Source organism: Paenibacillus sp. FSL R5-0914, from assembly GCF_038004525.1.
Taxonomy (GTDB): Bacteria; Bacillota; Bacilli; order Paenibacillales; family Paenibacillaceae; genus Paenibacillus_AQ.
The window spans coordinates 1,383,959-1,441,629 of sequence record NZ_JBBORH010000002.1 but is presented as its reverse complement, the minus strand read 5'-3'; the positions used below and the strand labels follow the sequence as shown (position 1 = coordinate 1,441,629).

Genomic DNA, 57,671 nt, shown 5'->3' with positions numbered 1-57,671 from the left:
TACGGGCAATGGACAATTTAAAAACAACGATGGGAATGCAACCATAAGCTTTGACCACCAGAAGAATGGAACAACCTATTTAAAACTTAACGCTTATACGGATACTCCAGGATTAGGTCAAACAGTTGCGGTAACCTACGAATATCAAAAATTAGATTCCAATCCTCTAAGTCAGTCAACTAAAACGATATGGGAACATAGAAATGAAAAAAACTACTACTCTTTGGATGAAAAGATAACTTCAATGTTGTATTTGAGCAAATCGCTTTTGGCAAAAAATATATCCGTTGATATCAACCATGGATACGCATCCGGCACTAAAATTGTTGACGAGAATAAAGCAGTAAATGTAATTGAGATTCCTACTTTGAACGGAAGAGATGCTTTCGATTTGAATTTCTATAATGAGAACCATAAAGAGTATTTAAAGATCGACGGACAATCCTATATAAGTGAAGATGCTATTCAACCCATTTATGAAGGGAACGACTCGTTTTGCATCATACCATCGGGTGGTCAGGCTGTATGGTATAAAATTGATGATCAATCAGCCAATCGAGTCATGAACGTTGAAACTCCAGTGAGTGGAGGGTTTGCCGTTTATGACGCAGATGGAATCGTTGTGAACTTTTCAAAGGCAACGAGCACTCATTCGGTAGTTCTACCTGAAGGTGGGATGATCGTTTTTGGTGGTAATGAGGGCAATATATTTAAAATTAATTTGATGAATAAATAGACGACTCAACTTTGTAAAACAACAATTAGGAAGATGATTACAAACTTACAATATTAATTGAGAAGAGGAATGCCTTATGAAAATACGTAGTCAAATTACATTTGCAAGTCTGGCCCTTTTAATAACTGGAAGTTCCCTGCTATACACATCGCCAAGCTCAATTGTAAAAGCAGAACCCACTCAAAATGTATCTAGTTCGTTACAAACAACCACTCAACGAGATCATAATTCCGTCAAGCAAGCAATGCGGGATACATTGCTACTTGGATTCCCAGGGATACTTGCTAAAACTTCTGAGGGTGGAAAAACGTGGGGTTATGCCGCTGGGGTAGCGAATCTGAGCACCAAGAAACCAATGGAAACAGATTTTCGATTTCGCATTGGCAGCGTGACGAAGACGTTCACCGCAACGGTTGTACTTCAATTAGCTGGAGAGAACCGCTTGAATCTAGATGACTCCATCGAAAAATGGTTGCCTGGTTTCATTCAAGGAAACGGATATAATGGTAAACAAATTACCATCCGGCAGATATTGAACCATACAAGTGGTATCGCTGAATACTCAAGATTCAAAGGCGCAGATTTTATGGATACGAAAAAATCGTATACGGCTGAAGAAATAGTGAAGATGGGGATTTCTCTGCCCCCAGACTTTGTCCCAGGAAAGGGATGGTCTTATTCAAACACAGGATACGTATTACTGGGTATTCTTATTGAAAAAGTAACCGGAAACAGCTACGCGGAAGAGATTGAGAATCGGATTATTGAACCGCTTGAATTATCGGATACATTCCTACCTGGCAATTCAAGCGTTATTCCAGGCACCAAGCATGCTCGGGGATATTCCCAACCAGACGAAGCAAGTGAGATAAAAGACGTTACTTATTATAATCCAAGTGCAGGTAGCTCGGCTGGAGATATGATTTCTACTGCTGATAACTTAAATAAATTCTTCTCTTCCTTGCTTGGTGGCAAATTACTCAAGAAACAGCAACTAAAACAAATGCTTACTACAGTTCATACAGGAAGAGCAGGAATCGATGGATATGGTCTTGGAATCTTTGAAACTAAGCTTCCAAACGGTGTCTCGATATGGGGACACACAGGTGGCATTCTAGGGTTTTCTACGATTGCTGGAGGTACACTTGGAGGCAATCATACGTTGGTCGTCAGTTTGAACAGTTTGGGTAGAGATAACAGTCCTAATCCGTTTAAAAGTATTTTACTTGCTGAATTTAGCAAGTAGGAAAAAATGGAAAATGAAAAATACGGATAAATCAGGAAATCTGCGCAATACAAGGGGTTGGTCCCTTATTTGAAGATTATGATAATTTATTAACAGCTATATCAGTAATCAAAGGAGAGTTAAATTATGGATAAAATTATGAATGATTATCTAATGAAAATTGACAATCATTTGAAATCGATGACCGATTCCGAGCGTATTGACATTTTAAAAGAAATCAAAAGTGTAATACTTGAATTGCAAAATAATGGTGTATCTACTGAGCAAATCATCGAACGGTTAGGAAACCCAAAAGAATTAGCGAAAGTATACTTAGGTAAAGCCATTTCAATGAACAGTAAATTTAGTTGGCGTAAATTTGGTGCAATATTTGCTCTTTGTAACAGTTTTGTAGGTGTCAGTGGTATCTTACTCTTGCCGTTCATCAGTACTCTTTCCATTGCTTTAATGATTGGTGGAGTTATTACGCCGATAGGCGGAATTCTTAAATTTGTCGGACAACATATGGGATTTGATATTGGGGGAATAACAATCGAAATGGGAGCATTTACACCAAGCCCAATGTATTCCTTGCCAATTTCTATTGTGATTGGAGTGTTAATGTTTTGGTTTGGGAAAGTCTTATGGAAGCTTACTATTAAATATATTCAGGCAATTAGTCAGAAAAAGAAATTAATATAATGAACCGGGCGCGACGGTCATTCATAGACCAACCGTACCCCGATTTCTGGCTGGCCTATTTTTTTGTAGGCATATATCGTCAATCGCAATCGAAACAATCGAAAGGCACACCGTAGCCATCGGAGTTAGCTGCAGAGGTCTGACCTTTTTTTGCTTGACCTTAGGCTAGGTGATGAACTATTCGGAAGACTGTGCGGGGAAATAATTCATCATATTACACTGAGAGGGTACTTCCAGCCTATACTAATTTCATTGACGGAGGATTTTCTAATGCGTAAAAAAAGAGTTTCAAAAGTGCTTGCTGTAACGCTAAGCACGTCTCTAGCTGTGACTTACTTAATTGCTTTGGTCGGAGGGTATAGTGTCAGTGCGGAACAGCTCCCTCTTAAGGGACAAACAATCACAGCGATTCAGACTGCAGCTGTTCCTGCTGCTCCAAGCGGTCCGGTTGACCCCAAAGAAGTGGAGGCCTTCGCGGACAATTACTTTGGGAAAAGCCTGAAGAAGTTCAATGTTCCGGGTGCCATGTTCGTCGTCGTTCAGGACGGACAAGTGGTTTTATCCAAAGGATACGGGTATGCAAACAAAGAAAGCAAAACCCCAGTAGATTCCAATACCGTTTTTCGCATCGGTTCCATTTCTAAGACGCTTACAGCTGCGGCTGTGCTGCAGCTTGCAGACAAAGGGAAGATCAAACTGGATCAGGACATCCAATCATATCTCGGAGGTATCACAATACCAAATTCGACAGGTAAACAGCTAACTTTGGAAAATATGCTGACCCACATGACTGGGTTCGATTTCCCATATGAAAAAGACGATGACGCCTCGCCCGATCTTCTCAATCAAGAGAATTCTCTTCGAGATTTCTTAATGGATCGAATGCCAACCATCGTCCGGACGCCGGGGGAAGCCTACCAGTATGACGATTATGCTTTTGCTTTGGCGGGATATGCCGTGGAACAAGTTACTGGGCTCCCTTTTCATGAATACATGGATAAAAACATCTTTCAACCACTCGGCATGAATTCTTCCCATGATCTTGTAACCCCAGAGCTTAAAGCCCGAATGGCTGCAGCTTACGATCCGGAAGGCACGCCATATCCGGAGTATGGCCTTTATCCTACGGACATGCCTCAGGGCGGAATGTTGTCCACCGGAAGCGATATGGCTAAATTCATGATCATGCTTCTACAAAAAGGAAAGGCCGGAGATCGGCAAATGTTAAGTGAACAAAGTGTTCAACGAATGAGCAAGTTTTCCGTTTTCGCTCATCCGGCCATACCTATAACAAGCTATGGATTTGAAAGCATTTTTAATGAACTGTCGAATGGTCAGTATGTCGTCAGCAAAGGTGGGAACATCCCCGGACATGCCTCTTTTACATGGCTACTGCCTGAGCGCAAAACGGGGATGTTCGTCATTTATAATAATGATTCCGAATTGCGCTCGGATTTGTATGCTGCTTTTATGGACCATTATTATCCGAAGAGCACTGAGATGCCTGAATCGGTATCACCTCTTACAGAACAGCAAGCCGCGCGTTATATCGGATTATACAAAGACCTGCATACCCCGTCATTTGTGACTAGAATTACGTACAATAACGGACAACTTGTAGCGGAAGACAGATACAAATTGGGGAATGGCAAGACTACTTTGAAAAAGATAGATCCCTTGTTGTTTATGGATGACCACGGGAAGAAAATAGCATTTCTTGAACAAAAGGATGGAGGTATTGCTTATATGTATAGACCCTCCAAGTCCCCGATAGCCTATTCGCCCAAAATACAGGAAAAAGCGTTGTTTTCCGATGTCTCGAAAGAAAGCCCCTACCAACCGTCTATAGAAAAGCTCCATTCGCTTGATATCATTAATGGAAGAGATGGGCGCAGCTTTGACCCGAAGGCGTCCGTGACCCGTGCGGAATTCATCACAATGCTGCTGCATGCTTTCGGCTATCCGCCCTCCAAATCGAAATCCGGTTATACGGATATCGAATACCATTTTGCCTTCAAAGAGATACAGGCAGCGGTCGAGCAGCATTGGTTGGAGGAGGAGACCGGAGACCGATTTGAACCGGATCGCACGATAACTCGGGAAGAAATGGCCGTCATCTTAACGCGCATTCCTCTTCCATGGCCGCTTGGCGATGAGGTCCGATTGGCAGGTAAAACCGATGATTCGGCTATCAAGGCCGTAAGCAAGCTTGTTGCTGCCGGAGTTACGGATCCGGTCACAATAATCAATTCTGACGGTTCAGTCGATTTCCACTCCAAAGAACCTTTGCTTCGCCAAGAAGCCTCCTATTTCATTGACAAGATTCTATTTGTTCCTTAATCGCTTATCGGCCGTTACAGCCGCATTCGCGCCGTTACGGAATCTCCAACCATGACTAACTTGTTGTTTCTTTCCAGTTTTATTTTTCACTACCTTAGCGCTTAGCACATTCTATTCGTGAGGGATGGGACACTATTGTTCAATAAAATATCGACAGGCTATAATCTATGGTTTCCGTATTTTATTATTTGGTCGATCTAAACCTTTACTTTCCCTTTCCTTAAATAGCAACAATTTTTTTTAGAAAAAGCTTAAAAATGAATGTAAATATGGGGCAATAGAAGGGGATTGAAAGAATCTGCCTACGCTATTGCCCCTTTACAATGATTAGGATATAATCACCTCATTACGAAACACATTCATTTTCTCCGCTGTCTTATGTTCAGCTGGAGAAGGAGCTGTTGTCTTAATTGACAACTTATAGAATATGCCTTGAGGTTGAAAAAGTGTGGCCATTTTTTGGTTATGCCTTTTTTTCATTTCAAGGCTTTTTTTATGTCCAAAAACATGAAAAGGGGGAGATAAAGATGGACTATATGAAGAAATACTGGCCTATAGAGCTGGAATGCATAAGAAAAGGCGTAAATCATCTTGATGATTACGTCACTATGATTTGTCCACATTAATCAAGTGCTCGCTTACTCGAAACAGTATCGGGAGCAGATAACAATCACTCAATTTGAACCAGTTCAAGATATTAAGAACAGGGGAGTGTTGTGATCGCAATAGACAGGCAACTACGGCGGATCAAACTGCAAATAGAATATGACTATGATTGGATTAAGATCGATGATGTGGTTAAGGTAACTACATAAAAAACGCCCCGGAAACTTTCCCCGGGGCATAACTACTATTCCTCGAATAACTCATCCATTAAACTATCGATTTCCTCTTTTTGGGAAACCGTAGCCTCAATATCGAATTTAGTTTAGAGTATGAATTTGAATTGTTTTTTGACAGAAAAAAGCGAGAGAAGACCCAATGCATTTAGCACGAGTCTGTCTCTCACATATAGGGGACTTTTAATAGTGTTGTGAAGTAGAGTTATCTTCCGCCTCTAGGCATCATGGAGTTATCCACAAATACATCTTTAACAGAATAGGTGTAGCAATGGCGAGGTACGGGTACACAGTGGTGACGTCTTACGATTTCAATTGGATGAATCACATTTACTACTTGTGGGTGGAAGTGATCTTGATAAACCACCTTAGGTGGGTCAGTAACCGTTTGGGCTGGGCATTTTGGACATTCAGACATTTCCTTCAGCTCCTTTTGTGTGTGGACTTACCGTATTATACGCACAGAACAAAAGCCTGCTTGGTTGTTTGTCTATTGTATTTAAAAATGGGTATTTGCTTAACGCTTGTAAATTTCACGCATAACATGGCGAAGTTCCGGGATAATTAACCGTTCCATAGCCAGTTTTACGGCTCCAGTAGAGCCAGGCATAGAAAAGATAGCGGTCTTTCCCATGGTGCCTGCAATGGCTCGACTAAGAATAGCTGCCGAACCGATGTCCTCTGTGAAGCTTAGCATCCGAAAAATTTCACCGAAGCCAGGTAATGTTTTATCTAGCAAAGAGGCAACAGCTTCATACGTCGTATCCCGTGGAGAAATCCCTGTTCCACCTGTCAGGAGTACAGCTTCTATTCCAGCGTGGTCAACACATTTATACAATAGCTCACGAATATCCTGATAATTATCTTTCGTAATGGTGCTGCCTATCACTTCATACCCGGCTTCTTCGAGCATAGATTTAATCAAAGCTCCTCCGGTATCTGTTTCAATAGTTCTGGTGTCCGAGACAGTAATGATATAGCAGGAAACGGTTTGAGGCGCTTCTTTCCGATGTTCTTCAACAGATGACAAATGGCTCAACTCCTAGATTAGAGATGTTATCATGATAGGGTATGGCAGAAGTAAAGACAAGCTTACTTGTACTCACAAAATTCAGCAGGAATTTGGGGTGCCGCTTGCGTGCTTCGCGCGCATGTAGTACACTCGCTACACATAACTGTAATTTGCTGGGGAGCGATGAAACATGGAACAGGTCGTACCTGTGTATATATTGTCAGGATTTCTGGGGAGCGGCAAAACAACACTGCTACAGCGCCTACTAGATCATTGGAAAAATCAGGGTTTACGTCCTGCAGTAGTGATGAATGAGCTGGGTGAAGTGAATTTAGATGGATTGCTAGTTGAGCAAACTGTCCCTATGGCAGAACTACTTGGTGGATGCATATGCTGTTCTATCCGAAGTGATCTTAGCACAGAACTCGCAACACTGATCAAGAAAGAGACTCCGGATGTCGTAGTGATCGAGGCAACAGGCGCTGCCAATCCGCTGGAAATTGTGGATGGCGTAACCGAGATTTCGTTGTATCAAAAAGTAGAACTGAAAAGCTTGATCACCGTCGTTGACGCCGCGCATCTTCTTGAACTGTATCGCGCACAGCAGGGGGCAACTTATCGTTTGATGCAGGAGCAGATTCGCTGCGCTTCTGTCTTGCTATTGAATAAAATTGACCGTGTAACCGCTGAAGAGGCGGAAGAGGTCAACGCTGTACTGCGGAAATGGAACGCTTATGCACCCATTCTGCCAACTGTGCGTTGTGAGGTGGAACCGGAGGAACTGCTGCGTGATGCAGGTGGAGTTCTTACGGATAAACAGCTGGAAGAGGTTGAGGACGCAAGCGAAAGCTTCATGCATGATGAAGATGAACACACTACTGGTGGCACACATACTAGCCACGATCATGTGATGGCGTACACACATTATTTTAAACGTTCAGTAAACAGTGAAGAATTCGAACAGTTCGTTAAGGAATTGCCGCGAGATGTTTATAGAGCTAAAGGTATTGTGACCTTTAATGACACCTCCAGCCGGTTTCTTTTCCAATATGCCTATCGTGAAGCTGATTTTATGAAAATCACACCACAAGGCGAAGTGCCTGACGTTGCCGTATTTATCGGCGAACATTTCTCATCAAATGAACTGCGCACTAGGTTACTGGAGATGGAGGGACGTACCTTCGTTCGTCCTAGTACAGTTAAGAGAAGTCTATAATCAGATCTCCTTGTCAGAAGTTGTAATGGTTCATTCCTAATCTTGTAGGTTAATAGTATCGCATACCCTATAAAAATACAGGAGGTTTAAGGCTATGACCCGAATTCAATATCAGGAGTGCATTGACGCTTGTTTAGAAAGTATGAATGCCTGTAATTATAGCTATGTCTCAAGCCTAAAAGAATATGATCTTGCTTCTCTGCGTGAAAGCATGCGGCTAGATCGTGAATGTGCGGATATTTGTTCATATGCCGTACAAGCGATGACTCGCCAAAGTCCGTTTGTAGCCGGAATTCTCCGTCTGTGTGCCGAAATTTGTGAAGCCTGTGCAGATGAAAGCAGCAAGCATATACATACACATTGTCAGGAATGTATTGATGCCTGCCGTAGATGTGCTGAGGCATGCCGTTTGATTAGCGATGCGGTTGAAGTATACGCGTAAGGTTGTATACCCAACCTAACTATATAATAAGCAAATGACCAGACCATTGCTGTGGATGTACAGCATGGTCTGTTTTTCTTTTTAGCACAAGGCTAGATTAAATTTCGTTTCTAGAAGAGGAAATATGTAGGGAACTGGAGAATTAACAGTAGATATGAAGCGAACATAAACTTCTCCGAATCACCTGGATGATATCAGTTTATTATAGCTCTGGCAGGCCGAACAGAAGTGGAGGGGAAAGATGAAGCATACACAAGTACCAGAGAGTGAACAATCCAAGGAGTTATTTGCGTATTTTGGACTAGCAGTTTATTATGGTCAAGCTCTAGAACAGCAGTTGACCAATTTGTTATTGCTCACCAAATTATCACAAGGGAAGACGCCCACTGAAGCAGATCTGACTGATTTGTATCAGCGAAAACTCAGCAATTCACTCGGTCAACTCATCAAAGAAATCCAGCATCACTTTCCTTTCTCAGAGCAAGAAACCGCTCAGCTAGAAGAAGTGTGGAAGCAGCGTAACCATATCGTTCATGATTATTTCAAGGAACGGATACAAGAAACGTTCACCCCCGCTGGAAGGGCGAAAATGATTGAGGAGTTAAAACGATTCAAAAATAAAGCAAGAAGGCTAGAGATCAAATTACAAGGCTATTGTACAGAAATGTTCACGAAACTGGGGTTAGAAGAGGAGACTTTACACTAATAACCCTTCTAATCCACACTCCTCAACAACCTCGGGTCTAAAATGAATCTTAGAAGCTCTAACGCAGCATGACAGTGCAGATAGAGCTTCGCCTAATGCCGGAAGCATCTCTGGCGTTAGGTGTTCACCCGGTTCCCACCACCAATTCATAATGTTCAATGTTTGGCTCTTCTTATCCATCACCGGTTCAAATCTCGCAATAAAACGATCATTATATAATAAAGGCAGTACATAATAACCATACTCCCGTTCCAAGGCTGGCTTATAGACTTCCCAGCGGTAATGAAATCCAAATAATTGTCGGATCAGCTCTCGATCCCATATCAAGTTATCGAGTGGAGCCAAGACAGCCGCAAACGAATAACTTGAATGACTTGAATGACTCTCAGCATCTTCAGACTCCTGCTGTATTATAGCTTCTAAAGTTAGAGCGTCCATGCTACGGATGTAGAGTGGAAGCTTAATACCCTCCACTAGAACTTCTCTGAGACTGTCTGCCATTAACAGTCTTTGAATCGCTTCAGTACGTTCCTTGCTCTTTAGATCAGAAATTCCAAGCCATCCGTCGCCAGATTTATTCCATAACAGTCCGATGCTACCTATTCTACGCAGCACATACCAATCATGAAATTGTTCATCAGTGGGGTTAGGGTCTTCAGTGTTTAAAAGATTATGAGGAAGCAGGCGTTCAGTGAAATCGTAATACCGACGGGTATGAACACGATGATGAACGACTACTTCCCCCCAAAAGTACATACTTTCCAAAGCGGCCCGGGTTAATCTGGCCGGTGCCCAAGCCCAATCCACCTTATCCTTACCATCTAGATCCAGAGAGGAGAGGGGGCCGCGCTTTAATAGCTCTCCACGAACCTGTTCTACTGTAGCCATTACTGGCTCATTGGCCCGATGGCGTGTGGCTGATGCCTCTCTTCTGCGTTTAAAATAAGGCCAGTCCTCTGTACAATAAATGGACATGTTCTTGTCCCAGCCATCTATTAGAAGTCGGTCTTGATACAGTAGCTCTTGGGCTTGCTCAGGTGTGAAACCGGGAACTCGTGCTTGGAGGACAAGCTCATGGTTATGGCCTGCGATGTTAAGTGGATCATATTGGATACAGCCTACGTGACGAACGTAATCATAAACACTAAGTTTACCGGCAGGAAGAGCGCCCCTAGTTAACTTTTGGTGAGCCAGGAGAAAAAGTCGAGCTTGCTTCTTAGTTATAGTGTATGTACGCATTAAAAGCCTCCTTCATCTATATGTATTATTTTTCATTTTACAGAACAAACGTTCTAATATCAAGTATAGAAAAACCCTGAATCACAGGATGTGACTCAGGGGATCGATTACATCTTCTCTAACGATGGTTGCAAGCTGCCTAACGAAGGTCGGGAGGGTGCACCATTGTTATTGTCTATGCTGTTAGAACCAGCACCTACTTGTAGCTGGTACATCCGGAAGTATCTACCGCCGAGTGCCATCAGCTCATCGTGGCTACCGCGCTCTACAATCTCACCATGATGCAGAACAAGAATCTGATCTGCACTGCGTATCGTGGAAAGACGGTGTGCGATGATGAATGTGGTGCGTCCTTTTTTGAGGACTTCTAATGCATCTTGAATGACGCTTTCTGTCTCCGTGTCGATATTGGAGGTAGCTTCATCAAGAATCAGAATAGCTGGGTCGAAGGAGAGCGCTCTGGCAAACGAAATCAATTGCCGCTGACCTGCAGAAAGGGTGCTCCCTTTTTCAATAACCGGTTCATCAAAACCTTGAGGAAGGTGGGCCAGCAATTTATCTGCTCCGACTTCCCGTAAAGCCCGTTCAACCCGTTCGCGTGAGATTCGTTCATCCCCCAGGCTGACATTGGAAGCAATAGTACCAGTGAAGAGGTAAGGGTCTTGAAGAACAATCCCCATGTGATTGCGTAGCCATTGCTTCGGAATATCTGTAACCTTCTGGCCATCAATCGTGATTTCACCTTTCTGTGGATCATAGAACCGGAATAATAAGTTGATGATCGAGCTTTTTCCGGAACCGGTGTGACCTACTAGAGCAACAGTTTCGCCTGGACGTGCTTCAAAGGAAATATCGCGAAGGACGAAGTCTTTTTTATAAGCAAAAGATACGTTCTTAAACTCCACTTTTCCTTTATAGCGCGGCATGGAACCATCGGTAACATTCTCCCCAGGCTCATCCATAAGAGTAAACACACGACCCGCAGACACCATAGAAGTATCGAGGTTTGCAAGCTGATTCACCATACCTGTAATCGGTTGGAACAAACGTCCAAGCACATCGACGAAGGCGTATAGAACACCTAAAGATACAAATGTAGAACCCGTAATACTGCCATGTCCGAAATACCAAAGCACCATCACAAAAGAGAGACTGCGTAGAGAGTTCACCAGGTTGTGGGAGGTGAAGGCATTCAGATTCAGCATTTTATTCTGATATTTCAAGTAGTCATCGTTCAGATGCTCAAATTCTTCACCAAGCTGCTTCTGACGGCGGAATATACGAACAATGGACATTCCTTGAATAGATTCATTAATGATAGCGTTGATCTCACTCAGACGTGAGCGGATGATCGTATTGTATTTTGTAGCGATTTTGCGGTAGAGCACGATCCAAAGAATAAGAATCGGGATGATGAACAAGCTGATCAGACCTAGCCGAACATCGAGCAAGAACAAGGCGATGTATACACCAGTAATATTAATAATACCAGTACTGAAATTAGAGAGAACAGCAATAAATAGATCCTTTATCGCCTCAGTATCATTAGTTACACGTGACACTACCTTACCTGCTGGCAAGTTGTCAAAAAAGTAAACCGGAAGTCGCTGGATATGCGCATACACATCTGTTCGTAGTTTTCGGATTACCTGATTCGCCGAAGATTGCAGCCAATAGGTTTTACCGAATTCGGCAAAGATCGAGATGACCAGGAAGATAGTGTACAAACCGACCAGCTGATAAATACCAGGGAGCTCAGGTTTGTAAAAATCAAACAGTTCATCCGCTGAAAGTTTAACCGCAGGATAGATGACTTCATCCTGGCCGCGCGTGATATGCATTTCACCATTACTGAACTTTCTCTCACCATCGGACTGTGTTACGGCTTCATTGATAAAGTAGAAACTTCGTCCCGATTGAAGAATGCGAATTTCTTGACCCTTAGCTTCCCCGGGTTCAAAACGGTCTCCGCGTTTGTAATAAGCGTTGTTATACTGAACTGCCTCATCAGGTGATGCAGTACTAAAATAAGGCTTTTCGATGGCCAACATATGATTGTCAATCATGCTTTTGGCAATAAATGGACCTGCCAGTTCAGCCGCTACCCCGATGGAGAGGAGTAGAAGGGCTGCGATAAAGGTTTTTTTTGCGGTCAATGCGTATTCAAGCAGGCGTTTGCCTGTACTCTTTGTCAACGGTGACACCTCCTAAAAGTTTTGCATAGTCATAGCTAGTATGTCTTTTAATCATTCGATAAATTATTCTCTACTTGTTGCCGGTCATACTGCTCGCGGTACCAGCCATTCAGATCCAGCAGCTCTTGATGCGTACCACGTTCCACGATATGTCCGTTATCAAGTACGACGATCATGTCGGCATGTTGAACAGCAGAGAGGCGGTGCGTAGAGATCAATGTAGTCTTTCCCGCACGCTCTTGGCGAATATTCTCAATGATCTGAGCTTCAGTACGAGCGTCAACAGCGGATAAGGCATCGTCCAGAATCAGTACATCTGGATTTGCGATAAAGGCTCTGGATAAGGATACACGTTGTTTTTGTCCACCGGATAAGGATACTCCACGTTCACCAACCAACGTATCTAAACCATCGGATAATGTTCCTAAGTCATTTTGGAAGGCGGCAGCTGTGATAGCTTTCATGATCGTATCGTCATCCGCGTTGTCTAGACCAAATTGAATATTCTGACGTACTGATTTGGAGAAAAGGATCTGCTCTTGAGGAACATAACCCATCCAACTGTGTAGCTGATCCAATGAAATCTGTTGAATCGGAACTCCAGAGATGAGAATTTCACCATTACCTGTCGGATATTCACGAAGCAGCTGTTTGAGGAGCGTTGATTTACCGCTTCCCGTACGACCGACTACACCTAGTGTTTGCCCTTGGTTTAAGGTCAGACTGACATTGCTTAGATTGTCAATCGTCGATGAGGGATAACGGAAGGTTACATCGTTAAGTTCAATTCGGGTAGGATTAGCAACTTGAACCGGATTGGCCGCACTTTGAACATCCGCTTTGGAGTTTAGCGTCTCATCAATACGTTCGAGAGAAGCACCACCACGTTGCATGATGTTAATAAGCTCTCCAATAGCGAACATCGGCCAAACGATCATTCCGAGGTACATATTAAAGGAGACAAGATCCCCTAAGGTGATCTGATTACGGAACACAAGATATATCCCATAGGTAAGACCGATAATGTAGCTGAGCCCTACGCAGAACCGAATCGTCGGTTCGAAGAAGGCATCGACACGGGCGACGGCCATGTTCTTGTTGTATACATCTTCTGTAATATCCGAGAATCGTTTCTCATCAAGTCTTTCTTGTACATAAGCACGGATAACTCGCACACCTGAGACAGACTCGAGAACCTGATCATTCATATCTCCGAACGCATCTTGTGCTAAGCTGTAACGATCATGAATCGCTTTACCATAAAAAATCATAGCTATTGCAATTAGTGGTAATGGTAAGACTGCTGCAAGTGTCAGCTTCCAGCTGACAAGAAAACCCATTGCGAATAGTACGACAGTGAGGTAAATTGTAGAATCCACCAGGGTGAGCATCCCGAATCCAACGGTAGCTGAGACAGCTCTGATATCATTGGTTGCCCGAGCCATCAGGTCGCCGGTTCTATTGCGTTCGAAAAACGACGGGGTCATGGTCATCAAATGATTCATAAATCTCGAGCGCAGCAGGCGCTCTACGAGGTTGGAGCCTCCGAATAATTTGTGCATCCATATGTAGGTAATCCAATAAATGACTAGCAGCAAAATGAGGATCATACCGATGTACTTGGCTAACGATGCTGTAGTAATAGAACCGCGTACTATGTCGTCAATGGCATTGCCTAGCAGACGTGGGGGGAATAATTCAAGAACACCTACACCAATAAGTAAGATAAGGCCAATCAGGTAACGCCTTTTTTCTCGGCGAAAGAACCAGCCGAGATTACGGAGAACGGAGAACAAGTAAATCCCTTCCTTTCGAGTTAAAGTACTAGCTGTGATGTTGGAAAAAAGCGCAAGTGGTTATCTCGACAGCCAAGAAAAAACGACGTTGTCGTCCTTCAAAGATGACAACCGACAAAAAAAGGCATATCATCCGAAAACGGACGATATGCCTGTAATTTACAGCTATCATGCGCACGGTGCTATACAGCACCAGGCATGTGAGAGACCTTCAAGAACTAAAGTTATACGATCAATTACACTCGCAGGGAACTTCAGGATGGTTTCACCACTTGGGCTGCTTCGGTATTCGGTTGATTGGAAATTCCAACAATAGTTATTTGATATGGCTGTAACTTCGTAAACACCGCGCTCACCCCTTTCATTGATTTAATAATAACTTTTGGTAATAACTAGTAGACCGTTAGTTATGTTCAGAGTTTATCACTCGGTTCGCAAAGTTGTCAAACTAATTTTTGAGGAGCTTGGGAAAACATTAATTGTATAAAGGTATTTGAATATCGATTCATTTTCAGTATGATTAGACTATACAAAGGAGCTGAGAGAGATGAACATGGAAATTAGTCAAGCAGCGGCAGCTTGGTTTAAAAGAGAACTGGATCTTAAGAATGGAGACTATATTCGTTTATTTCCCCGCTATAGCTCGGGAGGTGGACTTCACCCTGGTTTCTCACTGGGTATCGGGACGGAGGCACCAGGACGTTCGGCAATACAAGTTGAACAAGACGGTATTGTGTTCTACATGGAAGAGCAGGACTTATGGTATATGGAAGGTTACGGCTTAACTATTGTGTATTCTGAGGCAGACGATGACATTGAATATAAGTATGAAGCCAAATCGGTGCCTGGCGGAGTACAGGTTTAAATGTCTTAATTTTGTTTTTTTTACTAATGTGAAAAGCCCTTGCCAAAAGGCAGGGCTTTTTCTAGTGTTGATATAATCAGTGCGAATTGCGAAACGTTTCTTCCTCCATAGCAAAATCGAAATCGTCAATGTCGTATACTTGAACAGGGACTCCACCTTCAATAATGCGTTGAATCAGCTCGAATTGATCTGTAAGAATAGGCACCTTCTCACGTTGTGAGGACAATAGAAGCTCCGTTTCGATAGGATCGAACGTTTCGCCGTAGACAGCGGTATCCATGCTGTTAATGATGGTAATCTTTGATTGTCCGCCTAGTAGAATACCAGAGCTTTTTGCCCAAGGAACGGCCAGACAGCGGTTGATTTTTTTAGCATTAAGTGGCTCTTCAAAATAGGCAATGAGCTCACCAATCTTGAGTTTGACATGCTTGTCATCATCTGGACGGTTCATTAACGGATCATCACTGTCCCGCAGTTCGTATAATTCCATCACGGTCGTATAAGGCACTATATATTCTACAGGGCTGCTCGATATGAGAAGCTGGCCGTAAATCGCCATCATGACGGCTTCCGTCACAAATTGTCTAGACATCTTTATCCTCCTGAAGTTCGGGTACTGCTATCGTACTTATGGACTTAAAAATATAAAAACACTGTAGAGCGCAAAAGTCAACTGTACTTAGCAACTCAGTAAAGAGAAAGGACAGAATATCCCTGTGAAGCAATGGAAATCATATTTTACTTTTGTACGGCCTTACATGAAATGGATTGTGTTTACGCTCTTTATAGGTATGATCAAGTTCAGCATCCCGTTGACACTGCCTATGATTCTGAAATACGTAGTCGATGATTTGCTGATGAACCCTGCCATGAGTGCCCAGGAGCGGGTATCGCAATTGATGCTCATCCTCGGAGGCGCTTTTGTTTTATTCGTAATTGTAAGGGGACCGGTGGAGTATTACCGGCAGTATTTTGCACAGCTGATCACAAGTAAGATATTGTTCGATATGCGGAATAAGCTATACAGTCACTTACAGCGGTTGTCGCTGCGGTATTATCAGAATACAAAAGTGGGCGAAGCGATTTCAAGATTTATAAATGATGTGGAACAGACCAAAAATTTAGTAGAAGTCGGAATGATGAATGTATGGCTGGATTTATTTACGCTAGTGTTTGCGCTTGGTTTTATGTTTTATTTGAATCCAGTTCTGGCGCTAGTATCTATCGCTGTACTTCCGTTTTACGCCTTTGCGGTAAGTAAACTATATAAACGACTTAAGGTGTTAACGAAAGACCGTTCACAGGCTCTGGCTGGCATTCAAGGCTATCTTCATGAACGGATTCAAGGCATTTCGATCATCCGCAGCTTCACCATGGAAAAAGTGGATCAGAAGCAGTTCGAAGATATCAACGGTAACTTTCTCAAAAAAGCGATGGCTCAAACTCGTTGGAATGCGATTACCTTCGCGATTATTAACACACTAACGGATATTGCACCACTGCTAGTCATCGGATACGGTGGTTATCAAGTGATTCATGGCAATTTGACTGTGGGAACCTTTGTTGCTTTCTTCGGCTATCTGGACCGGATGTATGCGCCTCTGCGTCGATTGATAAATTCCTCGACAGTGCTCACGCAAGCCTCGGCTTCCCTTGAACGGGTGCTAGAGCTGCTAGAAGAGCCTTATGATATCGTGGATAAACCGGGAGCAAGACCTCTGACGAATGCACGTGGTGAAATTGATTTTCATAATGTTTGGTTCAAATACAACGAAGAGAATGATTGGGTACTGAAGGATATTAATTTAAGTATCAAACCTGGTCAGACGGTCGCTTTTGTTGGAATGAGTGGTGGCGGGAAGTCCTCTCTCATAAGCTTGATCCCGCGATTCTATGACATAAGCAAAGGTAGCCTCCAGATGGATGGTCAGGATATACAGGGTTTGACGCAGGAGAGTTTGCGAAGAGCCGTTGGGATGGTGCTTCAAGATAATTTCTTATTTAGTGGGTCTGTACGAGATAATATCTTGTTCGGCAATCCTAATGCTACAGAGGAGCAAGTCCTTTCGGCGGCGAGAGCTGCCAATGCGCATGATTTTATTGAGCAGCTGCCGCTAGGCTATGATACAGAAGTGGGAGAACGTGGAGTGAAGCTGTCCGGTGGGCAAAAGCAACGGGTAGCCATAGCAAGGGTGTTTCTTAAAGACCCAAAGGTTCTTATATTAGACGAAGCTACGTCAGCACTGGATCTGGAATCAGAGCATTTAATTCAACAAGCGCTGCAATCCCTCTCGTCGGAACGAACTACACTAATTGTTGCGCATAGACTGTCTACCATTACACATGCTGATCAGATCGTGGTGCTTGAGAACGGTGAAATCACAGAACGTGGTACACATGAGGAACTAATGGGACTAGACGGAAGTTATGCGAGATTGTTTAACGTACAGCATTTGGATACATGATAAGATCTAACATTATAATAAATTACTTAGGTGGTCTTCTCGGGAGAGAGGGCCATTTTTTTAAATCCATTTGAGTCTTTTTGAATATCACGTGCGTCTAAAAAATATAAGCAACATGAAAGGTAGTGAGAACTTGAATACAACAGAGCTGGAGGAAAAGGCGATAGCGGGTGATGAAGACAGCTTTACTGCATTGATAGACGGGATGCAAGAGCGTCTTTACCGTATGGCGTACTCCTATGTGAGGAATAAGGATGATGCGCTGGAGATTGTACAGGAGACCGTTTATAAAGCGTTCATCTCAATTCATAAACTGCAGCAACCTCAATATTTTAAAACTTGGCTCACAAAAATAGCCGTCAATTGTGCCTTGGACTTTATCCGAAAATCTAAAAAAATCGTGTATATGGAGAAAGATCCCGAAGGCAGCTACGCTTCAGAACCCATAGAGGATGTCATTGATCTTCAGGAGGCGCTAAGAGTTCTTGATAAAAGATCAAGAATGATCATTGTGATGAGGTATTTTGAAGACTTGCCCATAAAGGAAATTGCCGGGGTATTGGACATGCCAGAGAGTACAGTGAAAACCGTCATCTATCGGGGATTAGGGAAATTAAAAATTAATATGAAGGGGAGTGAGTACTTTGGATAATCAACTTGAACGTTTACAGAAAGCATACAACGATATTGAAATCCCCGAAGAACTATCACAAGCTTCTCGAAAAGGTATTGAAAGAGGAAAACGCTATAAACAACAGAAAAGAGGAATAAAAATGAGCGGATTAAAATGGACAGGATCAGTTGCAGCAGCAGTTATCATTTCTTTTACAGTGGGTGTAAATACGGTACCCGCCTTCGCGGATAGTATGAATCAAGTGCCCGTTCTAGGCAAGCTGGTAAGTGTATTGAAATTTACGGATGGAAGTGCAGGCGGCGGCACGATTCAGGATGGAGTAGATGTCAATTTCATTTCGTTGAAACATCAGAAGAACAGTGATCAAATGATTTTAAATTTTGCAAATTCGGACAATACACAAGACCTTGCAAGCTCTTATAACGTAAAATTCACTGACAATCCTTATACAATGACCGTAACCGTGAGTGGGGCAAGGAACTTCTCAGCTGTTAAAGATCTTGAGACATTAAAAGAAAGCAAGTATGTTCAAGATGCTTATCCTTTAATTACATTGGATGACTCGATGATACGTTTCAATGTAACCTTCAAAGAGCCAGTTGCTTATGAGGTAAAGGAATATAAGGAGCCGGCACAGGTGGCGATTACATTGAAGGATAAGAAGGGTGACGTGGAGGAAGGAACTTCTATCTATTCACTTAGAACGGTCTCAGAGCCTTCCGGCGAGAGTCAAGGCATGGCTGAAGAGATGTTATTCGGGTTAGAGAACGTGCGCGTATTAAAGGATCAGAAGGGATTATTCCTAGTGGAATCTGGGTATTTCAATACAGAAGCAGAAGCTTTGGCCCAACTGAAAAAAATTCAAACAGAGCATGGGGTTGGTGATCTATTGTTTGTAGAAAAACGATCGTCTCAGGAAATTCCACAGTCCATTTCTCAGGCTGAATAAAAATAAAATAGAGCAGCGATTCTCTCGATAGTGGAGAATTGCTGCTCTATTTTTGTGTTGAATGGTTGCTCCACCTTTTACATTTTGCCAATCAAGAGCGACAATATACCGGCTGCGATAAGCGGTCCTACAGGGACACCCTTGAACAATGCAACGCCAATCACTGTTCCGATCAGGAGACCCGCAACAACTGTGGGCTGGTTGGTCATAAGGATGGCTCCGCGTCCACCAAGATAAGCGACGAGAATGCCGATCGCAATCGCAAGAAGAGACTTCCAGTGGAGGAAGGACTGACCGACCATCTGTAGCGATATTTTTCCGCTGGCCAAGGGCGTCATGACCCCGATCGTAAGAATGATAATCCCAATGGTTAAACCATATTTCTCAAGCCAAGGGAAGGTCTGCTGCAGGCCAAGAACTCTTAGCAGTAGTAGGACGACCATTGCTATTGTTACAGGGGAATTACTGCTTATAATACCGAGCGCAGCAAGACCAAGCAAAAGCAAAGAGGTCATGTCCATCTTAAACGTTCAACTCCTTATTGTGAGAACTGCGCTTCGCAAGAATGTGATCTGCGATAAGTTTACCATGCCCACGTCCTGTCTCAATAAATACTTCATTTGCATTGCGGCCTGAGGCGATTACTCCTGCAACATAAAGACCTGGAACATTACTTTCCATAGTTGAAGGATTAAAAGCTGGCTTATCCATATCGTCATCCATAACTACGCCAGCAGAAGTGAGAAGCACCCGGCTAGGCCGGAAGCCAGTTAAAGCAAGGACGAAATCATTATCTATGGATTTTTTGTCTCCATTATGACTCGTAACTATAACCGAACTAGCCGTAATTTCAGTAACACGTGATTCCAGATGTAGAGTGATCTTACCCTTTTGTACCATCCCTTCAAAGATTGGCCGAACCCAAGGCTTAATATTCGAGGAAATGCTCTCACCACGATAGACCATATCGACTGTAGCTCCAACACGCATAAGCTCCAGTGCTGCATCTACCGCAGAATTACTGCCACCAATGACAGTAACTTTCATCCCTGTATATGGATGGGCTTCACCGAAATAGTGGGTAACTTTAGGAAGTTCTTCCCCTGGAATGCCGATCATATTCGGTTGATCAAAATAACCTGTAGCGATAACGACATTTGCAGTGATACGTGTGTGATGCTCACCACGCATATTGGACGTATGTACAGCATAGGTTCCATCTTCCAGAGGCTCAATGGATAACGCTTCTTCGTAAGCGGCGATATCTAGACCATACTGCTTCGCAGCCCGGCGGTAATAGACAAGAGCTTCATGGCGGTATGGTTTATCATTGGTCGAGGTGAAAGGAACGTCTCCGATTTCTAATAACTCAGCGGTACTGAAGAATTGCATATTTGTTGGATACAAATAAATGGAGTGTACGATAAAGCTTTTTTCAATAATGAGACTGGACAGTCCTTGGCGCTGGCATTCGATAGCTGCCGAGAGGCCGCAAGGACCTGCACCGATAATAATTACATCTTTCATACAGTGGGTTACCTCCTGATTGTTACTATCTTTTCTTTAAATCCTACCCTAAATTCATTCATTTTGCCATAAGCATAAGATTAAACACAATAACCATTGCAAGCATAATGTTGATTGTTATATAATTAGATGTATATCTAATATGTATCTAGCTTTTGAAGGTGAAGGAGTGTGATTCCAATGCAGTTAGAAAAAATAGTGAACTATCATAAAGCTTTGGCTGACCCAACACGTCTTCGTTTATTGTTGCTTCTGTCACAAGGAGAAATGCACGGACAAGCGCTGGCTGAGAAATTGAATTTATCACAACCAACGGTAACTCATCATGCAGCGAAATTGCGTGAAGCAGCTCTAATAAAGGAACGACGTGACAAAAATACAGTTTATTTTAAGTTGAATCCAGAATTCATTAGTAGTGGCGCTGAGGCTTCACTTCAGTTTATTTTTTCGAAAGGAGCGAGAAATATGGAAGAGAAATCACCTGAAAATAGTCTAAAGGAGTCTGTGCTGCGTAACTTTTTTTCGAAGGATGGGCGGCTTCGGCAAATCCCGGCACAATATAAGAAGAAACTGATCGCACTTCAGTTCATGGTTGAGAAGCTAGAGCCAGGGGTAGTTTATAGTGAGAAGGAAATTAACGAGTTTATTAAGCAGTTCCATGAAGATTTTGCTACCATTCGGCGTGAATTTATTATGCATCAGTTTATGTATCGTGAGAATGATAAATATGAACTTAATCCCCAAGAAATTTGGATGCGTTGGGAAGATGTCAAATAATGATCATAAAGTTGTTAACAATTTGTGTCTTTTGGAAATATGCTGATTAAGAGGGAGGAATTCGAATATAATAGAATTGTAAGCGTTAACAAAGATAGTTTTTCGAAAGGAGACTTGTCTTATGTTTTTTAAACGCACAAAAAAACAACCCCAATCCGATCATATTACCGTTACCCTAACCCAAGTCAAGCAGGCGATCAGACAGTTTGAAGAAGATATGCCTGCGCTCATTAATAGAACAGCTTTAATCCTTGACGACAAAAGAATAGATCTGAGCAGACTAAAACGGTATTTAGGAGGAATTCCAGAGCAGAATTTCTATATGTCACGCGAGACCTATGAAGTTTTCGAGGAACAAGATAAGCTTGTTCCGTATTACCTTGATATGGTTCAGTCCGCTGTAGACAATTACATCAGTGATACAGGACAGTTGCCACTTGTTGAAGATGCATGGTTGCCTGAGGTTCATTATCGTTTGCTAGCCACAGAAAGTTATCTCAAAGAAACCCCTCCTTTCCCACTGTATATCACAGAAGAGGAAATGATGCTGACACATCGTGCGGAGCATTTTGAGTAAATGAATAAATCAAATATAAAGCCTATAAAGACTGTTCGGTAGAAGGGGAGACAGCAGTTCCTTTTTACAGAATGGTCTTTTCATTGTCTTCAAAGGCATAGTACAATAGATTTCTGTAAGTTAAATTTTTATAATCAACAGCATATAAGGGGAATCGCTTGATGAAAGAAGTACAAGCTATATTATTTGATTTGGATAATACTTTAATGGATCGTGACCATACATTTCGCAGTTTTAGTACTCAGTTTGTTCAGGATTTTCTAGGACATTTGGAAGCTGAAGAAGCGCAGAAGGTAGTAGAAGATATGATTCACAGAGATGCTGATGGTTACCGTGATAAGGACGGATTCTTCGTAGAGCTAAGCGAGGTACTGCCTTGGGAAACACCAGTTACGGCTGAACATATTCGTGCATATTATGATGCAAGTTATATCAATCATGGTGCTACGATGAAGGATGCTGTGGACGTTCTGAAGTACTGCAAAGAGCGCGGTTATATACTTGGTCTGGTTACCAACGGCAAAGTAGATATCCAGAACACCAAAATTGATACCCTTGCCCTGCGAGAGTACTTCAAGGCTATTGTCATTTCTGGAGAAGTAGAAATTGCTAAGCCTGATCCTAAGATTTATCAACTTGCATTAGACAGATTGGGAGTTACTGCGGATCAGACATTGTTTATTGGAGATCACCCGGTGAATGATATCTGGGGTGCAGGGAAAGCAGGGCTACAAGGCATTTGGCTGCAAAGAAAACATGCCTGGGACGAGCAATTGGACATACAACCTTGGAAGATAATCTACGAGTTGAATGAGCTTAAGTCCATTTTGTAATTTTATCAAAATTTATAGTTGACATTATACGGCAGCGCCGTTTATGATAACAGCATCTTATTTCGGAAGGAGACGATGTTTTATGACAGTTTTAAATGTAATGAACTCAACTGTTGTGGATACGTGTCTTCCGGGAACAGCGGCTGCCGAATAAGTTATTCGTGCAGTTTAGCAGGTAAGCTCTATTACGCTTATTAGAGCCGCGGGAACCGTATTGGGTCCGGCGGCTTTTTTTGCGTATATAGAATCGATAGGAATTGTAGTTAATTGTCTATTTCTCTATATATCGCACGGGAAAATGAACTTGTCCTTGTTTTTAGGATGAGACATTTTCCTGATTATGTGTACACTTTTTGTCCTTTTCGTCCTAGAGGAGTTCATGAAGTGTGACCGCCGCCGGAGTCTTAAATTCCGACGGCTTTTTGTGTTCTCGGAAAATGCTAGCAGTACATGGTAAATAAAAACAAAAACTTAAACAGATCTTTAGGAGGATTCAAATGACTAACATACAGCAATATGGTTGGAATGAAAATTGGAGTTCAAAATGGGATGAACAGTGGAAGGAGACGGAGGATAAACGGCTTGTTCCCGGAAGAATTGTAGGCGATTTTGGCAGTAAGTATAGGGTGATGACTGATTTGGGAGAGACATGGGGGGAGCTATCAGGCAAGCTGAGACATACGTTTGTCGCTTCAGGTGATTTTCCTGCGATCGGCGACTGGGTGGCTCTTTCAATGCAGGATGGCGGCGAGCATGCGATTTTACATGGGATATTGCCTCGGCATAGTGTCATCTCACGCAAGGTAGCTGGTAACACACAAGAGGAGCAGATTGTTGCCTCGAATGTAGACACTTTATTTCTGGTCAGTGCTTTGAATGATGACTTTAATGTTCGGCGGATGGAGAGATACTTAATCATGGCTTGGAACAGCGGGGCCAATCCAGTCATTCTACTGACCAAAGCAGATCTTTGTCTAGATGCAGAGAGTAAAATTGCCGAAATGGAAAGCGCCGCTCCAGGTGTGCCTGTTCATGCGGTTAGTGCACTGCAAGATAATGGCCGTGAGAAGTTGCTGCCTTACATTGGGAGTGGACAGACAGTAGCTCTAACGGGCTCATCAGGCTGCGGCAAATCTACGATGGTCAACTGGTTATGTGGAAAGAATCTTCAGCTTACACAGGATGTAAGAGAAGGAGATAGCCGTGGACGTCATACCACTACCCACCGTGAACTGTTTATTATGCCGGACGGAGGAATCATAGTAGACACACCAGGGATGCGTGAGCTGCAGCTGTGGGAAGATGAGGGTGGATTAGATCTGGCGTTCAGTGATATTAGCAGCTTAGCTGCTGCATGTCGGTTTAGTAACTGTAGACATGAACGTGAGGAGGGCTGTGCGGTACTTGAAGCGGTTCATAACGGTGAGCTCGAAGAGAAGAGACTGCTGAACTACCGAAAGACACAGCGGGAGCTGCTGTACCAGAGCACCAAAGAGGTGAAGCTCAAGAGAAAAACTGCAGCTTCTTCTAAAGTTCATTCGACAAGGACTAGAGGGTACGGTTGGCGTAAAGAACTTGATGAGTATTAGAAGAACTTTATAGACAGCGACGGAGCCAAGAGTAGTGTTCCAATAGGCTAGATAGTCAAAAAAAAGGGTGACCCTGAGCTCAGAGTCACCCTTTTTTATTAAATTCTCTTATAGCTTGTATTAGAACGATGCTGCAGTTTCCTTAGCCAATTGCAATCCGTTCTCAATAATTTCAGCGGATTGTGCAGGAAGTTGGTTGTGACCTTCGATGATTACTTGAGTAATATCTTTGATACCCCAAAGGTTAAGGTTACCAACGATGAAGTTTACAGCCATTTCAGCACTTGCTGCAGGACCTTCGGAATAAATGCCACCTCTAGCGTTCAGTACGATTGCTTTTTTACCTGTCAAAAGACCAACTGGACCTTCAGCAGTGTAAGAGAATGTTTTGCCAGCTTGGCAAAGGTAATCGACATAAGTATGCAATACAGCTGGTACAGTCATGTTCCACAGTGGGAAACCGAATACTACTTTATCAGCAGCGATAAACTGTTCCAGATATTTATTAACTACAGCAGCACCTGCTGCTTCTTCAGCTGTTAGTTCGTAACCTTGAGCAGCTTTGTACATACCAGTGATCAGGGTATTGTCGTAGTAAGGAAGTTGCTCTGCGAACAAATCAAGTTCAGTGATTTCATCTTCTGGATTGTTAAGTTTGTAGTTCTCCAAAAATTCATTGTAAAGCTTAACACTTACGGATTGTTCTGCTGGACGGTTGTTTGCTTTGATAAATAAAACATTAGACATTATGATTGCTCCCTTGGATGTGTGTATTTAATATTAACTATAAATAATATAGCATGTATTTTTTTGTTTGTAAATTATTTTTTTGTGATTTTTTTTAGGGGGGAAAGAGTATTTTATAAAGGAACAAGAGTTTGAATAATAGAAATCCCGGTTAATAAACTTACAAGGAAACAGGAAAATATTCCCTATATTCATAAGGATCTGAATGAATTAAAAGGAGCGATGGACATGTCCATTGATCGGTTTATCATTAAGAAATTGGATAGCTGTCACGAAGAGCATACACGCCAAAATTTAGTGAGACTCTTTAAACTTCGAATACAGAAGGCTGAAAAAGCAGAGAATAAGAACTATAAGATTAGCTGATATTGTCCCATACTGGTGTAATCATTCATTACTAAAGCTGCAAAACTTAAAAACAGCAAGTCTCTTTCAGAGACTTGCTGTTTTGTCTGCCAAAGGATAAAAGAAACTTTACAAAAAAACTACCCCTCTATTAATAGAGGGATAGCGCCAATGAATCATTCTCACTATAACTGTGCAATATAGCCTCAGAGCCTTTAATTTCGATACTAATTAATGAATTCAGGCATTTCTGGATAGCATTCTTGCCCTTTTGAATTTTGAGCTCCAACGTACTGTTAAGTAATCTAAGTACTTTTTGAGTGGGCTGTTTATTTTCTGTTGTGAAATACACAGGTACAAGTTTGTTCTGAAATGTGATGAGCATTCTCATTTTGAAGACACCTCGCTAAAAGTATTTCATGTTAATGATAATACCCTTTGTTTCTTAATTTTACCTTAAAATTAGCTTATGATAACATAAAGATTGTTAGATTAATATACATATATATGAAATACAGGAAGGATACAATGATGTGAATGACAATGGATTGGCCGATTTAACGCATTTTTTATTTCCAGATGAAGTAATGGGGCAAGCAGTTCTGGATCAGTTACATACAGGTTTAAACGCAGAACGGATCTGTAGATTGAAATATAAAGAGAAGGAGGAAATGAAGGATCTGTGTCTGCAAATACATAAAGACCGTATACTAGTAATCTGCAATAGTAACCCGGAAACCCTGCCCTATGAATTAAAGGATGAAAGTGAAACGGAGAGCTTTTGTCTTCAGCTGTTCGAATGTGAGAACATGAAGGAGCTCTTTAATCACGGGATTCCGGCATTACTAATGTCAAAAAGAAAATTTGAGGAGCTGAAAAAAAGCTCATGCTCATCCACGCTGCAAATGCTCTCAGATTGTTTAGCAGCAGAGACAGGGGATGATGTACATTCCATCCAACTAGCACGGGTAATGAAGTGCTTCATGGCGGAAGGAGAATTACGAATCTGTACGTCCAGTGACAGTGGATGGAGCTTCCAGAAAGCACGCTTCTTAGGCGATCATTCCAGTGGCTGGTTGTTACGAATGAGCAGTGATCCATCCAAAGACTGGCTTATAGCCCTCCCGATTACAAAAGCTCAATTATGTGGGTCAGTAACAAAGTGGGTGTTACATTCTTCCGCATTTCTCACTCCACAATAGCAGTTGAATAAGGAGGGAGGGTAAGTTGATCTGAATTCAAGATCGATTTGACAGCAATCGTCTTTAGGATCTTGGAGTAAGAGAAACCCTCGACATTGGGTTGTAGTACAATAGTTTGTTCTTCTCCAGTAAGGTTATGAACGACGAGCACCTGATCCTGTGTTGTTAGTCGTTCGTAAGCCATAACCCCGGGATTGCCAGAAGCATAGTCACGGATTCCGCCATCCCGGAGCGCAGGAATCTCATTTCTTAGCGCAATAAGCTCGCGATATCTTTCTAGCATTGAACCACTGTCATTCAGCTGGCTCTCAACATCAACGTTTATCGCACCCGCATTATTACGTCCGGCCTCCCAAGTAGTCTGCCCCTCTCCTTGATCAGCTGCACTCCATCTCATAGGCTCTCGAAGTCCTTCATCTGGCTTCACACCGCGCATTCCAATTTCTTCACCATAATAGATAAAAGGATTCCCAGGCAAAGTTAATAGTAGGGCTGCTGCCATTTTTGCATGATTCGGGTTATTGTCTAATTGACTCATGACTCTGTTTTGATCATGATTCGTCAAGAAAGTAGCATCGGTAAATTGGTTATCGGATATTTTGGAATACAATTTATAGGTTCGTTCCAGCGTAAAGGCCGTCCCGCTGTCTTTTTCAGTTTTTACAGAGTTCACCAGTGTTTCTGCTAAGCCAAAGTTAAAGCTTGAGTTAAAAGCTTGATCTAAATAAGCTCCGACAGTGACAGCAGAATTCTCCCAGACCTCGCCAACTATATATGCCTCTGGATTTACTTCATTCATAGCCTTGCGGAACTCCTGCCACCAGGATACATTTTTAGCGGTAGTAGCCTCACTTTTATCACTCAAAAGATCTTCGTAGATATGCTTCGCAGCATCTAGTCGGAAGCCATCCACACCTTGCTCCAGCCAAAATTTTCCGATGTCCTTCATTTCAGTACGAACTTCTGTATTATCGAAATTCAGATCAGGCATTCCTTCCCAAAATCCGCCCAGATAATTACTGCCAAGTATAGAATGCCACGCACTGCCACCGCCAGCAGCGCTGGCTCCATTTGCGGGACGACCTTGATCTTCAGCCCAGACGTACCAATCGCGATATTTGCTGTCACTGTTTTTAGCCGAGTCTACGAACCATGGGTGTTCTTTGGAGGTATGATTCACAACCAAATCCATAATTATTTTTATTCCTCGTTTATGCGCTTCTTTAATTAGCTCCTGCATATCCTCAATCGTCCCATAATCAGGATTAATCGCACGATAATCGGTTACATCATATCCATGATAGCTTGGTGATGGGTTGATGGGCATGAGCCAAATCCCGCCAATCCCCAAATCAGTCGTGGTTTCAGGATTCCCATCATTTAAGTAATCCAGCTTTTGGGTGATCCCTTTTAGATCTCCAATGCCATCGCCGTCTGAATCATAGAAGGAACGAACAAATAATTCATAATAAACAGCGGAAGGTTGTTCATCCGTCTTATTTATCAATGCTTGAGGTGTAACGGTGCTCTGAATGGAGTCTGCTTTAGGGGAGGGCGTGGCAATGGATGTTTTGTTGCTTTGATTACCAGAACAACCGGACAGCAGTAATGTGGTTAGACTGATGCCCACCAGAGAGCATATTGTGATTTTTTTGGTTTTGAATGTAACACCTTTATACATATGTAACAACTCCTTCTATTGCAAATTTTCTAATTCAAGAAATGGAAAGCGCTTTATTTCCTATAGTACTCGAATGCATCCCCATTGGTAAAACGTTTGCACAGATACAAAAACAGCAAATTAAACGATATTTATCCATTCCTTCAATAAAAGTCGCTAGTATCATGGTTATTCTAGGATTTCCCTAGGTTATTGGAGGTTTTAACCTTTTCGTAGGCATCTGCATATGCTTTAAGCAAGGGCGAAGGACCCGGTAAGAAAGGAGAATGAAGAATGAAGATTAGGAAAAAGCTGTCATTGTCGCTCATGATCATTACTTTATGCTTTTCAGTGCTTGCCGGTTGCGGCGGAAAGTCAGAGTTGGTACAGGTGAAGATTGGTGAAGTCACCCGTTCTGTCTTTTATGCACCCGAATATGTTGCCTTATCACAAAATTTCTTTAAAGACGAAGGACTTGACGTAGAACTACAGACGATCCCCGGTGGAGATAAAACCATGACTGCACTCCTCTCAGGTGCCATCGATGTTGCATTGGTAGGTTCTGAAACCTCCATTTATGTGTATCAACAGGGTTCAGATGATCCGGTCATTAATTTTGCACAGCTGACTCAGAGGGATGGAACGTTCTTGTTTGCCCGTAAAGCTGACGGAGCGTTTAACTGGGATAAAGTAAAGGGTTCTACCTTCCTGGGGCAAAGAAAAGGCGGAATGCCACAAATGGCAGGTGCGTTTACTTTATCTAAAAAAGGAATAGATCCTACTAAAGACATTACCTTGATCCAAAATATTGACTTTGCTAATATTGCCGGTGCTTTTGCTTCAGGTACAGGCGATTATGTGCAGCTGTTTGAACCACAGGCTTCAATCTTTGAACGTGAGAACCGAGGTGCAGTAGTGGCTTCGTTTGGTGTGGAAAGCGGCTATTTACCGTACACCGTGTTTATGTCTAAGAACAGCTATATTAGTAAAAATGGAGACACGGTACAGAAGTTCACAAATGCGATCCAGCGTGCTCAGCTTTGGGTGAAGGAACATAGCCCTGAAGAAATTGCGGATGCGATAATGACTTATTTTGATAAGACAGATAAAGATATCGTGGTTTCTGCAGTCAAACGTTATAAGGAACAGGATACCTATGCGGTTAATCCAATTATAGATCAAGAAGAATGGAACAATTTGCTCGATGTCATTGATAATGCTGGTGAGCTTAAAGAACGCGTTCCCGCTGACAAAATAGTGAATAACAGTTTTGCTGAGAAAGCTGAGAAGAGCATAACGAGCAGCACTTCAAAATAAGAGAGAACCAAAGATCCTAAATAAGATGTGTAAATTGAAGGAGGGGCTGACAATGCTTCCAGTAGTGCAATTAAAGGGAGTAACGCATGCCTATCTTGGCGACCGTGAAGCTTCACTGGCCGTTGAGGACCTGAACCTTAATGTCGAGCAAGGAGAGTTCGTTAGCTTAGTCGGACCAAGTGGTTGCGGTAAGACGACTCTCCTATCGATTATTGCAGGACTGCTGCAGCCATCTCAAGGCGAAGTGTTCGTAAATGGAGAGCCCATTATGGGACCCTCACCAGAGGTTGGGTATATGCTGCAGCAAGATTATCTTTTTCCTTGGCGGAGTATTCTGGATAATGCCATTCTAGGACTAGAGCTGACTGGAAACTTGAACGAAGAGAGCAGAAAGCGGACGTTGGAGCTACTTCGAGAGATGGGCTTAGAGGGCAAAGAGCACGCCTTTCCTACTCAGTTATCAGGTGGGATGCGGCAGAGAGTAGCTCTGGTACGCACCTTGGCAACGAATCCTGGACTCCTTCTACTAGACGAGCCGTTCTCGGCACTTGATTACCAGATCAAATTACAGCTGGAAGATTTGGTCTCTGAGACCTTACGCAGCAGGGGGACAACTGCAATATTAGTTACTCATGATCTATCTGAGGCCATTGCGGTAAGCAGCAGTGTTATTCTTCTACAACGAAATCCAGGGAAGATCCGAAAAGTATTTTCAGTGCCAGAGCAAATCCGGTCAGCACCTCCGCTATTTGCACGTGATCAGCCAGGCTTTTCGGAGCTTTTTCATGAAATATGGAAAGAGATGGAGATTGCAGGGAGGGAAAGCTAATGAAGCATACGGAGCAATCGGGGTTATTAGCTTCCCGTGAACAGTGGCTACAACAATTGCATGGCGATTATAAAAAAACGAAGCACCGCTGGCGCAATCAGGTGATTGTTGTAAGGAGCAGTCTGTTACTGCTGTTTTTTGTTCTCTGGGAAGCTGGCGCAAGAATGGGCTGGATTGATGAGCTATTATTCAGCTATCCCACAAAAATCTTCCGGCAGATCTGGGGAGATATGGTCAGTGGAAGCTTGTGGCCGCATCTGGGGATGACGGTAGGTGAGACTGCGGTAGGCTTTGTACTAGGAACGCTATTAGGGACACTACTTGCTGTGATCATTTGGTGGTCTCCTTTTTTATCAGCAGTGCTTGATCCGTATATGGTCGTATTTAACAGTATGCCGAAGGTGGCGCTGGGGCCGATTTTTATCGTCATGTTCGGAGCCGGATTCACTGCTATCGTTGTTACTACTTTATCTATAACGGTGATTATAACGACGCTTGTTGTGTACAATAGTTTTTGCAGTGTGGATCCGAATCTGGTTAAGGTGGTTCGTTCCTTCGGAGCTTCTAGAGTTCAGGTGTTTTTTAAAGTAATTCTTCCAGCCTCGTTCCCGACGGTGGTCTCCACCTTAAAAGTGAATGTGGGGATGTCATGGGTAGGAGTTATCGTAGGGGAGTTCCTGGTCGCTAAATCGGGTCTGGGTTATCTGATTATTTATGGTTTCCAGGTCTTTAATTTCACGCTAGTGATGTCCAGTCTTTTGATTATCGCGGCCGTGGCTACAGCAATGTATCAATTAGTGGTATATCTTGAGAAGCGGCTGTTATCCCGGCGATGAACCTTATGTAATATTGTGTCCGTACACAAAATCTTGTAACATGTCTATATCTTTACCTATTTATTGGGTTAGTGCTTGTAAGGAGAGATAAGGCTATGGGATTTCGTGTGATAAAAACAGCAGCAGCTACGTTATTATCCGTATTAGTTGCGTCTGCAGTGGGTATACCTAATGCGCAGAGTGCAGGCTTGCTGGCAATTTTGGGTGTTGAGGTTACTTTGAAAAGGAGTTTCCGAACGATAACGGCTCGTTTTTTAGCCTCGCTCGTGGGACTCTTTTTTGGCTGCATCCTATTCTGGCTTCTAGGGTTCCATTACTGGGTGCTCGGGCTGTATGTACTCGTGGGCTTTCCGATGATTGTAAAGTCTGGCTACAAAGAAGGAATTGTCACCAGCTCGGTTATCGTGTTTCGCGTGTTTGGACAAGCTGAACTATCGCTCCATGTCCTGTTGCAGCAAATAGAGCTTCTTGCTATCGGGCTCGGTTCAGCAGGGCTGGTAAACTTGATTTACATGCCTCAGACTGGTGGGGTCATTTATGGGATCCGTAAGGAAGTGGATCGCTATTTTTCGGTTATTTTTACACAGATGGCCCGAACGCTTCGAGATCCTGCGTATATTTGGGACGGCAAAGAATTAATTGACGCAGATAATACAGTGCAGCGGGGATTAACGGCAGCTACCCGTGAGATGGAGAATCATGTTATTCATCCTGATGAAGCATGGAATGTTTATTTCTACATGCGGAAGGAGCAACTGGAATCGATTCAAAGTATGATGCAGCTGCTTTCTCAAGTGTACCGCCATTTACCGCATGGGGAGATGGTTGCTGAGTTATTTGACCAGCTTAGCGGGGATGTGCTTGCGGAAGAATATACTGGACGAACTGAACATTTACTGGACGAGCTAACAAGAGAATTCGAAGAAATGGATCTGCCAGAGACACGTGAGGAATTTGAAGTGCGCTCAGCTATTCTTCAGTTATGCAGGGAACTGGCACTTTATTTAAAGATCGCTAAGCGGCATAAAATCCCGGTCAGTTACAAGCCGGAGAAACGTTTGAAGATTCGAAATAAGGCTTAAATTGAGGCTTTAATAAACTGAAGTATTAACTATCTCTGTCAAAATCACGATAAGATATGTATGAGCTAAAAGTTGATCACAGGATATGATTAACGATTTTATGGTGAGTTCAAATAATAGCAGGAAGTTCGGTAGTCGAATTTTCCGCATTGGCAGGTGAGGCGTATGGACAAAGTTATGGAATCATTTATAGGAAAACAGCTTATAGCTAACCTTTTTAATGACAAAGGAGTATTTGTTTTACCCGCATTGACTTTATTAAGTGCTGAGCATATACGATTAATTAATCAACATAAGATCACCCTAGAGTCTCATGACGTCGTACAGCTGGATAGCGCGGAATTTTTCCAACTTGCAATCGATGATTGCACAGCTGCGATAGAAAATATTTTTGAACAGCTTCGTCATAACAAAAACAAACGAATTCCTATGCTTGAAGTTAGAAATGAAGTCATTCCGTTTATTCAGCAGGTAAGCGAAAAGAATGACTTCTACGGCGTATTGGCTGCATTGCAGTCCAAGGATGATTATACATACAGACATAATGTAGCGGTTGGTATTTTATCTACATTGCTAGGTAAATGGCTAAAATTAAAGCCTGAGGATTTGAGTATGCTGACGATCGCAGCGACCCTTCATGATATCGGAAAAATGAGGATTCCGGATGAATTATTAACCCGGCCGGGCCCGTTGACCGCTGAGGAGTATCAGCTTATGAAAAAGCATACGACCTATGGATACGAGATGATCCGGGACACTATTGGAACCAATCATTTGCAAGCGCTCGTCGCCCTGCAGCATCATGAAAGAATGGACGGCAGTGGTTATCCATTCGGCGTACTTGGGAATCGGATCACTGATTTCAGTAAAATTGTTGCAGTAGCAGACGTGTTCCATGCGATGACATCCGACCGGTTTTATCGTAAAGCTTCACCTCTTTATGAAGTGTTGCTGCAGATGGAGGAAAACGTATTTGGCAAGCTTGACCCTTATATTTGTAGAGTCTTTATTAATAAGTTAATGCAGTCAATGATAGGGAATGAAGTGGAATTGACTGATGGACGGACAGGAAAAATCATTATGATTCTTGCTACTGATCCACTGCGTCCCCTCGTGAATATTGATGACGATTTTATTGACCTGAGCAAACATAGATCTATTGGTATTATGCGCGTAATCCCGCAATAGCGGGCTTTATAAGGTTTTTTTAACGTTCAGAATGGATATGTATCAGGCTGGACCATTTTTATAATCTACTCATATCTGTACAAATTTTGAAATAAAATGAACTATAAGTCTCCTGATAAGACCCTCTGGAGGGCTTACTCAAATTTATTTATAGACTAACAATCAACAAATGCCTAGAACCTGCATACACTTGATAGTGAATGATTGTATGGAGGAGGTTTAAAGATGTCATTAAGCCATAAACGTCAAACAAGGGAGATCATTACGAAGGCAATTTGCGGCAAAGGTCGTAAGTTCTCTACAGCAACCCATACCGTGACTCCGCCACATCACCCGACTAGTATTCTGGGGGCTTGGATTATCAACCACCAGTACGAAGCGGTTGCCGCCGGGAACGGAATCGAAGTAATTGGTACTTACGATGTAAACATCTGGTACTCGTACGACAAGAACAAGCAGACCGAGGTAGCTAAAGAAACGGTCTCCTATGTGGAGCTCATTCCGCTTTCGTACTTGGACACGAGACACCGCACTTCTACCGTTGAGGTCTCTGCGGAGGCAACGCAGGAACCCAACTGTGTAGAAGCGGGCGTATCGCCAGGCGGAGGCAGTGTGACACTTCGCGTAGAGCGCGAATTCGAAGTGGAGTTGGTGGCTGAGACCAAAGTCCGTGTGTATGTCACTGAGCAAAGCGATGATCCAGAAGACAAGGATTATGATTTTGAAGGTGATAGCTTCGATTACGATGATCTAGACCCTGACAATCTGGATGATGAACTGTAAGGAAGGATACGCCGCCGCTAACTGAGTACTGATGGGTTATGGTCCATTATATGTAGGGAGGGCGGCGGCGTAGAGGGCGAATGCCCTCCTTTTTTTTATTTATTTTTAGAATTAAAACTGGAATCAGAGTGGATGAAGAACAACTTGGTTCATATGAATGGGCAAGAAGTGCTACTGCAGGGCTTTCAATCTTGGGCTGCGATGGATGGAGGGGCAGGAGAATGAATGAGGGGTTTAAGGTGTATTGGGGATTGTCATCAGCACAGAGAGAGTCTAGATTATTTCGGAGCGGGATTGAAGCGACGCTCACTTCGTCTAGTAAGCAGGAACTGTTGCGAATGAAGGGCTCAGAAGCATCTCTGCGGAGAAACCAGACTTCTGGTGAAAGAAATCGCTTAGAAGATACATATGATACTCTGCCTTCCGATAAGGCCCATAAACAGTGCTATAACATACTCGTGTATAATTTGAACGTTCTGCAGATCACTCCACTAGGAGCAGGCCCAGGTATGCGCGCAGCCTCCGATTTGCTAGCCGGGGCTGTGCGAATGGATAGAGTCGATAGCAGCGAATCAATGGGGGCTGCACCAGGAGTATGGCGTGGAGTAATGAAATTACTTCAGCGTATTGCTGTTCGGACTTTGTACAGCTTGGGGCTGGATAGCGGTGAGGTCCTGCTGAGGGCAATGGGGAACCGGAGGTATGTCGTGGAGGGACTCACTCCACTACTACAGAGTTCCGGCAAATCATTGCCAGAGCCTTATCGTTCCGCAGCATTAGCGCTGGAACGGAGCCTTGCTCTGGAGCAGCCAGGCCGCAGCGGCCTGCTCATGGGCATGGACCCGGAGTTTATCATCCTCCGGGAGTCCACGGGCCGCGTCGTGCCTGCGTCGCGGTACCTGCCCACGGACGGCGTCGCAGGCTGCGACGCCGGACCTCCGGGAACGCGGGGCGCGTCCCCGGTCGCCGAGCTGCGCCCCCAGCCGCGCGGGGAACCACGCGCGCTGCTGGCGCAGCTGATGTCCGCCGCGGCTACGGCGGACCGGCTCATCGCCGACCGCACGCTGCGCTGGCGGGCGGGAGGTATGCCGCTGACGGGCTGGGCCCTCGGCGGCCATTTGCACTTCAGCGGCGTGACGCTGACGGCGCCGCTTTTGCGCGCGCTCGACAACTATCTCGCGCTGCCGATGCTTTTGCTTGAGGACGTCCGCGCGGGAGCGCGTCGTCCTCGTTACGGCGTGCTCGGCGATTTCCGGATTCAGCCGCATGGCGGCTTTGAGTACCGGACTTTGCCGAGCTTCCTGGTATCCCCGGTCATCGCTAAAGGCGCGGTCTATCTGGCTCACCTTATCGTGAGCCATTATGAAGACCTGACGCTACGCCCGCTTGACCGGGAAGACCTGCATATCGCCTACTACGGCGGCGATAAATCCTCGCTGCGCGACGCAGTACCCCCTCTGCTGGCGCAGCTACGCTCTCTAGGCGGCTACGAGAAGGCCGCCCAATACATAGAGCCTTTATTTCAGTATATCGCCTCTAAACGAACGTGGGATGAATCTCGCGATATCCGTGAGCTGTGGTGCAGCAAAGTTAAAGCTTGAGCTTATATTTCAAAATATTAGAAAGTATTAGTTTTTCACATATCCCTTATATCTAATATTTCTCGCATAAACGCTTACCGTCCTAATAAGGACGCCGAAGGCGTTTATGCTTGTCTACATGTACAAGATGCTCCAAGAGCCGATATCTTGAAATCCAAGTCGTTTGTATATGACCCCAGCATGAGGGTTGTCATAAAAGAGGCATAAAGATTTCCCTTCAGAGAGTAAGTCTGTGCATAGCTGTGCAACTACGCTTGTAGCTAATCCTTGCTCTCTGAATGCTTGATGAGTGGCAACCCCTACAATCATAGCTGACATGGAATTTTCCGCTGATGTTGAGGCCGTTGTAATCACCTGATCTTCACGTTTCATATAATACGTACGGCCAGTGCCAGTCGCCAATGTTTTACGTAGGCTAGTTCTCGATCCATCCCGACTGCTTTCAAACTCTTCTATTGTATCCGTAAGCGAACAAATCGCTTCCACATCCTGGATGGTTGCTATATTAATGTTATCAACGGAAGAAGAGTACTGTTTAATTTTGGCATTCATTTCCTTTAGCTCAGCAAAGTATAATTGCTTTTCTTGTTTAAAGTTAATTACTCCGTCAAAGGCCTTTACCACTTCGGTTACACCGGAAATCATATGAATATCGTTATCTTGTCGCATGATTGTAGCGAATCCTTCCACATCAAACGGCCCATCCGCGTAAGGAAGATAGCTTCTATAGAAACGTAATAGCACGGCTTTTATCCGACCATCAGATGGATCTATTTCTCCCCACAATGCCATAAAATCCTGTTCAAACCCGAAATTCTCTACATCTCCAATGATGAACAAATTAAGCGCAGGCTCTTTCTGTAGCAACGCCATTAGAAGTTCCCGATCATCCTCCGTAAGTCTTCGTATCATTTGATATTCTCCTTTTATTTTCTTATGATCTAACGCTCTGTGTTAAGATTTTACAATATTAAGATGCAGAAGAATACACCTCCTTCTAATGAACGATGGATGCTTGAAATATAAACAAAAGGTACTACCCAATGAGCTTCAGTAATAGTGTCGGATTTCGTGATTTTTTGTCTGAGGATCGAGATGAATGAACTTCTATGCGGATGCAGGGTGACTTTGTACGCAAATTTTCTGTTATAATGGAGGACAGCAATAAATAGGCATGGAGGTTGACCATGGCACAATATACGCCGATGATTGAGCAATATTTAAAAGTGAAGGAAGGGGCAAAGGATGCCTTCCTATTTTTTAGACTGGGCGATTTCTATGAAATGTTCTTTGAAGATGCCATTTTGGCTTCTAAGGAGCTTGAAATTACGTTGACAGGTCGCGAAGGCGGGGGCGCAGAGAAGATCCCGATGTGTGGAGTACCTTATCACGCCGCCGAGGGTTATATTCAACGCCTGATTGAAAAAGGATATAAAGTCGCTATTTGTGAGCAATTAGAGGATGCTTCTGTCACAAAGGGAATGGTGAAACGGGATATCGTACGTGTCGTGACACCTGGAACAGTTATGGATGGAAAAATCATTGCCGACAAAAGCAACAATTATCTTGTTTGTGTAACCGAAAGTGATGGGATGATGGCATTAGCTGCATGTGATTTAACTACAGGTGAATTGTATGTTACTTCAGTTTTATCTGGTGCAGAGTGGCTGCGCGATGAGATTGGCATTTATGAACCGGCTGAGATCATCGGAGACCCGACGTTATTGGAGCTTTTACGTAGTGAAACGCCTCTGTTGGCGAAACCTGTTGTGTACACACCTTGGGAGAAACGTGAGGAGGAGCTGGCACGTCGACAATTCGGTGAAGCCGCATGGGTTCGTCTGGAGAAAGAACGTGGACAATGTCTAGCGCTGCTAATCTCCTATCTAAACGAGACGCAACGACGTTCAATGGGACAACTTAGTCAAATTTCTCCTTATGAACCAGGTAATTATATGATTCTTGATCCGTTCACACGCCGAAATCTGGAGCTAACAGAGACGGTCCGAGAACGTTCTAAAAAAGGATCTCTTCTATGGCTACTAGACCGTACCGAAACATCCATGGGTGCGCGATTGTTACGTCGTAGAATAGATAAGCCGCTGTTGCAGCGCGCTCCGATCGAACGTCGCCTAGAAGCAGTTGATTATTTGTACAACCAGTTTATTGTTCGAGAGGACCTGCGTTTAGCGTTGAAGGAAATTTATGACTTAGAGCGGCTGGTAGGTCGTATTGCCTTTGGTAGTGCGAATGGTCGTGACATGAATGCCTTAAAGCTATCACTGGCACAAATCCCTGCTTTGAAGGAATTATGTATGACTTCGGGATCTGCAACCTTACGCGAGATCGGTGCTAGCATGGATGAATGTGCCGAGATACGGGAGGATATAGATCGAGCAATTGTTGAAGATGCGCCGGTGTCCGTGCGAGACGGAGGGATTATCCGTTCTGGTTATCATGCCAGGTTGGACGAGCTGCGGGAAGCTAGTAGTAATGGTAAACGTTGGATCGCCGAACTGGAAGCGAAAGAACGGCAAGCCACAGGCATCAAATCACTGAAGATCGGATATAACAAAATCTTCGGTTATTTCATAGAGATCACCAAATCCAATCTGGCTTCGTTGCCGGAAGGGCGTTATGAACGTAAGCAGACGCTTGCAAATGCAGAGCGATTTGTTACACCTGAGCTTAAAGAGAAAGAGGCACTGATTCTTGAAGCGCAAGATAAGATGACAGATTTGGAGTACAGCCTGTTTACTGAACTGCGTGATCGAATCAGCGGCCAAATTCCGCGACTGCAGAATCTTGCGGAAAAGGTAGCTGAGATTGATGTGTATCAATGTCTGGCAGCCGTCAGTGCCGAGCATCGCTTCGTAAAACCTGTTCTATCGGATGGGTACGATCTTCGACTTGAAGGTGGTCGTCATCCTGTCGTGGAGGCTGTGTTAAAGGACTCGGCATTTATAGCAAACGGAAGTACGCTAAGTAAGGAAAATGGAAATATTCTTTTAATCACTGGTCCTAATATGGCTGGGAAAAGTACCTATATGCGGCAGGTTGCACTCATTTGTATTATGGCTCAAATTGGCTGTTTTGTTCCGGCCACCAGTGCAGAAGTTCCGCTAATTGATCGAATCTTTACTCGTATTGGGGCAGCTGATGATTTGATCGGAGGTCAGAGTACATTTATGGTAGAAATGGCCGACATACAGGTCATGACAGAAAAAGCAACAGCCCGGAGTTTAATTATCATAGATGAGCTTGGTAGAGGAACATCGACGAGTGAAGGCATGGCGATTGCACAAGCGGTAATTGAGTATGTGCACGATACCATTTCTTGCAAAGCTTTAGTTTCGACGCATTTTCATGAATTGGCCCACTTAGAAGAAAGTCTTAAAGGGCTTAAGAATTACTCTATGGCCGTACAGGAGAGCGGGGATAAAGTAAACTTCCTGCGTAAGCTTGTTCCGGGAGCGGCAGACAGTAGCTATGGGATTTATTGTGCACGCCTAGCAGGGCTTCCTGAAGGGATCATTGATCGTGCTTACGGTCTGCTTCAAAGTATCGAGCAGGCGGCTCATCCAGGTGGTTCCTCTATTCATTATGGGGGTGGACTAGAAAGTCAGGCCGCTGCAAAAGAGGTCGCAACTACATCTACCCAACAACCCGATAATGTCATCGCAGAAACTTCGGGGATTCCTGCAGACTCCTATTCATCAATAGCAGATGAAGTAGTTCAACTGTCTATCTTTGGCGAGGAAGAACCACGTAAGAATCGGAAGGGTAGTGCAAATCAGTCGGCTGTAGTAACTGAAGTACAAGAGAATCCTGCGATAAAAGAATTCATCACTTCTGTGCGTAACGCAGATCTTATGAATATGACTCCGCTTCAGGCTATGAGTCTGCTGAACGACCTGAAGATGAAAGCAAAGGATCTTTAATTATTGATTGCCTAAATAAGAGGTGAATGAAATTGGCCAAAATTCATATATTGGACGAGCATATTGCCAACCAGATTGCTGCGGGTGAAGTTGTAGAGCGACCAGCTTCTGTTGTGAAGGAGCTAGTTGAGAATGCTATTGACGCAGGAAGCACAAGGATTGAGGTTTCGGTGGAGGAAGGCGGTTTACAGAGCATCCGAGTGAAAGATAACGGCTCAGGGATCGAGCCTGAGGATTGCGAGACCGCTTTTTATCGCCATGCTACAAGTAAAATCGCTAATGGGCGTGATCTATTCCAGATCACTAGCTTAGGGTTCCGTGGTGAGGCGCTCCCAAGTATTGCTGCGGTATCCAAAGTCTCTCTTCTAACGGCTACTGCCGATGACGGCAAAGGACGCCTGATTGATATTGAGGGTGGTAATTTAATTCGGAATGAAGATTCCCCTTCGGGCCGTGGGAGCGATCTAGCGGTGCGTGAATTATTTTTTAACACACCGGCACGGCTGAAATACATGAAGAGTATCCAGACGGAGCTTGGTCATATATCGGATGCCATGTATCGAATGGCGTTAGCCCATCCGGGAATCTCTTTTACCTTGCATCATAATGGCAATCAGCTGCTGCACACGCTTGGTAATGGTGATCTGCTGCAAGTGATCGCAGCGGTGTACGGAACCTCCGCAGCTAAGGCTATGTTGCCGATTGCGGCAGAGGACTTGGATTATCGTATTTCTGGTTATATAAGTCGTCCGGAATGGACACGCTCAAATCGAAACGCAGTGACTACCATTGTGGGAGGACGATATATTCGCAGCAATGGTCTGAACGCAGCGATCATGCGTGCTTATCATACTTTACTTCCGATTAACCGCTATCCACTGCTGGTGCTCGAACTGGACATGCATCCTTCACTTGTGGATGTCAATGTTCATCCAGCTAAGCTGGAGGTTCGGTTTAGTAAGGAGAATGAGCTTTACACGTTTGTTGAACAAGAAATTCGTAAAGTATTGTTAGGGCAAAGTTTGATACCGCGTCCGGGTAAAGAAACCATTGGGCCAAAGGGCAGCAGTTCATTTATACAGGAGCAGTTTGCTTTTTCTAAAGGGTCAGTTCCGGCACCCCCACCGTCTGAGTTGGGCAAGGATTCAGTTCCTCAGGGATCTGGTAGTTCCTTTAGTAGACAACAACCATCAAATGTTGAACAGAGCGCCAGTGAGTTCAGAAAAGAGGGGCAGATTGATACTCCGATGACCCGTGAAACGGCTCCATCCTACGGCTCAGGATACCAGTCTTCCTCTTCACAAGGACGTCAAAATAATGTGAGCAACAACTATGCTAATGGGTATCGCCCGCAAGAAGCTTCATCCCTGCAGAGGCAGATTCCTTCTGCCCAAGCGTTATGGGCACCGCCAGTCGATGAAGAACCTGGGCTTCCTGCCTTCCCGGAACTAAATTATATCGGACAGCATCATGGGACTTATATTATCGCTCAGAATGACGGCGGACTGTATCTCATTGATCAACATGCGGCTCACGAACGCATAAATTACGAGTTTTTTTATGAGAAGTTCGGTCGTCCTGAAGACGCTTCTCAGGATCTGCTTTTGCCAATTACGCTTGAGTTCACGCCTTCGGAAAGTCGTCAACTTAGTGAACGTTTACATTGGTTTCAGCAGGCTGGAGTGTACCTTGAACATTTTGGAGGACAAACTTTTCTGATTCGATCTTTGCCGTATTGGTTTCCTGAAGGCGAGGAGAAGGCGATCGTTGAAGAAATGGCGGAGTGGGTCTTGAGTGAACGATTGATTGACCTAGCAAAGCTACGAGAGAAATCGTCTATTCTATGCTCGTGTAAAGCCTCCATCAAAGCCAACCAGAAACTAACAGAACAGGAAGTCGAGGCCTTGTTGTCTCGTCTGGCAGCATGCAGACAGCCGTATACTTGTCCACATGGGCGTCCGATTGTGATTTCTTTTTCATCCTATGATTTAGAGAAATTGTTCAAACGGGTGATGTAATTGTACGATTAGAAATTTGTTGTAAGTATGACTGGAGGCAACATGATTATAACTACGGGTTATAGCCCGATAATGGATATTGTAGAGCGAGCTCAGAATCTCGCAGAAAGAACGGGCTGTAAATACGCTCCACGCGAGAAATTCTCTATACCCAAGATGGTGGAACACTATGGAGATGAGGATATACTAATTCTTTCTCAAGAAGCCGTTCGTTTACACCGATTAGGGATGGAGCCTATGGAGTTTCACCCAAGCATGGGTTTCGTTCGTGCGAAACGGATTCTAAAGGGTGATATAGAACCGATGCTTGTCGCTGCTCGAATGCTTCCCGGAGATAGCGTACTAGATTGCACAGCGGGTCTAGGTGCTGATTCGTTGCTATTTGCTGTGCATGGTGGTGAGTCCTCAGAGATTACCGCTCTGGAGAGCTCATTGCCGCTGTATGCACTGCTCTATGAAGGGATGCGGCATTATACCTCTGGGCAAGTAAGGGTTAATGAGGCCTTGCGTAGAATTAATGTCGTTCATAGTGAACATTTGGACTACTTACGTGCTCTACCGGATCGAAGTGTAGATATTGTGTACTTTGATCCTATGTTCCGAGTGCCGCTGACCGGTTCTGCTTCGATTTCCCCCTTGCGGCAGTTTGCTAATCGTGCAGCATTATCACTAGAGAGTGTAGCTGAGGCGGTAAGAGTGGCCCGTAAAACTGTTCTTTTGAAAGAGAAGGCTCTGAGCGTCGAATTTGAAAGGCTTGGCTTTACAGAGCTGCTCCGGAGCAACTCCAAAACATCGTACGGGGTGATACACATTGACAACTAAAGAGAGACATAAGGTTCTAGTCTTATTAGGACCAACAGCTGTAGGTAAAACCAGGTTAAGTTTGGAGCTTGCGGCTGCATATAACGCAGAGATTATTTCTGGAGATTCGATGCAGGTTTATCGTGGTATGGATATTGGTACAGCTAAGATTACTCCAGCTGAGATGATGGGAATTCCTCACCACCTAATCGACATTCATGATCCACAGGACCCATATTCTGCAGCTGAATTTCAGGAACAAGGTAGCAGACTTATCGAAGAGATAAGCAGTCGTGGGAAACTTCCATTTATTGTTGGGGGAACGGGTCTCTATATTGAGTCCTTATGTTACGGTTTTCAATTCTCTGAAGCTGTGGCTGACGAAGCTTTCCGTAAAGAACAGGATCAATTTGCAGAAGAACATGGAGCGCTTGCGCTGCATGCCAGACTTGAAGCCGTTGATCCGGTTAGTGCAGCGAAATTGCATCCGAATGACCGCCGTAGAATTATAAGGGCACTGGAAATTCATCACCAGACAAACACCACACTTTCCGCTTCTCATGCAGCTCAAAAGAAGGAGTCGCCCTATGACTTATGCCTTATCGGTTTGACAATGGACCGGAAAATACTATATAAACGTATTGAGGACCGAATTGATAGCATGCTTGCGGATGGTCTTGTTGCTGAGGTGAAGGGACTGCTGGAAAACGGCTACAGCAGAAGCCTTGTGTCCATGCAGGGACTGGGCTACAAGGAAATTGCCGCTTACCTCGCAGGGGAACTGACGCTTGAGGAAGCTGTGATACTGCTTAAACGCGATACTCGCCGATTCGCCAAAAGACAGTTGTCATGGTTTCGCCACATGAAGGAAATCGAGTGGATCGATGTCGAAGGTGAGCAAAACTTTTCTGAGAATTTCTCGAAAATACGTGCTATAATAGCAGGAAAGTTTCTCTCAGGTCTTGAATATACTTCTGAACAATATAATTGAACCATTGGGGGTACGTCATATGAACAAGTCCATTAACATCCAAGATACATTCTTGAACCAACTACGCAAAGAAAATATCCCTGCTACAGTATATTTGACCAACGGCTTTCAAATCCGGGGAATTATTAAAGCATTCGACAATTTTACAATCGTTATTGACAGTGATGGACGCCAGCAAATGGTGTATAAGCACGCGATTTCCACTTTTACACCACAGCGCAGTGTGTCACTTATGCAGGACAATAGTAACGAAGAATAACATTAACAAAATTGAAGTGAAACCTTTCTTGTTAATAAATCGTTTGAATAGAGTGTGAGAGAGCAACCTGAGAAGGTTGTTCTTTTCATTCAGAGAAGTCCATACATGATTTATTCAAGGAAGGGAGTCAGGAGGCATCATGTCTAGAGATGATACATCAAGGACGAACAACAATAGAAATAGAGGATCGTCCAGTTCCAATTCAAAACCAAAACCGAAAAGTAAGAAGAAAAAGAAGTTTTTGACTAAAAAGCGTGTGCTGTGGAGCTTGTTCTTTGCTACAGCGTTGGCCATTTTCTGTGCGCTTGGCGGTTATCTGTTCATTATGCTGAATGGGCAAAAACTTCTCCTAGAGAACCAAGACAAACTGACCGTAAATGAAACTACAAAAGTATATGACCGCAATGCTAATTTAATCGGCGAATTATCGCTTGAGAAAAGCGATCCTGTAGAGTATGAGAAGATTCCACCGTTATTGATCAATGCCTTTGTGGCCACAGAAGATAAACGCTTCTTTGAGCATTCTGGTGTGGATTTATGGTCAATCGGCCGGGCAGCGGTAAAAGATATTGCTGCACGCAGCATGGTAGAAGGTGGTAGTACCATTACTCAGCAGCTGGCCAAAAACATCTTTTTGACACGGGATAAAACATTTTTCCGTAAAGCGACTGAGGTATCCATTGCTGTAGCATTGGAGAACCAGAAATCTAAAGAAGAGATCATTACGATGTACCTGAACCGAATAAACTTTGGTGGTACGATCTACGGAATTAAAGCAGCATCTGAAAGATATTTTGGTAAGAGTGATCTGAATGATCTGAAAGTTTGGGAAATTGCGACACTGGCTGCGATGCCTAAGGGACCGTCTCGTTACAACCCTCTGCGTAACCCGGATCTTTCAAAGGAACGTCGTGCAGTAGTACTTCAGCTCATGTACGAACAAGGTTATATTACGGAGCAAGAGAGAGACGAAGCACAAGCCGTGGATTATAATTATAAGCCACCTGAAAAGAAACAGCGTTATCAAGCTTTTATTGACTTCGCAGTGGAAGAAGCAGAAGAGAAGTTTGGACTATCCGAAGATGATCTGAATATTGGTGGTTACAAGATATACACCACGATGGATAAGCACGCTCAAGAAACCGTAGAAGATGCTTTTGCAGACAGTGATAACTTCGAGAAGAGTGTAGACGACGAACTGGTACAAGGTTCTATGACCATCGTGAATCAAGAGAATGGCGGCATTGTCGCACTTCTAGGTGGACGGAATTATGAGAAAAAAGGCTACAGCCGTGTAAATGGCAGCCGACGTTCTCCTGGTTCAGCCTTTAAACCAATCGTTGCTTATGCTCCAGCACTGGAAACTGGAAAGTACGACAAGTATTCTACGTTAAGCAACGAGAAGCAGTGTTTTTCCAACTATTGCCCAACTAACCTTCACGGATATTCCAAGAGTATTAGTATGAGTGATGCTATACAGAAATCAGAGAATATTCCTTCGGTCTGGTTGCTTAATGAAATTGGAGTGAATACCGGATTTAAGTTTGCCAAGAAATTGGGGATTGGACTGGAAGACGAGGACAAGAACCTCTCACTGGCTCTCGGAGGTATGAGCAAAGGAACGAATACACTGGAAATGGCACAAGCTTACAGTGCTTTTGCAAATGGCGGTGAACTTCGAGAATCTTATTCCATTAAATCGATCACTGATAGTAGTGGAGAGACCGTCTTCAAGGCTAATACAACGCCTGAGCGTGTTATGAGTAAGCAAACGGCTTATCAAATGACCGAGATGATGCAAAAGGTTGTAGAGAGTGGTACGGGTAGAAAAGCAAGGATTGATCGTCCAGTTGCTGGTAAGACCGGTACGACTCAAAGTGGATATTCTGGAATCAGCTCGAACCGTGATGTTTGGTTTGTGGGATATACACCTGAATGGACAGCTGCTGTGTGGATGGGTTATGACAAGCCAAGCAAGAAACATCTGCTTAAGAATAGCAGTGGGCTTGCCGCAGCATTCTGGGGTAAAGTGATGGAGGAAGCGTTAAGGGATGTTCCTAAGAAGTCTTTCCCACAGCTAGATAATGAAATCGCTCCTGCACCTACAGAAACACCTGAACCAGCTAAGAATGTTAGTGGACTTACTGCAGCTTATGATCCATCTACGATGACAGTAAATCTGGGCTGGCAGGCAGTTCCTGTTGCGGGTGTAGAATATCGTATTTATCGTAGAGAGACATCCGAGGCTGATTTCGGTTTACTGTTAAATACGGTCACGACTAGTGCAGGAGACTTTAGTGCAATGCCTGGTCTGGTTTACGAGTATTACGTTACTTCCTACGATCCTGCAACCCAAGTAGAAAGTGAACCATCGAATGTGGTTACTGTCTCTGTGCAGGATGAGATGCCAACACCTGAGCCAACCATTGATCCTAATCTCCCGACACCAACCCCTGAGAATGGTGGAGACAATGGCTGGGATAATGGCAACGGTGGTAATAATGGTGGTGGCAACGATGGAAGCGGGAATAATGGTGGAACAGGAACCTTGCCTGAATTCACTACGCCTCCACCGTCAGCAACACCGATACCTACCGCTCCGCCAGATGTACCTTCTGGAGGCGGAAGTTCGGGGAATGACAGTGGTAATGCAACACAAAGCCCTGATCAAGAGGCTAGCAATGTGAATGGTGATTCTTCTGTTCAATAGTGATGCTTTGAATTTATGAAGTTAGCTTTTCTTTTCCTGAGGCTGTCTCAAAAGTAGTGAATGCTACTTATGGGACAGCTTCTTTCTTTTATAACTCCATATTTTTCTAATCGAATCTGTGATAAAAATTTGCTGTATTTTGCGGGATGTTTTGAGTGTATCCTCTAAATGTGGTAAGCTGAAGAAACCATACTGGAGAGGGTAATTTCTATGAAACGTAAATTCGGAGACCGGGCCAACTGGCGCCGGATTACGCGTCGCCATTTTGCCTGCCGCTATGTGGAGAGCCGGGAATTCAGCGGATATATTACGCTTTATACCATCTACGGGCTGAAAGAACCACTGTGGAAGAGCTATGGACGGCATACATATCGTATTGCGGATAAAGGTTATTCCTGGCTGCAATATTTCCCCAAAGACAGTCACTATATTGTGACGGCTATGTTTGACGAACGGCAAAATATCATTCAATGGTACATAGACACCTGCAAGGTGCAGGGCGTCACAGACCAAGGCGTTCCATGGTTTGATGATTTGTATCTGGATGTGGTTGTGCTTTGGAACGGCGAGGTTTTCTTGCTTGATGAGGATGAATTAGAGGAAGCGCTGGAGAGGGAAGATATTTCCGAGAGTGATTATAAACTCGCCTGGGAGACAGCCAATACTATTTTACGCGGCATCGATGCTCATGCTTTCCCTTATTTCTCACTATCTTTGAAGCATCGTGCCGAATTATTTCATCATGGAGAATTCAGGAGGAAATAAAGAAATGGAATGGTACGTCTACGGAAGAGGGTCTTCCCCGATTCGGATTGTTTCCAAAAAACGCAGATTCTGGACGAAACGAACGTTGCTTATCGCTTTATCGATTATTGTGATTGCTGGATTGTTGTGGTGTGCTTATGCGTTAAACAATATTAATAAAGCTGCCACGACAGATCCTATGCAAAAGGCGGATGTTGGGATCATTCTTGGTATGTCGATGTGGGGGGATGAGCCTAGCCCAGGACTTAAGGAACGGCTGGATTACGGACTGAAGCTTTATCAAGAAGGAATGTTCCCACATCTTATTGTATCTGGTGGTTTAGATAAACCTGATTTACAATACACCGAAGCTCAAGGAATGCGTAATTATTTGGTTGCTAAAGGAGTGCCAGATAGCGCCATTTACGTAGAGAATGAAGCTACCAGCACTTACGAGAATCTTTTGTTTAGTAAAGAGATTATGGCACGTGAAGGTTTGTCTTCAGCAATAATCATTACGCATACTTATCATGGGTGGCGGGCTCATGAAATTGCTGACGAGCTTGCATATGTGAATCCTGAGCTGGGACTTACAGAATCCACCGTTCTATCGATGACAAGACATAAAACACGTGAGATTCTAGCCTATACGAAATGGAAGCTTCAGCAGCTATTCCTGTGATTTGTCCAAAAAATCCCGAATCTTCTAATAACACTTCATTTACTGGAATAGACTTGATTAGAGAAGTCAGCCCTGGATAATGAGGTGATACCGATGAGCGGACGCGTAGCAGCGGCCAGTGGACGGGAGGAAGAAAGACCGTCTCGACAAATCAATATTGTATTGCGGAGTCAAGAGCCTCCGGCTATAACTAACCCTTCTGGAGAGAGTCGGCCGGTACCTCCAAAAAATCACGGCCACACTAGCCTATTCCAAGAGTTAACGCAAGAATTGGAAGGTTTAGTAGGTCTGGACAATATCAAAGAGCTAGTCTTTGAAATCTACGCCTTGTTACAGATTGCTCAAATGCGAACTGAGGCAGGACTTGCAAGCGGTGGGCAAGCTTATCACATGGTTTTTAAAGGGAATCCCGGAACTGGCAAGACAACCGTGGCTAGAATCGTGGCTAAGCTGTTCCAGCGTATGGGTGTACTGACCAAAGGACATCTCATTGAGGTGGAGAGAGCCGACCTTGTAGGAGAATACATCGGTCATACTGCACAGAAGACTCGCGATCTGGTAAAAAAGGCTTTGGGCGGTATTTTGTTTATCGATGAGGCTTATAGCCTTGCTCGCGGTGGAGAAAAGGATTTTGGAAAAGAAGCGATTGATACGCTCGTCAAGGCCATGGAGGATCATCGCAGTCAATTTATACTTATCTTAGCGGGGTACTCTGGAGAGATGGAGTATTTTTTGATGAGCAATCCCGGATTGCCTTCACGGTTTCCGATACAGGTGGAATTTCCTGATTATACGATCGATCAACTGCTGCAAATTGCTGAACTCATGGCAAAAGATCGCGACTATATTTTAATGCCACAGGCGATACTCAAGTTAAAGCAGCATTTGTTAGTAGAGAAGACGGAGAGTCTTCATGCTTTCAGTAATGCGCGGTATGTTCGCAACGCCATTGAGAAAGCTGTTCGGGGTCAGGCTGTAAGACTGTTAAACCAGTATGAAAGTACCAGCCCAGGCAAGCAGGAATTAATGACGCTTCGAACTGAGGATTTCAAATTATGAATTACAGGATACTATCACCGTCATAAGGAGCATGACATACATGGCAATAACAACGCATGATACGGAAACAGATGTACAAGATCGAGCGATATTGGTAAGTCTCGTCACAGATAAAATTAAAAGAACCGGAATTGATCCAGAGCTTTCACTACAGGAATTAGTGCAATTAGCCGAAACCGCTGGTGTTGAAGTTCTGGATGTGCTGCGTCAAAACAAGGAAACGCCTGATTCTAGATGGTTTATTGGTAAGGGTAAAGTAGAAGAGCTACGGATGGCTGCTGATGCTCTCGGGGCTAATACAGCTATCTTTGATCAAGAATTGTCCGGAGCCCAAGTACGGAACCTTGAGGAGGCTCTGGATCTTAAAATTATTGACCGGACGCAGCTTATTCTGGATATTTTTGCGGGGCGTGCGAAGACGCGAGAAGGAATTATTCAGGTAGAGCTGGCACAATTGTCCTATCTGTTACCCCGGCTTTCCGGCCAAGGGAAGAACTTATCCAGACTAGGTGGAGGAATTGGTACCAGAGGTCCGGGTGAAAGTAAGCTGGAAACCGATCGCCGACATATTCGTGATCGGATTACGGAGCTGAAACGCCAGCTGGATGAGGTTGTTAAGACTCGTGAGCTACATCGGGAGCGTCGCCGCAAGGCGGGAGCGGTGCAAGTCGCACTTGTTGGGTATACGAATGCAGGGAAATCAACGCTGCTTAAGCAACTAACCGATGCGGATGTCTATATTGAAAACCAGTTGTTTGCCACACTGGACCCTACTTCACGTGTGCTTGAGCTAGCAGGTGGTAAAGAGGTCGTGCTTACGGATACTGTAGGCTTCATTCAGAATCTTCCGCATGATCTTGTCGCATCTTTCCGTGCAACGCTGGAGGAAGTGAATGAGGCCAATTTGGTGCTACATGTGGTGGATGCCTCTTCACCAATGCGTGAGGAGCAGATGGAGATTGTCCAATCCATCTTGCAGGATCTTGGTGCATCTGGGACACCACAAATCGTACTTTTTAATAAAATTGATCTATGTCAGCCTGAGCAACTGGAAATGTTGCCTACAGGTACAGGGTACTTGAAGATCAGTGCATTTAATCCTGAAGATTTAACACGGATTACCGAAATGATCGCCGATGAACTGGCTGGCGACACACTCAACTTCCGCATTCCCGGAGACCGAGGTGACATTTCTTCCTTGCTCTACAGGGTGGGAGAGGTTCTGGAAACGACATATGATGAGAACGATGTGCTCTATAACGTTCGTCTTAATAAAGAGGATTATGACAAATGGGGTTACATGCTTGCTGATTTTGTGGACCAGCAGTAATCTTATCAGTCATTCCTAAGGTGGAAATGCTTCGTTTATAGGTATAAAATAATAGCTAATCTAGAAAGCGTCAGTTTACTGCCGCTTTCTGTCATTATGATGGCAAGTAAATGTAAGGAGCGAATAAGAACGAATGGTAGTTTTTGCAGAGGATATTTTGAGCGCGGCAGAGGCCGCAGAAGTTGAAATAGAAGGCGCTGTCAAAGCCCTTGATCGTATTGTAGATAAGAATCAGTGGAAGGTTATAGAAGCGTTCCAGCGTCATCAAGTCAGTGATTTTCACTTTGCCGGTTCAACGGGGTATGCGTATAATGACCGTGGCCGTGAAGTGTTGGATCTTGTCTATGCTGACGTTTTTGGTGCGGAATCTGCACTGGTACGCCCGCATTTCGCTTCAGGAACACACACCATATCAACAGCCCTATTTGGTGTACTGCGTCCAGGAGATGAGCTGCTATACATCACAGGACGTCCGTACGATACCTTACATAAGGTAATTGGTCACTCAGGGGATGGGACAGGTTCTCTCGCAGATTTCGGAATTACTTACCGAGAGGTTGCTCTTACTGCAGATGGCAAGATCGATTGGGATGAGGTAGCTCTCGCTATTAACGAAAATACTAAAGTGATTGGAATCCAAAGGTCACGCGGATATGATTGGCGTGCTTCTTTCACAGTGGCTGAAATTGGTGAAATGACTTCGAGGGTAAAGGTGTTGAAACCGGAAGTGATTGTCTTCGTAGACAATTGTTATGGTGAGTTTACCGAAGAGCTTGAGCCTCCACAGGTTGGTGTGGATCTAGTAGCAGGATCGTTAATTAAGAATCCGGGTGGGGGTATTGCTGAGACAGGCGGTTATATTTGTGGCCGACAGGATCTTGTAGAATTGGCAGCTTATCGATTAACCGCTCCTGGCATAGGTGGTGAAGTAGGGGCTATGTTAGGAACAACACGTGGGCTTTACCAAGGGTTGTTCATGGCTCCACACACGGTCGGACAAGCTTTAAAAGGGAGTATTTTTGCTGCATCCGTATTTCAGCGTTGCGGGTTTGAGACAAAGCCAGCCTGGAATGAGCCTCGTACAGATTTGATTCAGGCGGTTTCCTTTGATGGACCAGAACACTTAATTGCCTTTGTTCAGGGAATACAACGCGCTGCGGCTGTGGACAGCCATGTGGTACCAGAGCCTTGGGATATGCCAGGTTATGAACATCCTGTTATTATGGCTGCAGGCACGTTTATACAAGGTGGAAGCTTGGAGTTATCTGCAGATGCGCCTATACGGGCTCCTTATATTGGCTATATGCAAGGCGGGTTAACCTATTCACATGTTAAATATGGCGTTTTGATGGCACTTCAAAGTATGCGTGAAAGAAAATTGCTGTAAGAATATCTCACATACCATTGACACGCTGTATTAGGAAATGTACAATGAGATCAGAAAAAGATCATTGGAAGGTTGGATGAGTCATGGGTGATGAAATCCGCAGAAATATGGCATTATTTCCTATTGGAATTGTAATGAAGCTGACTGATTTGTCCGCGAGACAAATTCGTTATTATGAGCAGCACAGTCTGATCGTACCAGCACGTACGTCGGGGAATCAGCGTTTGTTCTCTTTTAATGATGTTGAGCGCCTATTAGAAATTAAAGCTCTGATCGAGAAGGGTGTTAATATTGCTGGCATTAAGCAAGTAATGAATCCTGTCTCTAAGGAATCTGAGGAAGCTACTGTTATTACCCCTGATACAGAGGTAAGACGTAGAGAGTTATCCGATTCCCAGCTTCACCGAATGCTGAAGCAAGAACTAGTTTCCGGTAAAAGACCGGGACAAGTGTCTCTGATTCAAGGTGAGTTATCCCGGTTTTTTAATAAATAATAATATATAGAAGTTCGAAAGGGAGAGGATCACATGAGCTTTTCTAAAGAGGATATTTTACGCATTGCCAAGGAAGAGAATGTTCGTTTTATTCGTCTGCAATTTACGGATCTATTAGGTACTATCAAGAATGTAGAGATTCCAGTTAGCCAATTGGAAAAAGCGCTTGATAATAAAATGATGTTTGATGGTTCTTCCATCGAAGGTTATGTACGGATTGAAGAATCTGATATGTATCTCTTCCCTGACCTAGATACATGGGTAATCTTCCCTTGGGTGACTGATAGTCGTGTAGCTCGTCTGATTTGTGACGTCTACATGCCAGATGGTACACCTTTTGCTGGAGACCCGCGTGGTATCCTCAAACGTTGTCTGAAGGAAGCAGAAGAAATGGGTTTCACAGCTATGAACGTTGGACCAGAACCTGAATTCTTCCTATTCAAGACAGACGAAAGAGGCAATCCTACTACGGAATTGAACGACCAAGGTGGATACTTTGACTTAGCGCCAACGGATTTAGGGGAAAACTGTCGTCGTGAAATCGTACTGACCCTTGAAGAAATGGGCTTTGAAATCGAAGCTTCCCACCATGAAGTAGCTTCGGGCCAGCATGAAATTGACTTTAAATATGCTGACGCGATTACTGCTGCTGACCAAATTCAAACCTTTAAGCTCGTCGTGAAAACGGTAGCCCGTCAACACGGCCTGCATGCAACTTTTATGCCTAAACCATTGTTCGGTATCAACGGATCTGGTATGCACGCTCACCAATCCTTGTTTAAAGGCAAAGAAAACATGTTCTACGACGAAAGCGACAAGCTGGGTCTGAGCAAAACTGCACGTTACTACATGGCTGGTATTTTGAAGCACGCTCGTGCTTTTGCAGCGATTACTAACCCAACAGTGAACTCATACAAACGCCTTGTTCCTGGTTATGAAGCACCTTGCTACGTAGCTTGGTCTGCAAGTAACCGTAGCCCAATGATTCGTATTCCGGCTTCTAGAGGTCTTAGCACACGTGTTGAGGTTCGTAACCCGGACCCGGCAGCTAACCCTTACCTCGCACTTGCTGTTATGTTGAAAGCAGGTCTTGACGGAATTAAACGTAAGCTTGATCTTCCAGCTCCGATAGACCGTAACATCTATGTGATGTCTGAAGAAGAGCGCATCGAAGAAGGCATTCCAAGCTTGCCATCCGATTTGAAAGAAGCACTTAGCGAAATGATCCGCAGTCATGTTATCACCGAAGCTCTCGGCGAACATGCTTTGGCTCACTTCTACGAGCTAAAAGAAATCGAATGGGATATCTACCGCACACAAGTTCACGAGTGGGAAAGAGCGCAATACATGACTCTTTACTAGAATAAATCAGCCCTTGGCGCTCTAAGCGTTAAGGGTTTTTTTCTGTGTGGGTAAGGTTTGGAGGTTTTGTGGAAGGTTAATGAGCGCCCCCGTAATGCCCCCTAAAAATGTAGTTTCATTCGAGGATACTTCTCATATGAGCTTCAAATTTCTCCACACTGCTTTCATTTATTTTCTTTGAAATATGTGTGTATATGTCCGCTGTGATTCTCATACTACCGTGACCTAAACGTTCTTGTACGTACTTCATATCGTTACCAGTCTCAAGTAAAAGGACAGCATGAGTGTGTCGAAGAGAATGGATCGGCAGCGCTGGGAGACCAATACGTTTCAAAATTCGCAAAAAAGAATTGAATAGAGAGGATTTCGGCTAACCCGTGATGAAGCCGCGGCATGTGTTAAGCCACTTTATATCACAGGTGGACCCGGATGGCGTCCGGAACGTCCGAAAGGCTGGACAATTCTTCCGAAATATCGTGTGCGGAACTTAAAGTTCATGTGGAAGCTACAGAACAACCTATTGCTTATCTTCATGTGCGAAACGCAATACCACCCGTAAGAAGGTGAAGAAGGAAATATCTCCTTTGAAGCAAAAGATATTCGCTGAACACAAACCAGGAAAGAGTACGGCAGATAGAGGGGAATTTCCGCGAGATTAGATTGCTTGAGTTGTTTGAGACCAACGATCTAAAGAACTTCACTGCAATGTTTACTGGTGCTCTTAATGGCTATGCTGCACAGGGGTCTTATCATCCAAATGATCGATTTGAAGATTATAAGATTTGTATAACAACGAGATTATTGCATTATTGGTTATCAGGAATGCTGAACAGTTAGCTACAAGAGGCAAATAGATATGAAAAAAGAGCTGTTTTCACAGCCCCTCTGGAATAGAAAATTACTCAGGCATGATCCAAACAATCTCACATATCCGGACAAAGAACTTTCTACCTCTAGTATCTAACACAACATGGTCTGGTTTGACATCAACTACACATCCGCTGACTCCACCACGAGTAGTTTCTAACACTACTTGTTTTCCAATAACAGATTTTAAGGTTTCTACAACATATGGATCAACAGGGTATACCACGATGGGTTGTGGCATTTGGTGCATTTGATGCATTGAATTCATTTGGTTCATTGGATAGTTCAACATATTACCTCCCAATTGGTTATACGTCATCCTATGCTGATGCCTAGCCAATGTACTGGGCAGTAACCCATTTTCAAAGTAAGGCTAAGCCATTAATCGGGGATAGCCCCAGTAGCGGAACCTCATTTATCTTTAGGAGTTTTGGGTTTACCTGTCTGAGGCAAGGCAACACCAAAAACAATTCCTAAACCAATACCTAATGCAATGTTGTGGAATGCAAATCCAAAAGCAACAGCAAAGCATATTCCTAGACCCAAGCCGTAAAAATTTTTATTTTTATCCCTATGTAACACTCCGATTTCAATTATTTAACAATTGTACGTGGCTTATCAAAATAAGTTTCGTTAGTCCCAGGGAGGGAAAAGACATGGAAACATGGGATAAATACCGTTGTGAGTGCGGCAGGAAATACGCGATTGAGCAGATCTCGGGCGATGAACTGGAGGAACCAGCTTGCCCGGAGTGTGGCGTAACGAATAGTGAGTTGCTGACGGATGAATAAGCAGCAGATTCTGTTCTGTATCGACTACAACCTTGAAATTATCGCTGATTTTGAACGGGATATACAAGGAGCTGAAAAGCAACTGCTTCAATGCAGGCGAGATTATAACACTCGGAGCACAGATCCGGGCTGGTGAAATGATTGAGTGGCTTGAGAAATCAGGACTGATAACGGAAGACAAAGTAATCATGCATTCATGCTACGAAGCTCGGAAGGAAAAATACAAGGATAAGGTTTGGACGGTGAAGTCGGAACCGTGGGACTTGTGCGGATCAGAGGTAGTGCTGCTGGAAGGTTTTAATGGCGGGTTTGCCACTGAATATCTAAAGAAGGTAGAGGGTTAACCACCCTCTCCCATATAAAGGAGAGGACAAATAACCAGTATGTATTGAAAGAACAATTATGCAAACAAGTTGCTCAGCGCCAGGGGTTGGACAAATGCGGAGACTATAATCGGGGGATGCTTGGTGACCTCAAACGATCGATGGCGAGATAAAATAAACCCAACCAAGGTATGAAAATTGTCAGTATGACAGCAATAACAATCTTCCATATTTCGGATTTCTTTTTCCACATAACTCTAGCAACAAAAATTGGAACAAGTATACGTAGTGCATATATTCCAATACCAATGAGTATATATTCCATTTCAAATTCTCCTTGTGTATTATTTATTCTCTTTTTACTATTGGTTGGAAAATAAATCATTATTAACATTGCTTCAATTTATTTGAAAATACGATGAAGAAATGAGGCAAAGCCATGAAGTCCATAACCATCATTCAGCCGTGGGCAACACTGATAGCTCTCAATGAGAAGAAGTTTGAAACGCGCAGCTGGCCCACAAAGCACAGAGGACCACTCGCTATCCATGCAGTGAAGAAGATTGATAAAGAGGCCTGCGAAGTGCCAGAGATTAAAGCAGCGTTGGCTCGGAACGGTTATACAGTGGACAACTTACCGACTGGGGCTGTGGTAGCTATTTCAGAGTTGAAAGATTGCTTCAGAATCCGGCGAGATGTGCTGGGCGGAGTGATTGCCTTAGAATCAGACACTCGAAAAACTCACTTCAATACTCTTGATAAAGAGTATTCCTTCGGATGGTTTGATCAAGGACGCTATGCTTGGGAATTGGCAGACATTAAGCAACTGCTGGCTCCGATTCCAGCCAAAGGGCAACAACAGATTTGGAACTGGGAAGGAGTGCAGTTATGAGTGAATCGGGAAAAATTCCCTTATCCAGCATGACACCAGAACGGATAGAAGAGATAAAGAGAAATTTTAAAGCAGGTTCTCCATGGTGGTTCATGATTGAAAAGGCAGAAATTGCGTATTTAATTCACTCACTAGAAGAGTCACAACAACAGAACGCGCGTTGGAAAGAAGCTGTAAACGGGTTGATGATGGCTGACACAGATGTTCAGAGGGATTTAGCAGAGGCACAGCAGACCATAGCCCGGCAACAGGCGGAGTTGGATGAATATCAAGGGCAAATGAAAATCCTGACCGAGTGGGCGAACGCAGAGGAAATGAATGTTTCTGATTTGATTTCTGAGCGAAATGATCTACAGGAAGCGCTTGAAAAGATTAAATCCGCGGCGCCAAATCCTTTTTATCACATGGCTTCAGATGCTCTGAAGTGAAATAAGGAAGGGAGCAACAAGTCTTGACACAGGTAAAGGATAAGACAAACATTTGCCCCCGAGAGAGGGCAGAGGCGGCATTTATCACGCTTAGTATTGTTAAGTAGACACATAAGGCGTAACAAATGCTATTCGTTTTTCTTCTGTATCAGCTTCTCTATATAAATCCAAACATAGTAAGTAATCCAAAATGCCATCATGGTTGCTAATAATGCATAAGACCTTTTATCGTATGGAAGAGTGAAAGCCAAGATGATCCCTAGAATGAGGAACGGTGGTGAAAGGGTGAAATATTTCTTTTTATGCAATTTATCTATCTCCTTATTATTAATTAGTTA

Annotated in this window: 53 protein-coding genes and 1 pseudogene (1 of these 54 cut by a window edge); 40 read left to right on the top strand and 14 right to left on the bottom strand. The window is 43.8% G+C overall.

Annotation, left to right across the window (positions count from 1 at the left end; translation table 11 throughout):
• The 4 genes from MKX60_RS22575 to MKX60_RS22560 form a co-directional block, all read left to right on the top strand.
• Positions 1-736, top strand: partial view of a serine hydrolase domain-containing protein gene (locus MKX60_RS22575; protein WP_341061026.1) — the 3' end only. The gene continues 1,319 nt to the left of window position 1, outside the view; the window shows 736 of its 2,055 coding nt (coding positions 1,320-2,055); its start codon lies off the left edge, out of view; the stop codon is at positions 734-736.
• A gap of 76 nt (positions 737-812) precedes the next feature.
• Positions 813-1,982 (top strand): serine hydrolase domain-containing protein, encoded by a 1,170-nt coding sequence (locus MKX60_RS22570; RefSeq protein ID WP_341061025.1) that lies wholly within the window; start codon positions 813-815, stop codon positions 1,980-1,982.
• 126 nt (positions 1,983-2,108) lie between these two features.
• Positions 2,109-2,663, top strand: coding sequence for a DUF1700 domain-containing protein (locus MKX60_RS22565; RefSeq protein WP_340970423.1), 555 nt, complete (start codon positions 2,109-2,111; stop codon positions 2,661-2,663).
• 270 nt (positions 2,664-2,933) lie between these two features.
• Positions 2,934-5,003, top strand: a complete 2,070-nt coding sequence (locus MKX60_RS22560; protein WP_341061024.1) for a serine hydrolase — start codon at positions 2,934-2,936, stop codon at positions 5,001-5,003.
• Between the two features lie 1,044 nt (positions 5,004-6,047).
• On the opposite strand, the gene MKX60_RS22555 is transcribed toward MKX60_RS22560, so the two are convergent.
• Both MKX60_RS22555 and MKX60_RS22550 read right to left on the bottom strand, forming a co-directional pair.
• Positions 6,048-6,260: a hypothetical protein gene (locus MKX60_RS22555; RefSeq protein WP_076283489.1), complete on the bottom strand. Its 213-nt coding sequence runs from the start codon at positions 6,258-6,260 to the stop codon at positions 6,048-6,050.
• Positions 6,261-6,359: 99 nt separating this feature from the next.
• Entirely contained in the window at positions 6,360-6,872 is a 513-nt protein-coding gene (locus tag MKX60_RS22550; RefSeq protein WP_081393012.1) for a MogA/MoaB family molybdenum cofactor biosynthesis protein, read from the bottom strand.
• Between the two features lie 172 nt (positions 6,873-7,044).
• On the opposite strand from MKX60_RS22550, the gene MKX60_RS22545 reads away from it, so the two are divergent.
• The 3 genes from MKX60_RS22545 to MKX60_RS22535 all read left to right on the top strand — a co-directional run bounded on the left by MKX60_RS22545 (position 7,045) and on the right by MKX60_RS22535 (position 9,218).
• Positions 7,045-8,070: a CobW family GTP-binding protein gene (locus MKX60_RS22545; RefSeq protein WP_341061023.1), complete on the top strand. Its 1,026-nt coding sequence runs from the start codon at positions 7,045-7,047 to the stop codon at positions 8,068-8,070.
• 94 nt (positions 8,071-8,164) lie between these two features.
• The gene (locus tag MKX60_RS22540) at positions 8,165-8,512 is read left to right on the top strand and encodes a four-helix bundle copper-binding protein (RefSeq protein ID WP_042128424.1); all 348 of its coding nucleotides are present in this window, start codon (positions 8,165-8,167) and stop codon (positions 8,510-8,512) included.
• A 241-nt stretch (positions 8,513-8,753) separates the two neighbouring features.
• Positions 8,754-9,218, top strand: coding sequence for a hypothetical protein (locus MKX60_RS22535; protein WP_042188942.1), 465 nt, complete (start codon positions 8,754-8,756; stop codon positions 9,216-9,218).
• Here MKX60_RS22535 and MKX60_RS22530 read toward each other — a convergent pair.
• The 3 genes from MKX60_RS22530 to MKX60_RS22520 form a co-directional block, all read right to left on the bottom strand.
• Positions 9,210-10,457 (bottom strand): winged helix-turn-helix domain-containing protein, encoded by a 1,248-nt coding sequence (locus tag MKX60_RS22530; RefSeq protein ID WP_341061021.1) that lies wholly within the window; start codon positions 10,455-10,457, stop codon positions 9,210-9,212. The genes MKX60_RS22535 and MKX60_RS22530 overlap by 9 nt on opposite strands.
• Before the next feature lie 107 nt (positions 10,458-10,564).
• Positions 10,565-12,652, bottom strand: a complete 2,088-nt coding sequence (locus MKX60_RS22525) for an ABC transporter ATP-binding protein (RefSeq protein ID WP_341061020.1) — start codon at positions 12,650-12,652, stop codon at positions 10,565-10,567.
• 47 nt (positions 12,653-12,699) lie between these two features.
• Entirely contained in the window at positions 12,700-14,448 is a 1,749-nt protein-coding gene (locus MKX60_RS22520; protein ID WP_339265149.1) for an ABC transporter ATP-binding protein, read from the bottom strand.
• 547 nt (positions 14,449-14,995) lie between these two features.
• Between MKX60_RS22520 and MKX60_RS22515 the strand changes: the two genes are divergently transcribed.
• Complete coding sequence (locus MKX60_RS22515; RefSeq protein ID WP_076298842.1) at positions 14,996-15,313, top strand: HesB/YadR/YfhF family protein; 318 nt, start codon at positions 14,996-14,998, stop codon at positions 15,311-15,313.
• 76 nt (positions 15,314-15,389) lie between these two features.
• Here MKX60_RS22515 and MKX60_RS22510 read toward each other — a convergent pair whose 3' ends face one another.
• On the bottom strand, positions 15,390-15,905 hold the full coding sequence (locus MKX60_RS22510; protein ID WP_042128412.1) for a hypothetical protein: 516 nt from the start codon (positions 15,903-15,905) through the stop codon (positions 15,390-15,392).
• A 124-nt stretch (positions 15,906-16,029) separates the two neighbouring features.
• Between MKX60_RS22510 and MKX60_RS22505 the strand changes: the two genes are divergently transcribed.
• The 3 genes from MKX60_RS22505 (at position 16,030) to MKX60_RS22495 (ending at position 19,361) form a co-directional block, all read left to right on the top strand.
• Positions 16,030-17,778 carry an ABC transporter ATP-binding protein gene (locus tag MKX60_RS22505; RefSeq protein ID WP_076298844.1) on the top strand — a complete coding sequence of 583 codons (1,749 nt, stop codon included), beginning with the start codon at positions 16,030-16,032 and terminating at the stop codon, positions 17,776-17,778.
• A 133-nt stretch (positions 17,779-17,911) separates the two neighbouring features.
• The gene (locus MKX60_RS22500) at positions 17,912-18,430 is read left to right on the top strand and encodes a sigma-70 family RNA polymerase sigma factor (protein WP_042194048.1); all 519 of its coding nucleotides are present in this window, start codon (positions 17,912-17,914) and stop codon (positions 18,428-18,430) included.
• Positions 18,423-19,361: a DUF4179 domain-containing protein gene (locus MKX60_RS22495; protein WP_341061019.1), complete on the top strand. Its 939-nt coding sequence runs from the start codon at positions 18,423-18,425 to the stop codon at positions 19,359-19,361. Before MKX60_RS22500 ends, MKX60_RS22495 begins: the two co-directional genes overlap by 8 nt.
• Before the next feature lie 77 nt (positions 19,362-19,438).
• On the opposite strand, the gene MKX60_RS22490 is transcribed toward MKX60_RS22495, so the two are convergent.
• Together MKX60_RS22490 and MKX60_RS22485 are read right to left on the bottom strand one after the other, a co-directional pair.
• Complete coding sequence (locus MKX60_RS22490; RefSeq protein WP_042188929.1) at positions 19,439-19,882, bottom strand: DUF441 domain-containing protein; 444 nt, start codon at positions 19,880-19,882, stop codon at positions 19,439-19,441.
• Position 19,883: 1 nt separating this feature from the next.
• A complete protein-coding gene (locus MKX60_RS22485; RefSeq protein WP_042188927.1) occupies positions 19,884-20,888 on the bottom strand; it encodes a YpdA family putative bacillithiol disulfide reductase in 1,005 nt (334 codons plus the stop codon).
• A 180-nt stretch (positions 20,889-21,068) separates the two neighbouring features.
• Here MKX60_RS22485 and MKX60_RS22480 point away from each other — a divergent pair, with 180 nt between their 5' ends.
• The 4 genes from MKX60_RS22480 (at position 21,069) to rsgA (ending at position 24,664) form a co-directional block, all read left to right on the top strand.
• Positions 21,069-21,665 carry a DUF2087 domain-containing protein gene (locus tag MKX60_RS22480; protein WP_340970396.1) on the top strand — a complete coding sequence of 199 codons (597 nt, stop codon included), beginning with the start codon at positions 21,069-21,071 and terminating at the stop codon, positions 21,663-21,665.
• 121 nt (positions 21,666-21,786) lie between these two features.
• Entirely contained in the window at positions 21,787-22,242 is a 456-nt protein-coding gene (locus MKX60_RS22475; protein ID WP_076283499.1) for a DUF3939 domain-containing protein, read from the top strand.
• 161 nt (positions 22,243-22,403) lie between these two features.
• Positions 22,404-23,075, top strand: a complete 672-nt coding sequence (locus tag MKX60_RS22470; RefSeq protein ID WP_042188921.1) for an HAD family hydrolase — start codon at positions 22,404-22,406, stop codon at positions 23,073-23,075.
• 497 nt (positions 23,076-23,572) lie between these two features.
• Positions 23,573-24,664, top strand: a complete 1,092-nt coding sequence (rsgA, locus tag MKX60_RS22465) for a ribosome small subunit-dependent GTPase A (protein ID WP_339265141.1) — start codon at positions 23,573-23,575, stop codon at positions 24,662-24,664.
• A gap of 120 nt (positions 24,665-24,784) precedes the next feature.
• Here rsgA and MKX60_RS22460 read toward each other — a convergent pair whose 3' ends face one another.
• The gene (locus MKX60_RS22460) at positions 24,785-25,411 is read right to left on the bottom strand and encodes an FMN-dependent NADH-azoreductase (RefSeq protein WP_042188917.1); all 627 of its coding nucleotides are present in this window, start codon (positions 25,409-25,411) and stop codon (positions 24,785-24,787) included.
• Between the two features lie 496 nt (positions 25,412-25,907).
• Positions 25,908-26,147: a hypothetical protein gene (locus tag MKX60_RS22455; RefSeq protein ID WP_042128392.1), complete on the bottom strand. Its 240-nt coding sequence runs from the start codon at positions 26,145-26,147 to the stop codon at positions 25,908-25,910.
• A 142-nt stretch (positions 26,148-26,289) separates the two neighbouring features.
• Between MKX60_RS22455 and MKX60_RS22450 the strand changes: the two genes are divergently transcribed.
• Positions 26,290-26,958, top strand: coding sequence for a hypothetical protein (locus tag MKX60_RS22450; RefSeq protein WP_341061018.1), 669 nt, complete (start codon positions 26,290-26,292; stop codon positions 26,956-26,958).
• Here MKX60_RS22450 and MKX60_RS22445 read toward each other — a convergent pair.
• On the bottom strand, positions 26,945-28,639 hold the full coding sequence (locus MKX60_RS22445; RefSeq protein WP_341061017.1) for an alpha-amylase family glycosyl hydrolase: 1,695 nt from the start codon (positions 28,637-28,639) through the stop codon (positions 26,945-26,947). The genes MKX60_RS22450 and MKX60_RS22445 overlap by 14 nt on opposite strands.
• Positions 28,640-28,912: 273 nt before the next feature.
• Between MKX60_RS22445 and MKX60_RS22440 the strand changes: the two genes are divergently transcribed.
• The 7 genes from MKX60_RS22440 (at position 28,913) to MKX60_RS22410 (ending at position 36,254) form a co-directional block, all read left to right on the top strand.
• On the top strand, positions 28,913-29,935 hold the full coding sequence (locus tag MKX60_RS22440) for an ABC transporter substrate-binding protein (protein ID WP_076298778.1): 1,023 nt from the start codon (positions 28,913-28,915) through the stop codon (positions 29,933-29,935).
• A 52-nt stretch (positions 29,936-29,987) separates the two neighbouring features.
• Positions 29,988-30,764 carry an ABC transporter ATP-binding protein gene (locus MKX60_RS22435; RefSeq protein ID WP_076283504.1) on the top strand — a complete coding sequence of 259 codons (777 nt, stop codon included), beginning with the start codon at positions 29,988-29,990 and terminating at the stop codon, positions 30,762-30,764.
• On the top strand, positions 30,764-31,600 hold the full coding sequence (locus MKX60_RS22430; protein ID WP_042188906.1) for an ABC transporter permease: 837 nt from the start codon (positions 30,764-30,766) through the stop codon (positions 31,598-31,600). The genes MKX60_RS22435 and MKX60_RS22430 overlap by 1 nt, the downstream gene beginning before the upstream one ends.
• A gap of 95 nt (positions 31,601-31,695) precedes the next feature.
• Positions 31,696-32,682, top strand: coding sequence for an aromatic acid exporter family protein (locus tag MKX60_RS22425; RefSeq protein ID WP_042188904.1), 987 nt, complete (start codon positions 31,696-31,698; stop codon positions 32,680-32,682).
• Positions 32,683-32,847: 165 nt separating this feature from the next.
• A complete protein-coding gene (locus MKX60_RS22420) occupies positions 32,848-33,870 on the top strand; it encodes an HD-GYP domain-containing protein (protein ID WP_052404322.1) in 1,023 nt (340 codons plus the stop codon).
• A 225-nt stretch (positions 33,871-34,095) separates the two neighbouring features.
• Positions 34,096-34,653: an outer spore coat protein CotE gene (locus tag MKX60_RS22415; protein ID WP_036687755.1), complete on the top strand. Its 558-nt coding sequence runs from the start codon at positions 34,096-34,098 to the stop codon at positions 34,651-34,653.
• Between the two features lie 608 nt (positions 34,654-35,261).
• Positions 35,262-36,254 carry a putative amidoligase domain-containing protein gene (locus MKX60_RS22410; protein ID WP_341061015.1) on the top strand — a complete coding sequence of 331 codons (993 nt, stop codon included), beginning with the start codon at positions 35,262-35,264 and terminating at the stop codon, positions 36,252-36,254.
• Positions 36,255-36,368: 114 nt separating this feature from the next.
• Here MKX60_RS22410 and MKX60_RS22405 read toward each other — a convergent pair whose 3' ends face one another.
• The gene (locus tag MKX60_RS22405) at positions 36,369-37,166 is read right to left on the bottom strand and encodes a GNAT family N-acetyltransferase (RefSeq protein WP_341061014.1); all 798 of its coding nucleotides are present in this window, start codon (positions 37,164-37,166) and stop codon (positions 36,369-36,371) included.
• A 275-nt stretch (positions 37,167-37,441) separates the two neighbouring features.
• Here MKX60_RS22405 and mutS point away from each other — a divergent pair, with 275 nt between their 5' ends.
• The 13 genes from mutS (at position 37,442) to glnA (ending at position 54,032) form a co-directional block, all read left to right on the top strand.
• The gene (gene mutS / locus MKX60_RS22400) at positions 37,442-40,195 is read left to right on the top strand and encodes a DNA mismatch repair protein MutS (RefSeq protein WP_341061013.1); all 2,754 of its coding nucleotides are present in this window, start codon (positions 37,442-37,444) and stop codon (positions 40,193-40,195) included.
• Positions 40,196-40,227: 32 nt separating this feature from the next.
• On the top strand, positions 40,228-42,213 hold the full coding sequence (gene mutL, locus MKX60_RS22395) for a DNA mismatch repair endonuclease MutL (RefSeq protein WP_081393015.1): 1,986 nt from the start codon (positions 40,228-40,230) through the stop codon (positions 42,211-42,213).
• A gap of 42 nt (positions 42,214-42,255) precedes the next feature.
• Positions 42,256-43,035: a class I SAM-dependent methyltransferase gene (locus tag MKX60_RS22390; RefSeq protein ID WP_341061012.1), complete on the top strand. Its 780-nt coding sequence runs from the start codon at positions 42,256-42,258 to the stop codon at positions 43,033-43,035.
• Positions 43,025-44,005: a tRNA (adenosine(37)-N6)-dimethylallyltransferase MiaA gene (gene miaA, locus MKX60_RS22385; protein WP_076283510.1), complete on the top strand. Its 981-nt coding sequence runs from the start codon at positions 43,025-43,027 to the stop codon at positions 44,003-44,005. The genes MKX60_RS22390 and miaA overlap by 11 nt, the downstream gene beginning before the upstream one ends.
• 19 nt (positions 44,006-44,024) lie before the next feature.
• The gene (gene hfq, locus MKX60_RS22380; RefSeq protein WP_042128368.1) at positions 44,025-44,264 is read left to right on the top strand and encodes an RNA chaperone Hfq; all 240 of its coding nucleotides are present in this window, start codon (positions 44,025-44,027) and stop codon (positions 44,262-44,264) included.
• 139 nt (positions 44,265-44,403) lie between these two features.
• Positions 44,404-46,974 carry a transglycosylase domain-containing protein gene (locus MKX60_RS22375; RefSeq protein WP_341061011.1) on the top strand — a complete coding sequence of 857 codons (2,571 nt, stop codon included), beginning with the start codon at positions 44,404-44,406 and terminating at the stop codon, positions 46,972-46,974.
• 210 nt (positions 46,975-47,184) lie between these two features.
• Positions 47,185-47,739 (top strand): DUF402 domain-containing protein, encoded by a 555-nt coding sequence (locus MKX60_RS22370; RefSeq protein WP_042128364.1) that lies wholly within the window; start codon positions 47,185-47,187, stop codon positions 47,737-47,739.
• Positions 47,740-47,743: 4 nt separating this feature from the next.
• On the top strand, positions 47,744-48,400 hold the full coding sequence (locus MKX60_RS22365; protein WP_076298771.1) for a YdcF family protein: 657 nt from the start codon (positions 47,744-47,746) through the stop codon (positions 48,398-48,400).
• Between the two features lie 93 nt (positions 48,401-48,493).
• The gene (locus MKX60_RS22360; RefSeq protein WP_042188887.1) at positions 48,494-49,459 is read left to right on the top strand and encodes an AAA family ATPase; all 966 of its coding nucleotides are present in this window, start codon (positions 48,494-48,496) and stop codon (positions 49,457-49,459) included.
• A gap of 40 nt (positions 49,460-49,499) precedes the next feature.
• A complete protein-coding gene (gene hflX / locus MKX60_RS22355; protein ID WP_042188885.1) occupies positions 49,500-50,789 on the top strand; it encodes a GTPase HflX in 1,290 nt (429 codons plus the stop codon).
• A gap of 133 nt (positions 50,790-50,922) precedes the next feature.
• Positions 50,923-52,176 carry a methionine gamma-lyase family protein gene (locus tag MKX60_RS22350; protein ID WP_341061009.1) on the top strand — a complete coding sequence of 418 codons (1,254 nt, stop codon included), beginning with the start codon at positions 50,923-50,925 and terminating at the stop codon, positions 52,174-52,176.
• 83 nt (positions 52,177-52,259) lie between these two features.
• Positions 52,260-52,670 (top strand): MerR family transcriptional regulator, encoded by a 411-nt coding sequence (locus MKX60_RS22345; RefSeq protein WP_042128355.1) that lies wholly within the window; start codon positions 52,260-52,262, stop codon positions 52,668-52,670.
• 33 nt (positions 52,671-52,703) lie between these two features.
• A complete protein-coding gene (glnA, locus tag MKX60_RS22340) occupies positions 52,704-54,032 on the top strand; it encodes a type I glutamate--ammonia ligase (RefSeq protein ID WP_042128352.1) in 1,329 nt (442 codons plus the stop codon).
• 115 nt (positions 54,033-54,147) lie between these two features.
• On the opposite strand, the pseudogene MKX60_RS22335 reads toward glnA, so the two are convergent.
• Both MKX60_RS22335 and MKX60_RS22330 read right to left on the bottom strand, forming a co-directional pair.
• A pseudogene (locus tag MKX60_RS22335) lies at positions 54,148-54,402 on the bottom strand (tyrosine-type recombinase/integrase); the annotation flags it as partial.
• Positions 54,403-54,930: 528 nt separating this feature from the next.
• Positions 54,931-55,176 carry a DUF2642 domain-containing protein gene (locus MKX60_RS22330; protein ID WP_076298864.1) on the bottom strand — a complete coding sequence of 82 codons (246 nt, stop codon included), beginning with the start codon at positions 55,174-55,176 and terminating at the stop codon, positions 54,931-54,933.
• 379 nt (positions 55,177-55,555) lie between these two features.
• Here MKX60_RS22330 and MKX60_RS22325 point away from each other — a divergent pair, with 379 nt between their 5' ends.
• The 4 genes from MKX60_RS22325 (at position 55,556) to MKX60_RS22310 (ending at position 57,333) form a co-directional block, all read left to right on the top strand.
• Entirely contained in the window at positions 55,556-55,690 is a 135-nt protein-coding gene (locus MKX60_RS22325; protein WP_341061007.1) for a hypothetical protein, read from the top strand.
• Between the two features lie 32 nt (positions 55,691-55,722).
• A complete protein-coding gene (locus tag MKX60_RS22320; protein WP_341061005.1) occupies positions 55,723-56,034 on the top strand; it encodes a hypothetical protein in 312 nt (103 codons plus the stop codon).
• 418 nt (positions 56,035-56,452) lie between these two features.
• Positions 56,453-56,905 (top strand): ASCH domain-containing protein, encoded by a 453-nt coding sequence (locus MKX60_RS22315; protein WP_076298769.1) that lies wholly within the window; start codon positions 56,453-56,455, stop codon positions 56,903-56,905.
• Entirely contained in the window at positions 56,902-57,333 is a 432-nt protein-coding gene (locus tag MKX60_RS22310) for a hypothetical protein (RefSeq protein WP_076298768.1), read from the top strand. Before MKX60_RS22315 ends, MKX60_RS22310 begins: the two co-directional genes overlap by 4 nt.
• Positions 57,334-57,671 lie beyond the last annotated feature (338 nt).

Excerpts from the sequence above, each read along its gene's own strand:
- MKX60_RS22570 (WP_341061025.1), top strand. The coding sequence starts at position 813 with ATGAAAATACGTAGTCAAATTACATTTGCAAGTCTGGCCCTTTTAATA.
- MKX60_RS22565 (WP_340970423.1), top strand. The coding sequence starts at position 2,109 with ATGGATAAAATTATGAATGATTATCTAATGAAAATTGACAATCATTTG.
- MKX60_RS22560 (WP_341061024.1), top strand. The coding sequence starts at position 2,934 with ATGCGTAAAAAAAGAGTTTCAAAAGTGCTTGCTGTAACGCTAAGCACG.
- MKX60_RS22555 (WP_076283489.1), bottom strand. The coding sequence starts at position 6,260 with ATGTCTGAATGTCCAAAATGCCCAGCCCAAACGGTTACTGACCCACCT.
- MKX60_RS22545 (WP_341061023.1), top strand. The coding sequence starts at position 7,045 with ATGGAACAGGTCGTACCTGTGTATATATTGTCAGGATTTCTGGGGAGC.
- MKX60_RS22540 (WP_042128424.1), top strand. The coding sequence starts at position 8,165 with ATGACCCGAATTCAATATCAGGAGTGCATTGACGCTTGTTTAGAAAGT.
- MKX60_RS22535 (WP_042188942.1), top strand. The coding sequence starts at position 8,754 with ATGAAGCATACACAAGTACCAGAGAGTGAACAATCCAAGGAGTTATTT.
- MKX60_RS22530 (WP_341061021.1), bottom strand. The coding sequence starts at position 10,457 with ATGCGTACATACACTATAACTAAGAAGCAAGCTCGACTTTTTCTCCTG.
- MKX60_RS22515 (WP_076298842.1), top strand. The coding sequence starts at position 14,996 with ATGAACATGGAAATTAGTCAAGCAGCGGCAGCTTGGTTTAAAAGAGAA.
- MKX60_RS22510 (WP_042128412.1), bottom strand. The coding sequence starts at position 15,905 with ATGTCTAGACAATTTGTGACGGAAGCCGTCATGATGGCGATTTACGGC.
- MKX60_RS22490 (WP_042188929.1), bottom strand. The coding sequence starts at position 19,882 with ATGGACATGACCTCTTTGCTTTTGCTTGGTCTTGCTGCGCTCGGTATT.
- MKX60_RS22485 (WP_042188927.1), bottom strand. The coding sequence starts at position 20,888 with ATGAAAGATGTAATTATTATCGGTGCAGGTCCTTGCGGCCTCTCGGCA.
- MKX60_RS22480 (WP_340970396.1), top strand. The coding sequence starts at position 21,069 with ATGCAGTTAGAAAAAATAGTGAACTATCATAAAGCTTTGGCTGACCCA.
- MKX60_RS22475 (WP_076283499.1), top strand. The coding sequence starts at position 21,787 with ATGTTTTTTAAACGCACAAAAAAACAACCCCAATCCGATCATATTACC.
- MKX60_RS22470 (WP_042188921.1), top strand. The coding sequence starts at position 22,404 with ATGAAAGAAGTACAAGCTATATTATTTGATTTGGATAATACTTTAATG.
- rsgA (WP_339265141.1), top strand. The coding sequence starts at position 23,573 with ATGACTAACATACAGCAATATGGTTGGAATGAAAATTGGAGTTCAAAA.
- MKX60_RS22460 (WP_042188917.1), bottom strand. The coding sequence starts at position 25,411 with ATGTCTAATGTTTTATTTATCAAAGCAAACAACCGTCCAGCAGAACAA.
- MKX60_RS22455 (WP_042128392.1), bottom strand. The coding sequence starts at position 26,147 with ATGAGAATGCTCATCACATTTCAGAACAAACTTGTACCTGTGTATTTC.
- MKX60_RS22445 (WP_341061017.1), bottom strand. The coding sequence starts at position 28,639 with ATGTATAAAGGTGTTACATTCAAAACCAAAAAAATCACAATATGCTCT.
- MKX60_RS22440 (WP_076298778.1), top strand. The coding sequence starts at position 28,913 with ATGAAGATTAGGAAAAAGCTGTCATTGTCGCTCATGATCATTACTTTA.
- MKX60_RS22435 (WP_076283504.1), top strand. The coding sequence starts at position 29,988 with ATGCTTCCAGTAGTGCAATTAAAGGGAGTAACGCATGCCTATCTTGGC.
- MKX60_RS22430 (WP_042188906.1), top strand. The coding sequence starts at position 30,764 with ATGAAGCATACGGAGCAATCGGGGTTATTAGCTTCCCGTGAACAGTGG.
- MKX60_RS22425 (WP_042188904.1), top strand. The coding sequence starts at position 31,696 with ATGGGATTTCGTGTGATAAAAACAGCAGCAGCTACGTTATTATCCGTA.
- MKX60_RS22420 (WP_052404322.1), top strand. The coding sequence starts at position 32,848 with ATGGACAAAGTTATGGAATCATTTATAGGAAAACAGCTTATAGCTAAC.
- MKX60_RS22415 (WP_036687755.1), top strand. The coding sequence starts at position 34,096 with ATGTCATTAAGCCATAAACGTCAAACAAGGGAGATCATTACGAAGGCA.
- MKX60_RS22410 (WP_341061015.1), top strand. The coding sequence starts at position 35,262 with ATGAAATTACTTCAGCGTATTGCTGTTCGGACTTTGTACAGCTTGGGG.
- MKX60_RS22405 (WP_341061014.1), bottom strand. The coding sequence starts at position 37,166 with ATGATACGAAGACTTACGGAGGATGATCGGGAACTTCTAATGGCGTTG.
- mutS (WP_341061013.1), top strand. The coding sequence starts at position 37,442 with ATGGCACAATATACGCCGATGATTGAGCAATATTTAAAAGTGAAGGAA.
- MKX60_RS22390 (WP_341061012.1), top strand. The coding sequence starts at position 42,256 with ATGATTATAACTACGGGTTATAGCCCGATAATGGATATTGTAGAGCGA.
- hfq (WP_042128368.1), top strand. The coding sequence starts at position 44,025 with ATGAACAAGTCCATTAACATCCAAGATACATTCTTGAACCAACTACGC.
- MKX60_RS22375 (WP_341061011.1), top strand. The coding sequence starts at position 44,404 with ATGTCTAGAGATGATACATCAAGGACGAACAACAATAGAAATAGAGGA.
- MKX60_RS22370 (WP_042128364.1), top strand. The coding sequence starts at position 47,185 with ATGAAACGTAAATTCGGAGACCGGGCCAACTGGCGCCGGATTACGCGT.
- MKX60_RS22365 (WP_076298771.1), top strand. The coding sequence starts at position 47,744 with ATGGAATGGTACGTCTACGGAAGAGGGTCTTCCCCGATTCGGATTGTT.
- MKX60_RS22360 (WP_042188887.1), top strand. The coding sequence starts at position 48,494 with ATGAGCGGACGCGTAGCAGCGGCCAGTGGACGGGAGGAAGAAAGACCG.
- hflX (WP_042188885.1), top strand. The coding sequence starts at position 49,500 with ATGGCAATAACAACGCATGATACGGAAACAGATGTACAAGATCGAGCG.
- MKX60_RS22350 (WP_341061009.1), top strand. The coding sequence starts at position 50,923 with ATGGTAGTTTTTGCAGAGGATATTTTGAGCGCGGCAGAGGCCGCAGAA.
- MKX60_RS22345 (WP_042128355.1), top strand. The coding sequence starts at position 52,260 with ATGGGTGATGAAATCCGCAGAAATATGGCATTATTTCCTATTGGAATT.
- glnA (WP_042128352.1), top strand. The coding sequence starts at position 52,704 with ATGAGCTTTTCTAAAGAGGATATTTTACGCATTGCCAAGGAAGAGAAT.
- MKX60_RS22330 (WP_076298864.1), bottom strand. The coding sequence starts at position 55,176 with ATGAACCAAATGAATTCAATGCATCAAATGCACCAAATGCCACAACCC.
- MKX60_RS22325 (WP_341061007.1), top strand. The coding sequence starts at position 55,556 with ATGGAAACATGGGATAAATACCGTTGTGAGTGCGGCAGGAAATACGCG.
- MKX60_RS22315 (WP_076298769.1), top strand. The coding sequence starts at position 56,453 with ATGAAGTCCATAACCATCATTCAGCCGTGGGCAACACTGATAGCTCTC.
- MKX60_RS22310 (WP_076298768.1), top strand. The coding sequence starts at position 56,902 with ATGAGTGAATCGGGAAAAATTCCCTTATCCAGCATGACACCAGAACGG.